52 protein-coding genes, 1 tRNA gene and 1 riboswitch (2 of these 54 running past the window's edge) are annotated in these 56,378 nt (G+C 65.9%); of the genes, 26 read left to right on the top strand and 27 right to left on the bottom strand.

Going from position 1 to position 56,378, the window contains the following annotated elements; all coding sequences use genetic code 11:
- Together A9995_RS08750 and A9995_RS08745 are read right to left on the bottom strand one after the other, a co-directional pair.
- A protein-coding gene (locus A9995_RS08750) for a lipopolysaccharide biosynthesis protein (RefSeq protein WP_067611606.1) crosses the window boundary here: on the bottom strand, nt 1-994 show its 5' portion. The gene continues 272 nt to the left of window position 1, outside the view; 994 of the gene's 1,266 nt are visible here — the first part of the coding sequence; the start codon lies at nt 992-994; its stop codon lies beyond the left edge, outside the window.
- 18 nt (nt 995-1,012) lie between these two features.
- Complete coding sequence (locus tag A9995_RS08745; RefSeq protein ID WP_067611603.1) at nt 1,013-1,804, bottom strand: NTP transferase domain-containing protein; 792 nt, start codon at nt 1,802-1,804, stop codon at nt 1,013-1,015.
- Between the two features lie 107 nt (nt 1,805-1,911).
- On the opposite strand from A9995_RS08745, the gene A9995_RS08740 reads away from it, so the two are divergent.
- On the top strand, nt 1,912-2,649 hold the full coding sequence (locus A9995_RS08740) for a hypothetical protein (RefSeq protein ID WP_067611601.1): 738 nt from the start codon (nt 1,912-1,914) through the stop codon (nt 2,647-2,649).
- Here A9995_RS08740 and mmsB read toward each other — a convergent pair.
- The 9 genes from mmsB to A9995_RS08695 all read right to left on the bottom strand — a co-directional run bounded on the left by mmsB (nt 2,636) and on the right by A9995_RS08695 (nt 10,138).
- Entirely contained in the window at nt 2,636-3,502 is an 867-nt protein-coding gene (gene mmsB / locus A9995_RS08735; RefSeq protein WP_067611599.1) for a 3-hydroxyisobutyrate dehydrogenase, read from the bottom strand. The genes A9995_RS08740 and mmsB overlap by 14 nt on opposite strands.
- A gap of 165 nt (nt 3,503-3,667) precedes the next feature.
- Entirely contained in the window at nt 3,668-4,465 is a 798-nt protein-coding gene (locus tag A9995_RS08730; protein ID WP_067611596.1) for an enoyl-CoA hydratase-related protein, read from the bottom strand.
- On the bottom strand, nt 4,462-5,520 hold the full coding sequence (locus A9995_RS08725) for an enoyl-CoA hydratase/isomerase family protein (protein WP_067611592.1): 1,059 nt from the start codon (nt 5,518-5,520) through the stop codon (nt 4,462-4,464). Before A9995_RS08725 ends, A9995_RS08730 begins: the two co-directional genes overlap by 4 nt.
- 94 nt (nt 5,521-5,614) lie before the next feature.
- Nucleotides 5,615-6,760: an acyl-CoA dehydrogenase family protein gene (locus tag A9995_RS08720; protein ID WP_067611589.1), complete on the bottom strand. Its 1,146-nt coding sequence runs from the start codon at nt 6,758-6,760 to the stop codon at nt 5,615-5,617.
- 73 nt (nt 6,761-6,833) lie between these two features.
- The gene (locus tag A9995_RS08715; protein ID WP_067611587.1) at nt 6,834-7,148 is read right to left on the bottom strand and encodes an I78 family peptidase inhibitor; all 315 of its coding nucleotides are present in this window, start codon (nt 7,146-7,148) and stop codon (nt 6,834-6,836) included.
- Between the two features lies 1 nt (nt 7,149).
- The gene (locus A9995_RS08710; RefSeq protein WP_067611584.1) at nt 7,150-7,605 is read right to left on the bottom strand and encodes a hypothetical protein; all 456 of its coding nucleotides are present in this window, start codon (nt 7,603-7,605) and stop codon (nt 7,150-7,152) included.
- Nucleotides 7,606-7,610: 5 nt separating this feature from the next.
- On the bottom strand, nt 7,611-9,113 hold the full coding sequence (locus tag A9995_RS08705) for a CoA-acylating methylmalonate-semialdehyde dehydrogenase (RefSeq protein ID WP_067611582.1): 1,503 nt from the start codon (nt 9,111-9,113) through the stop codon (nt 7,611-7,613).
- A 105-nt stretch (nt 9,114-9,218) separates the two neighbouring features.
- A tRNA-Gly gene (locus A9995_RS08700) sits at nt 9,219-9,292 on the bottom strand.
- Between the two features lie 51 nt (nt 9,293-9,343).
- A complete protein-coding gene (locus A9995_RS08695) occupies nt 9,344-10,138 on the bottom strand; it encodes an SDR family oxidoreductase (RefSeq protein WP_067611579.1) in 795 nt (264 codons plus the stop codon).
- 94 nt (nt 10,139-10,232) lie between these two features.
- Here A9995_RS08695 and A9995_RS08690 point away from each other — a divergent pair, with 94 nt between their 5' ends.
- The 4 genes from A9995_RS08690 to A9995_RS08675 all read left to right on the top strand — a co-directional run bounded on the left by A9995_RS08690 (nt 10,233) and on the right by A9995_RS08675 (nt 12,545).
- The gene (locus A9995_RS08690; protein ID WP_067611576.1) at nt 10,233-10,799 is read left to right on the top strand and encodes a hypothetical protein; all 567 of its coding nucleotides are present in this window, start codon (nt 10,233-10,235) and stop codon (nt 10,797-10,799) included.
- Between the two features lie 114 nt (nt 10,800-10,913).
- On the top strand, nt 10,914-11,375 hold the full coding sequence (locus tag A9995_RS08685) for a Dps family protein (protein WP_067611573.1): 462 nt from the start codon (nt 10,914-10,916) through the stop codon (nt 11,373-11,375).
- Between the two features lie 53 nt (nt 11,376-11,428).
- On the top strand, nt 11,429-12,052 hold the full coding sequence (locus A9995_RS08680; protein WP_067611570.1) for a 6-phosphogluconolactonase: 624 nt from the start codon (nt 11,429-11,431) through the stop codon (nt 12,050-12,052).
- Between the two features lie 7 nt (nt 12,053-12,059).
- Nucleotides 12,060-12,545, top strand: a complete 486-nt coding sequence (locus tag A9995_RS08675) for an NUDIX domain-containing protein (RefSeq protein ID WP_067611567.1) — start codon at nt 12,060-12,062, stop codon at nt 12,543-12,545.
- Between the two features lie 21 nt (nt 12,546-12,566).
- On the opposite strand, the gene dinB is transcribed toward A9995_RS08675, so the two are convergent.
- Nucleotides 12,567-13,721 carry a DNA polymerase IV gene (gene dinB / locus A9995_RS08670; protein WP_067611563.1) on the bottom strand — a complete coding sequence of 385 codons (1,155 nt, stop codon included), beginning with the start codon at nt 13,719-13,721 and terminating at the stop codon, nt 12,567-12,569.
- A gap of 67 nt (nt 13,722-13,788) precedes the next feature.
- Here dinB and A9995_RS08665 point away from each other — a divergent pair, with 67 nt between their 5' ends.
- Nucleotides 13,789-15,078: a multidrug effflux MFS transporter gene (locus tag A9995_RS08665; RefSeq protein WP_067611562.1), complete on the top strand. Its 1,290-nt coding sequence runs from the start codon at nt 13,789-13,791 to the stop codon at nt 15,076-15,078.
- Between the two features lie 58 nt (nt 15,079-15,136).
- Here the strand turns inward: A9995_RS08665 and A9995_RS08660 are convergent, their stop codons facing one another.
- Both A9995_RS08660 and A9995_RS08655 read right to left on the bottom strand, forming a co-directional pair.
- A complete protein-coding gene (locus A9995_RS08660; protein WP_067611561.1) occupies nt 15,137-16,126 on the bottom strand; it encodes a DUF6607 family protein in 990 nt (329 codons plus the stop codon).
- Between the two features lie 76 nt (nt 16,127-16,202).
- Complete coding sequence (locus A9995_RS08655) at nt 16,203-18,605, bottom strand: TonB-dependent hemoglobin/transferrin/lactoferrin family receptor (RefSeq protein WP_233998143.1); 2,403 nt, start codon at nt 18,603-18,605, stop codon at nt 16,203-16,205.
- Between the two features lie 194 nt (nt 18,606-18,799).
- Nucleotides 18,800-18,907, top strand: a riboswitch (TPP riboswitch).
- Between the two features lie 46 nt (nt 18,908-18,953).
- On the opposite strand from A9995_RS08655, the gene thiC reads away from it, so the two are divergent.
- From thiC to A9995_RS08640, 3 genes are all read left to right on the top strand, one after another.
- Nucleotides 18,954-20,870 (top strand): phosphomethylpyrimidine synthase ThiC, encoded by a 1,917-nt coding sequence (gene thiC, locus A9995_RS08650; RefSeq protein ID WP_067611560.1) that lies wholly within the window; start codon nt 18,954-18,956, stop codon nt 20,868-20,870.
- Between the two features lie 54 nt (nt 20,871-20,924).
- Entirely contained in the window at nt 20,925-21,287 is a 363-nt protein-coding gene (locus A9995_RS08645; protein WP_067611559.1) for a hypothetical protein, read from the top strand.
- A 68-nt stretch (nt 21,288-21,355) separates the two neighbouring features.
- On the top strand, nt 21,356-21,559 hold the full coding sequence (locus A9995_RS08640) for a hypothetical protein (protein ID WP_067611557.1): 204 nt from the start codon (nt 21,356-21,358) through the stop codon (nt 21,557-21,559).
- A gap of 97 nt (nt 21,560-21,656) precedes the next feature.
- Here A9995_RS08640 and A9995_RS08635 read toward each other — a convergent pair whose 3' ends face one another.
- On the bottom strand, nt 21,657-22,109 hold the full coding sequence (locus A9995_RS08635; protein ID WP_067611555.1) for a pyridoxamine 5'-phosphate oxidase family protein: 453 nt from the start codon (nt 22,107-22,109) through the stop codon (nt 21,657-21,659).
- 300 nt (nt 22,110-22,409) lie between these two features.
- Here A9995_RS08635 and A9995_RS08630 point away from each other — a divergent pair, with 300 nt between their 5' ends.
- Nucleotides 22,410-23,459 carry a DUF4062 domain-containing protein gene (locus A9995_RS08630; protein ID WP_067611542.1) on the top strand — a complete coding sequence of 350 codons (1,050 nt, stop codon included), beginning with the start codon at nt 22,410-22,412 and terminating at the stop codon, nt 23,457-23,459.
- A gap of 50 nt (nt 23,460-23,509) precedes the next feature.
- Here A9995_RS08630 and A9995_RS08625 read toward each other — a convergent pair whose 3' ends face one another.
- Nucleotides 23,510-24,151: a DUF2726 domain-containing protein gene (locus A9995_RS08625; RefSeq protein ID WP_067611538.1), complete on the bottom strand. Its 642-nt coding sequence runs from the start codon at nt 24,149-24,151 to the stop codon at nt 23,510-23,512.
- A 93-nt stretch (nt 24,152-24,244) separates the two neighbouring features.
- On the opposite strand from A9995_RS08625, the gene A9995_RS08620 reads away from it, so the two are divergent.
- The 11 genes from A9995_RS08620 (at nt 24,245) to A9995_RS08570 (ending at nt 36,534) form a co-directional block, all read left to right on the top strand.
- Complete coding sequence (locus A9995_RS08620; protein WP_067611535.1) at nt 24,245-24,472, top strand: AbrB/MazE/SpoVT family DNA-binding domain-containing protein; 228 nt, start codon at nt 24,245-24,247, stop codon at nt 24,470-24,472.
- Entirely contained in the window at nt 24,473-24,868 is a 396-nt protein-coding gene (locus A9995_RS08615; protein ID WP_067611532.1) for a type II toxin-antitoxin system death-on-curing family toxin, read from the top strand.
- Nucleotides 24,869-24,929: 61 nt separating this feature from the next.
- Nucleotides 24,930-25,700: a helix-turn-helix domain-containing protein gene (locus A9995_RS08610; protein ID WP_067611531.1), complete on the top strand. Its 771-nt coding sequence runs from the start codon at nt 24,930-24,932 to the stop codon at nt 25,698-25,700.
- A 165-nt stretch (nt 25,701-25,865) separates the two neighbouring features.
- The gene (locus tag A9995_RS08605; protein ID WP_067611528.1) at nt 25,866-27,749 is read left to right on the top strand and encodes an ABC-F family ATP-binding cassette domain-containing protein; all 1,884 of its coding nucleotides are present in this window, start codon (nt 25,866-25,868) and stop codon (nt 27,747-27,749) included.
- A gap of 349 nt (nt 27,750-28,098) precedes the next feature.
- Nucleotides 28,099-29,085 carry a calcium/sodium antiporter gene (locus A9995_RS08600; RefSeq protein WP_067611525.1) on the top strand — a complete coding sequence of 329 codons (987 nt, stop codon included), beginning with the start codon at nt 28,099-28,101 and terminating at the stop codon, nt 29,083-29,085.
- Nucleotides 29,086-29,134: 49 nt separating this feature from the next.
- Nucleotides 29,135-29,866, top strand: coding sequence for a carbonic anhydrase (locus A9995_RS08595; protein WP_067611522.1), 732 nt, complete (start codon nt 29,135-29,137; stop codon nt 29,864-29,866).
- A 96-nt stretch (nt 29,867-29,962) separates the two neighbouring features.
- The gene (locus A9995_RS08590; protein ID WP_067611519.1) at nt 29,963-30,628 is read left to right on the top strand and encodes a DUF2490 domain-containing protein; all 666 of its coding nucleotides are present in this window, start codon (nt 29,963-29,965) and stop codon (nt 30,626-30,628) included.
- 66 nt (nt 30,629-30,694) lie between these two features.
- Nucleotides 30,695-31,780: an efflux RND transporter periplasmic adaptor subunit gene (locus tag A9995_RS08585; RefSeq protein WP_233998142.1), complete on the top strand. Its 1,086-nt coding sequence runs from the start codon at nt 30,695-30,697 to the stop codon at nt 31,778-31,780.
- Nucleotides 31,770-34,871 (top strand): efflux RND transporter permease subunit, encoded by a 3,102-nt coding sequence (locus A9995_RS08580; protein WP_067611512.1) that lies wholly within the window; start codon nt 31,770-31,772, stop codon nt 34,869-34,871. Before A9995_RS08585 ends, A9995_RS08580 begins: the two co-directional genes overlap by 11 nt.
- Entirely contained in the window at nt 34,871-36,250 is a 1,380-nt protein-coding gene (locus A9995_RS08575; protein WP_082992587.1) for an efflux transporter outer membrane subunit, read from the top strand. Before A9995_RS08580 ends, A9995_RS08575 begins: the two co-directional genes overlap by 1 nt.
- A 77-nt stretch (nt 36,251-36,327) precedes the next feature.
- The gene (locus A9995_RS08570) at nt 36,328-36,534 is read left to right on the top strand and encodes a hypothetical protein (protein ID WP_067611511.1); all 207 of its coding nucleotides are present in this window, start codon (nt 36,328-36,330) and stop codon (nt 36,532-36,534) included.
- A 14-nt stretch (nt 36,535-36,548) separates the two neighbouring features.
- Here the strand turns inward: A9995_RS08570 and A9995_RS08565 are convergent, their stop codons facing one another.
- The 8 genes from A9995_RS08565 to crtY form a co-directional block, all read right to left on the bottom strand.
- Nucleotides 36,549-36,995, bottom strand: coding sequence for a YaiI/YqxD family protein (locus A9995_RS08565; protein ID WP_067611828.1), 447 nt, complete (start codon nt 36,993-36,995; stop codon nt 36,549-36,551).
- An 11-nt stretch (nt 36,996-37,006) separates the two neighbouring features.
- Nucleotides 37,007-38,848 (bottom strand): DEAD/DEAH box helicase, encoded by a 1,842-nt coding sequence (locus A9995_RS08560; RefSeq protein ID WP_082992606.1) that lies wholly within the window; start codon nt 38,846-38,848, stop codon nt 37,007-37,009.
- 279 nt (nt 38,849-39,127) lie between these two features.
- A complete protein-coding gene (locus A9995_RS08555) occupies nt 39,128-39,763 on the bottom strand; it encodes a glutathione S-transferase family protein (protein ID WP_067611508.1) in 636 nt (211 codons plus the stop codon).
- Nucleotides 39,764-39,851: 88 nt separating this feature from the next.
- Nucleotides 39,852-41,717, bottom strand: coding sequence for a biotin carboxylase N-terminal domain-containing protein (locus A9995_RS08550; protein ID WP_067611506.1), 1,866 nt, complete (start codon nt 41,715-41,717; stop codon nt 39,852-39,854).
- Between the two features lie 36 nt (nt 41,718-41,753).
- Nucleotides 41,754-42,740, bottom strand: coding sequence for a phytoene/squalene synthase family protein (locus A9995_RS08545; RefSeq protein ID WP_082992586.1), 987 nt, complete (start codon nt 42,738-42,740; stop codon nt 41,754-41,756).
- A 64-nt stretch (nt 42,741-42,804) separates the two neighbouring features.
- On the bottom strand, nt 42,805-43,386 hold the full coding sequence (locus A9995_RS08540; protein ID WP_067611498.1) for a TIGR00730 family Rossman fold protein: 582 nt from the start codon (nt 43,384-43,386) through the stop codon (nt 42,805-42,807).
- Complete coding sequence (locus A9995_RS08535) at nt 43,383-44,948, bottom strand: phytoene desaturase (RefSeq protein WP_082992585.1); 1,566 nt, start codon at nt 44,946-44,948, stop codon at nt 43,383-43,385. Before A9995_RS08535 ends, A9995_RS08540 begins: the two co-directional genes overlap by 4 nt.
- Before the next feature lie 5 nt (nt 44,949-44,953).
- The gene (crtY, locus tag A9995_RS08530; RefSeq protein WP_067611492.1) at nt 44,954-46,132 is read right to left on the bottom strand and encodes a lycopene beta-cyclase CrtY; all 1,179 of its coding nucleotides are present in this window, start codon (nt 46,130-46,132) and stop codon (nt 44,954-44,956) included.
- Between the two features lie 109 nt (nt 46,133-46,241).
- Here crtY and A9995_RS08525 point away from each other — a divergent pair, with 109 nt between their 5' ends.
- Complete coding sequence (locus A9995_RS08525; protein WP_145916874.1) at nt 46,242-47,132, top strand: MipA/OmpV family protein; 891 nt, start codon at nt 46,242-46,244, stop codon at nt 47,130-47,132.
- Nucleotides 47,133-47,248: 116 nt separating this feature from the next.
- Here the strand turns inward: A9995_RS08525 and A9995_RS08520 are convergent, their stop codons facing one another.
- The gene (locus tag A9995_RS08520; RefSeq protein ID WP_067611486.1) at nt 47,249-49,306 is read right to left on the bottom strand and encodes a S9 family peptidase; all 2,058 of its coding nucleotides are present in this window, start codon (nt 49,304-49,306) and stop codon (nt 47,249-47,251) included.
- Between the two features lie 132 nt (nt 49,307-49,438).
- On the opposite strand from A9995_RS08520, the gene A9995_RS08515 reads away from it, so the two are divergent.
- Complete coding sequence (locus tag A9995_RS08515; RefSeq protein ID WP_067611483.1) at nt 49,439-50,707, top strand: amidohydrolase family protein; 1,269 nt, start codon at nt 49,439-49,441, stop codon at nt 50,705-50,707.
- A gap of 150 nt (nt 50,708-50,857) precedes the next feature.
- Nucleotides 50,858-52,681: a DUF885 family protein gene (locus A9995_RS08510; protein WP_067611480.1), complete on the top strand. Its 1,824-nt coding sequence runs from the start codon at nt 50,858-50,860 to the stop codon at nt 52,679-52,681.
- Between the two features lie 45 nt (nt 52,682-52,726).
- Here the strand turns inward: A9995_RS08510 and A9995_RS08505 are convergent, their stop codons facing one another.
- Together A9995_RS08505 and A9995_RS08500 are read right to left on the bottom strand one after the other, a co-directional pair.
- The gene (locus tag A9995_RS08505) at nt 52,727-54,037 is read right to left on the bottom strand and encodes a UDP-glucose/GDP-mannose dehydrogenase family protein (protein ID WP_067611477.1); all 1,311 of its coding nucleotides are present in this window, start codon (nt 54,035-54,037) and stop codon (nt 52,727-52,729) included.
- Nucleotides 54,034-54,840 (bottom strand): metallophosphoesterase family protein, encoded by an 807-nt coding sequence (locus A9995_RS08500; protein WP_067611823.1) that lies wholly within the window; start codon nt 54,838-54,840, stop codon nt 54,034-54,036. Before A9995_RS08500 ends, A9995_RS08505 begins: the two co-directional genes overlap by 4 nt.
- 278 nt (nt 54,841-55,118) lie before the next feature.
- Here A9995_RS08500 and A9995_RS08495 point away from each other — a divergent pair, with 278 nt between their 5' ends.
- Together A9995_RS08495 and A9995_RS08490 are read left to right on the top strand one after the other, a co-directional pair.
- Nucleotides 55,119-55,886: a TorF family putative porin gene (locus A9995_RS08495; protein ID WP_067611474.1), complete on the top strand. Its 768-nt coding sequence runs from the start codon at nt 55,119-55,121 to the stop codon at nt 55,884-55,886.
- Nucleotides 55,887-56,143: 257 nt separating this feature from the next.
- Nucleotides 56,144-56,378 carry the 5' portion of a glycosyl transferase family protein gene (locus tag A9995_RS08490; protein ID WP_067611471.1) on the top strand. 1,172 nt of this gene lie beyond the right edge of the window, so the window shows 235 of its 1,407 coding nt (coding positions 1-235); the start codon lies at nt 56,144-56,146; its stop codon lies off the right edge, out of view.

Genomic DNA, 56,378 nt, shown 5'->3' with positions numbered 1-56,378 from the left:
CAAGGATGACCATCGCCCAATAGACCACGCCGAATTCCGGGCCGGCGATCAGCACCAGCCCCTGCCGCCCGAACAGCAGCGCGACTGCGACCGCCAGCACCCCGCCGATCAGCGCGATATTGGCCATTCGCCGCGCCATGTCGTGCGCGGCGTCGGCAGCCTGGACCAGCTCGGGATAGATCGCCTTGGAGACCGCCTGCGCCAGCTGGACCAGCGCCTGGCCGAGCTGGCTGGCGACGCGGAACCCCCCGGCAAACGCCTCGCCGCCGATCGCGCCGACCAGCAGGATCAGGACCTGCTTGCCGCCGACATTGAGGCTGCCCGACATGTTGGTCGCCCAGACGAAACGCCAGGCGCCGGGATGGGCGCGGGGAATCCGCGTCAGGCTGATCTGCGACAGGTCGATCCGTTCGCGCAGGCCGGCGACCACCCACAAGGTGGCGGCCACGGCCACCTCCGCCGCCGCCCAGGCGAGCACGAAGCCCAGCACCGTCGGCATGAAGAACACCGCCAGCACCGCGCCCAGCGCGCGGATCACCGGCTGCACCGCTTCCGCCGCAGTCGCCGCGCCATAGGCGAAGCGCAGCCGCAGCAGCCCCAGCGGAGTGGTGCGGATCGACAACAGCGAGATCAGGCAATAGCCAAACGCCACCCACATCAAATCGTCGGGGAGCGGCAGCCAGAATTGCGCGCTCCACACCAGCCCCGCCGCCAGCACCGCGCCCAGCGCCACCGACACCATGTCGAGCGCGATCGCGAAACCGGTCGCCTCGCCCGGGCCATCCCCGCCCGAACCCCAGCGGACCACGAATTGCCAGGTCTGGAAATTGGCGAGCCCTGTCACCGTCTGCCCGAGCGCCACCACCAGCGCGAAATAGCCGAAGCCGTCGAGCCCAAGCGTACGCGTCGCCAGCGCGAGATAGACCAGGCTCAGCACCGCGTTGACGCCGCGCCCGCCGAGCAGCCAGCCGATATTGCCGAACAGGCGTTTCATCGCGCCAACCGGGCTCCGCTACGCGGACCTTGCGGCGACCAGTTTTTCGGTGATCCGGTGCGAGCGCGGCTCGTCGACATCGATCGCGAATTCGCCGTTGGAGAGCACGATCGGCGCGAGCTTGTAGCCGAAGCGGCGCGAGATCTGCGCGAACAGCCGGTCCTTGTCGCCCCAGCCGAAATAGAACCGCGCGAGATTGAGCACACCGAAGGCCTTGGCGATCCGCCCGGGATATTTCACGAACTGCCCGCCGCTGCGCATGATCTCGGCGGCCGAGAGCGCGGCTTCATTGCCGATCCAGTAGGTGTTGCAATTGGAATAGCCGCCATCGGAGAATTCGTAGAACTTCTTCTGCCCTTCGGGATCGGCCGCCATGACGTCCTCCTTGCGCGCCAGCGCGGCTCCGGCATCGGCACTCGCGGCGAGGCATTTTGCGACGAATTCGGCATAGCCTTCGGGCGTCACCAGACAATTGTCGGCGGTGGTGATGACCAGCGGGAAGGTCGCACCCTCGGCGCCGGCCAGCACGCTGTCGACGAGGTTGAAGGCGCCGGGGCGGAACACCAGCCGGCCCTCGTTCTCGAGCCGCCCGACCAGCGGGATCGCGCGGATTTCACCGGCCTCGTGCGCGACGATCCGGATTTCGCCGATCCGCTCGCAAGCGGCCAGCGCGGCGACGACATGTTCGATCATCGGCTTGCCCGCGACCGGGACGACGCTTTTCTGGCTGACGTTGGCGGCGGCGGCGAGAGGATCGAGCGTGCCCGAGCGCTTGCCCGCCATGACGATTGCGGTGGCCTGTTGCTGCATGGCCAAGGCCCTTAGGCCCGAATGTCGGCCCGCGCAAAGTTCTCGGGCAAAGTTTTGTCGGGGCGCGCCCTTGTCAGGCGCAGGCGGGGCGGGCAGCGCACTGTGCGATGCGGATCGTCTTTTCACGCAAGGGTTTCGACAGCGCGGCAGGCGGCGGGCCTTCGCCGATCGTCGATGGCCGCCCGCTTAGCCTGCCGATCCCTGCCGGGGCCGCCTCGCGCACCAGCTATGACGATCTGGGACTGGGCGAACATGCGCAGCGCGCCAGCCGCGGCAGGATCGCGGGCGCGGACCTGTGCCACCACGATCCGATGTTCCTCGAGGAAAAGGACAGCGGCGGCACCTGCCTGTTCGGCCAGTGCGGCGCGGCGCAGACGCATCTGGTCAATCAGGGGGTCGGGCAGGGGGATGTGTTCGTGTTTTTCGGACTGTTCCGCGAGGAGGCGAGCGGCGAGCCGCACCACCGCATCTTCGGCTATATGGAAGTGGCGGAAATCGTCGATCTGACGAAAGCCTCGCCGCCCGAACTGGTCGCAGCGGGGCATCCCCATGCGCTCGCGCCCCATGGTCGCAACGATACCGTCTATCGCGGCCCGGGGGCGACCGCGCGCACGGCACCCGACACCCTGAGGCTCACCGTTGCGGGGGGCCCGCCGACTTTGTGGCACCGGCCTCAATGGCTGCGCCCTGGCGGATTGAGCTATCACGACCGCGCCGACCGCTGGCTGCCGGGCCAGCGGTTGCGCAGCGTGGCGCGGGGTCAGGAATTCGTCGCCGATGTGGGCAGGCGTCAGGCCCCGCGCAACTGGCTCGGCGGCGTGATCGCCGCGATCACAGCGTCTTGATGATCGCCGAGAAGTCGAGCCCGCCGTTTTCCTCGGCGAAGGCTTCGTAGAGTTCCTGCGCATGCTTGCCGAGCGGGGTGCTGGCGCCGGCGGTCTCGGCCGCTTCCATCGCCAGCCTGAGATCCTTGAGCATCAACCCGGTGGCAAAACCGCCCTGATAATCCTTGTCCGCCGGGCTTTCGACCCCGACGCCGGGCAGCGGGGTGTAGGCGTTGAGCGACCAGCAATAGCCCGAGGATTGCGAGGAAATTTCGTAGAATTTCTGCGGATCGAGGCCGAGCTTTTCGGCCATTTTCATCGCCTCCGCGGTCCCGATCATCGAGATGGCGAGCAGCATGTTGTTGCAGATCTTGGCGGTCTGGCCGGCGCCTGCATCGCCCGCATGGATCACCGCCTTGCCCATGCCGTTCAACACCGCTTCGGCGCGCGCGAACGCCTTTTCGGTCCCGCCGACCATGAAGGTCAGCGTTCCGCCATTGGCCGCCGCGATCCCGCCCGAAACCGGCGCGTCGACCATGTCGTAGCCCGCCGCTTCGGCGCTCGCCGTGACGTCCTTCGCGGTGGCGACATCGATGGTCGAGCAATCGAGCAGCACCGCGCCCGCGGGCGCATGGCCGATCACGTCGTTCTGATAGACCGCTTTCACGATCCCGCCATTGGGCAGCATCGAAACAACCGCCTCAACCCCGGCGACCGCCTCGCGCGCGACGGTAAAGGTCTCGCAGCCATTGCCCTTGGCGGCGGCGAGCGCCTCTTCGCTGAGATCGAAGGCGCGGACCTGATGGCCCGCCTTGACCAGATTGGCAGCCATCCCGCCGCCCATGTTGCCGAGGCCGATAAAGGCGATTTTCATGCTGTGTGTCCTCTCGATGCGTTGCGGATGACCCGCCCTCTTATCTCGTCATTGCGAGCGACCGCAGGTCGCGCGGCAATCCAATGTGGTACGTCTGCGGGATCGTCCGGCGCTGGATTGCTTCGTCGCTGCGCTTCTCGCAATGACGAGGTTGGGCAGCAAACCCTACCGCCCCTGCCACTTCCCTTCGCGCTTCTCCACGAACGCCGCCATGCCTTCTTTCTTGTCCTCGCTCCCGGCGAGGATCTGGAAGATGCGGCGTTCCATCACCAATCCCTGGTCGAGGCTGCTCTCGAAGGCGGCGTTGACCATTTCCTTGTTGGCAATCGCGGCCATCGGCGGCATCGACGCGATGGTCTTCGCGGTCTTGAGCGCCTCGCCGAGCAGCTCCTCATGCGGCACCACGCGGACCACGAGATTGGCGCGCTCGGCTTCCTTGGCGTCCATCATCCGCCCGGTCAGGCACATTTCCATCGCCTTGCTCTTGCCCACCGCGCGGGTCAGCCGCTGCGAGCCGCCCATGCCCGGCGCGACGCCCAGCTTGATCTCGGGCTGGCCGAATTTCGCCTTGTCCGAGGCTATGATGAAATCGGCCATCATCGCCAGCTCGCAGCCGCCGCCCAGCGCGAAGCCGTTGACCGCGGCGATCCACGGCTTGCGAGTCTTGCGGACGATCTCGCTGGTCCAGGGGGCGAAGAAATCGTCGAGATAGAAATCGGCCGCCTGCTTGTCGCTCATTTCCTTGATGTCGGCGCCCGCGGCAAAGGCCTTGTCGCCCGACCCGGTCAGCACCGCGCACAACTGGCTGTCGTCGGCCTGATAGGCGGCAAACGCCGCGATCAGATCCGCGAGCACCTGCGAATTCAGCGCATTGAGCGCCTGCGGGCGGTTGAGCGTGATCAGCGTGACCTTGTCATGCCGTTCGACGGTGATGGTTTCGTAGCTCGCGTCGGTGTCGGTCATAGTGGTTTCCATTCCTCATCGGCGGGAAGCGGGGCGAAGATGCTGTCGAGCAGCTCCTCGCTCACGCCTTCGGGGGTCGCGGGGTTCCAGGCCGGATCGCCGGTCTTGTCGACGATCACCGCGCGCACGCCCTCGGCAAAATCGGGGCGGGTAATAACCCGGCTGGCGATGCGGTATTCCTGGCGCATATTGTCGGCGAAATCGGTGAAGCCCTTGGCATTGGCCAGCTGGCGCAGCGCGACCTTGCAGGTCTGCGGGCTTTTGGTGCGCAGCGTGGCCAGTTCCTTGGCAGCCCATTCGCCGTCGTCATTGCCGGCCTCGGCTTCCAGGCTGGCAAGGATATCCTCGAAGCGGTCGGAGGCGAAGTGACGATTGATCCGGTCCAGATTGCTCTCAAGGCGGGCTTTGGGCGGGGTTTCGGCCAGATCGGAGAGGATCCCGCCGATCCGGTCGGGATGCTTGATGATCCGCGCCTTGGCTTCCGCCAGCTTTTCGCTGGGGAGGTAATGCGTGGCGATCCCGGCCCAGAGGCATTCGGCGCCATCCAGCCGCGCGCCGGTCAGCGCGAGGAACTGGCCCAGCCGCCCTTCCAGCCGCGACAGATACCAGCCGCCGCCGACATCGGGGAACAGGCCGATCCCGGTTTCGGGCATGGCGAAGCGCGTGTTCTCGGTCGCGACGCGGTATTTGCACGGCATCGCGATGCCGACGCCGCCACCCATGGTGATGCCGTCCATGAAGGCCACCACGGGCTTGTCATAGGCGAACAGCTGATGGTTGAGCTGGTATTCGTCGTGGAAGAACTCGCGGCCAGTTTTGCCGCCATCGTTGAGCGCGGAGTGGCGCAGCATCCCGATATCGCCCCCGGCGCAGAATCCGCGCCCCTCGGCATGATCGAGCACGACGGCTTCGATCGCCGCGTCGCCGGCCCAGCCGGCCAGCGCCGCGCTCATCGCGTGGCACATGTCGAGGGTCAGCGCGTGCAGCGCCTTGGGCCGGTCGAGCGAGATATGCCCGACGCGGCCGTGCGAATGGATGTTCACTTCATGGGTCATTTGCGTTCACGCAGTTCCTTGAGGATATTGTGTCCGTAATAGACGACCGTCGCGATGAGCACGACGAGCAGCGGTTCGACCATGGTTTGACCCCTTACTGGCGCAGCAGATCCCGGCCCACGATCATCCGCATGACCTGATTGGTGCCCTCGAGGATCGAATGCACCCTGAGGTCGCGCCAGAAGCGTTCGATCGGGTAGTCCTTGAGATAGCCATAGCCGCCGAACAGCTGCAGCGCGTCGTTGACCACGTTGGAGCCGCTGTCGGTCGCGAGCCGCTTGGCCATCGCGGAGAACCGGCTCTTGTCGGGGGCATCGTCCTGGACCTTGGCCGCCGCGAGATAGAGCAGCGCGCGCGCCGCCTCGAGCTCGGTCGCCATGTCGGCGAGCATGAACTGGGTGTTCTGGAAATCGGCGATCGGCTGGCCGAACTGCTGGCGTTCCTTGGTGTACGCGACCGCCTCGTCGAGACAGCGCTGCGCGCCGCCCAGCGAGCAGGCGCCGATGTTGAGCCGTCCGCCATCGAGCCCCATCATCGCAAAGCGAAACCCTTCGCCCTCGGCGCCGACGCGGTTGGCCACCGGCACGCGGGCGTCCTCGAAAATGACCTGCGCGGTCGGGCTGGCGTTCCAGCCGAGTTTCTTCTCGGGCTTGCCGAAGAAGACGCCGGGCGTATCCTTGTCGATCACCAGGCAGGTGACGCCCTTGGTCTTGTCCTCGCTGGTGCGGACCATCGTGACATAGACATCGTTGAAGCCGCCGCCCGAGATGAACTGCTTGGTGCCGTTGAGCACATAGTGGTCGCCATCCAGCCGGGCGCTGGTCTTGAGCGCGGAGGCGTCCGAGCCGCTACCCGGCTCGGTCAGCGCATAGCTCGCCATCTTGTCCATGGTGACCAGTTCGGGGAGATAGCGCTGCTTGATCTCGTCCCCGCCGAAACGGTCGATCATCCAGCTGGCCATGTTGTGAATCGAGATGAAGGCGCTGGTGGTGGGGCAGCCATAGGCCATCGCCTCCATGATCAGCGCCGCCTCGAGCCGACCGAGCCCGATCCCGCCGGATTCCTCCGAGACGTAGATCGCCCCGAAACCGAGCTCGGCGGTGCGTTTGATCACATCGCGCGGGAAGTGGTGGTCCTCGTCCCATTGCGAGGCGTGCGGGGTGATGTTGTCGGCGGTGAAGCGGCGCGCCATTTCCTGGATCGCGAGCTGGTCGTCGGTAAGCTGGAACTGTCCTGTCATGGGGTGGCCCCTAGCATTGGAGCGGCGGGAATTTCCACCGCGGAATTGGTCGCGATCGGATGGCTGGCGATGGTCATCCGCAGGCGATGGTGGTGATCGCCATGGCGCGGTCGTAGCCGACCCGGACCCGGTTCTCGCGATAGTCCATCGTCACCGCGCTGCCTTGCGGGACCCACTGGAATATCTCCGCACCGGTTTGTTCGCGGATGCGGGTGCCGATCTCGGCGGTTGCGCGCTGGCCGATCAGCTCCTGGCTGCTCTCGGCGCGGCACATCCCGCCATCGCCCGGCATCCGCTCGACAATTGCATCCCCGGTCTGCGCAGGGCTCATGCAGCCCGCGGTCAAAGCGGCAAGCGACCCGGTCAGGGCAAGTTTCACAATCGTCATATCAACTCTCGCATCGTTTGAGGGTCATTGGTTCGAAGCCCGCTTCCTCGCCCACCGGGGAAGGGATCAGGCGGTCGGTATCGGTCAGCGCGAACCGGCGTGTCATGGTCCAGCGCTCGCCCTGGCCCTCCATCGCCATCCCGGCGATGATCGCATCTTCGCCATCGGTCATGATGTCGGTCACCTGACCGCGCGCCTCGTAGAAGCCCAGCGTGTTGGCGCCGATCTCGATCCTGAGGTCGGACGACAGCGAGCAATCGCCATCCATCGCATCCCAGGCACCGCGAAAGCGCGCCGGAATCGCGCCGAGCACCTCGGGTTCGGCCTCGGGTGCCGGTGCCGGTGCCACTGGCGAAGGTTGCGCGGCGGGCTCGGGCTCGCTCTCCGCCGGCGCGTCGGGCTCCTGCGAACAGGCGGCGAGCGTGAGAGCAAGCGTGGCAACAAAGGCGATCCGCATCGCGCTCAACCCATCGTCGGGATGAGGAAGGCGTTCGACCCGTCGCCGCCACCATCGGGCCAGCGCTGGGTGACCTTCTTGGTCTTGGTCCAGAACCGCAGGCCTTCGGTGCCGTATTGGTCGATGTCGCCAAAGCCCGAACGCTTCCAGCCGCCGAAGCTGTGATAGGCGACCGGCACCGGGATCGGCACGTTGATCCCGACCATGCCGACATTCACGCGGCTGGCGAATTCGCGCGCCGCGTGGCCGTTGCGGGTGAAGATCGCGACGCCATTGCCATATTGGTGTTCGCTGGGGAGCCGGACCGCTTCCTCGAAATCCTTGGCGCGGACGATCTGCAGCACCGGGCCGAAGATTTCTTCCTGGTAGCTTTCCATCGAGGTGGTGACACGGTCGAGCAGCGTCGGGCCGACGAAGAAGCCCTTCTCGTGGCCCTGCAGCGAGAAACCGCGCCCGTCGATCACGACCTCGGCGCCTTCCTTCTCGGCGGTGTCGATCCAGCCCTCGATCCGCGCCTTGTGCTCGGGCGTGACCACCGGGCCGTAATGCGCTTCGGGATCGTTCGACACGCCGATCCGCAGCGCGTTGATCGCGGGGATCAGCTTTTCGCGCAACCGGTCGGCGGTGTCCTCGCCCACCGGCACCACCACCGGCAGCGCCATACAGCGTTCGCCAGCGGAGCCGAAGGCGGCACCGGCAAGATCGTTGACCACCATGTCGAGGTCGGCGTCGGGCATGACGATGCCGTGGTTCTTGGCGCCGCCCATCGCCTGGACGCGCTTGCCCGCGGCCGCGCCGCGCTTCGAGACGTAATGCGCGATGTCCGAGCTGCCGACGAAGCTGACGCCCGCGATATCGGGATGGTCGAGAATCGCGTCGACCATCTCCTTGTCGCCATGGACGACCTGCAGCAGCCCCTCGGGCGCACCGGCCTCGAGGAACAGTTCGGCGAGCCGTACGGGCACGGATGGATCGCGTTCGGAGGGCTTGAGGATGAAGGCATTGCCCGCGGCGATCGCCATGCCGAACATCCACATCGGGATCATCGCCGGGAAATTGAACGGGGTGATGCCGGCGCCGATGCCGATCGGCTGGCGCATCGAATAGACGTCGATCCCCGGGCCTGCGCCATGGGTGTATTCGCCCTTGAGAACCTGCGGGATGCCGCAGGCGTATTCGATCACCTCGAGCCCGCGCTGGACGTCGCCCTTGGCGTCGTCGACCACCTTGCCATGCTCGGAGGAGAGCAGCTCGGCGAGCTCCTGCATATTGTCTTCGATCAGCTGCTTGTAGGCGAACATCACCCGCGCGCGGCGCTGCGGATTGGTTGCGGCCCAGCCGGGCTGGACCTTCTTTGCGATCCCGACCGCATGGTCGAGCAGCGCGGCGTCGCCCAGTGCGACCTCGGCCTGGACCTCGCCGGTCGAAGGGTTCCAGATCTGGTGGGTGCGGCCGGTACCGGTCAGGCCGCTGGTGCCCCCGGAGATGACGTGGTCGATAATGCGCATGAATACCTCTCTTTTCTCCCCAACGGCCTAGGCGCGCGAGGGGTCCGAACGCAAGCGGTTACATTTGCAACCGGCGGTGCTGCAGCTTCGTCTGGAAATAGGGAGTGGAGCGGGTAGCGAGAATCGAACTCGCGCGTCCAGCATGGGAAGCTGGCAGGCTACCATTACATCATACCCGCGTCGTGGCGCATGTGCCGCGATGGCGCGCCGGCGTCAATATCCCTCTTGCGTCAGCGCGGTGGCATGCGGATCGCGCCGTCGAGCCGGAACTGATGCGCGTTGAGATAGGTGTTGCGCGCGATCTCGACGATCAGCGAGGCGAATTCCTCCGGATGGCCGAGCCGCTTGGGGAAGGGGACGCTGGCGTTGAGCTGGTCCCACATCTGCGGGTTGCGATCCTTCATCCCGAGCATCAGCGGGGTGGCGAAGATCCCCGGCATCACCGAGTTCACGCGGATGCCCATATCCATGAGGTCGCGGGCCATCGGCAGCACCAGTCCGTTCACCCCGGCCTTGCAGCTGCCGTAGATCACCTGGCCGATCTGGCCGTCCTGCGCCGCCACGCTGGCGGTCAGCGTGATGCAGCCGCGCTCGCCATCCTCGTTCAGCGGCTCGGCATTGGCCATCCCCAGCGCCGAGAGGCTGGCGATCCGGTAGGAGGAGACGAGTATGCCTTGCGCTCCGAAGGCATAGTCCTCGGTCGAGAGCCGCTTGTAGCCGCCGCTTTCCTTGTCCCAGCCCAGCGTCTTGCCGCGCCGGCTCGCCATCGCGCAATGCACCGTCACCCGCTCCTGGCCATGCGCGCTGCGCGCCGCCTCGAAGCCGGCGACCACCGAATCCTCGTCGGTGATGTCGACATGATGGAAAGTCCCGCCGATGGCGCTTGCGTGCGCCTCGCCCGCCTCGCGGTTGACGTCGAAGATCGCCACCTTGAGCCCGGCCTGCGCCAGCGCGCCCGCGCTCGCCTTGCCCAGACCCGATGCGCCGCCGGTCACCACCGCCGCCATGCCTTGCGTCAATTCCATCGTTCTCTCTCCCTGATTAGCTTTCGTCGCCGCGGGTGCTATCGCATGGCGCCGCGCACCGCCAGACAGGACCATCCATGCCGACCACGCCGCCATGACCGCATCGCTGTACTTCGCCATGGTCGCCGCCTTTCTCGCCGGGATCGGCGCGCGCGACCAGCTGATCGTCGCGCGGCTGAGCGGGCATTTCGGCGGTTCGCCGCTGGTGCTGGCGACGGGGCTTACCTGCGCCACGCTGAGCGCGGCGGCGATGGCCTGGGCTGGCTGGCAGATCGGGGCCATGCTGTCGGCTTCGGCCAAGGTCATGCTGGTCGCATTCGCGCTGGCGGCTGCGGCCTTCGAACTGTTCTGGCCGATCAAGGTGGCGCCGGCGCGCGAACCCACCCGCTCGCTCGTCGCGCTGGCGATCGTGCTGCTATTCCGCCAGCTTGGCGACGGCGCGCGCTTCTGCATCTTCGCCATCGCCGCCGCCACCGCCTCGCCGCAGATGACCGCGCTGGGCGGCGCGATCGGCAGCGGGGCCGCGCTGGCGATGGGCTGGGCGCTGGGCCATGCGCTCGAGCGCAAGTTCCCCTTGCGCCCGATCCGGATCGCGCTTGGCGTCATGACGCTGCTGACTGCGCTGGTGATCGGCCTGACCGCTCGCGGGATTATCGGGTGATCGACCCACTCGATCTCAGCAAGCGGGTGTCTGCATGAAACAAAGCGGTCACTGTCCCGTTCTAAATTCGATACACACGACGCCTGCGCAATCGCGGCGGAAACAGGAGGCATTATGACCGAACTCGGAAACAACGCAAAAGCCGGCCTCGTCGAGGCGCTCAACGGCGCGCTCGCGGACACTTTCGCGCTTTATATCAAGACCAAGAACTTCCACTGGCACGTCGCGGGACCGCGCTTTCGCGACCTGCACCTGCTGTTCGACGAACAGGCCGCCCAGCTGATCGGTACGGTCGACGACATCGGCGAACGCGTCCGCAAGAACGGCGAGAACACGCTGACCTCGATCGGCTCGATCGCCAGCGCCACCCAGGTCAAGGATCAGGACGACGTCACCATCAGCGCCGATGCGATGGTGGAGGAATTGCGCGACTCCAATCGCAAGCTCCACGAGCGGCTGGTCTCGGTGAAGGACGAGGCCGACGGCGTCGGCGACAACGCCACCAGCGGGATCGTCGACGACTGGATCGACCAGTGCGAGGAGCGCATCTGGTTCCTCGGCCAGACTGCGAAATAGACAGGCAAAACAAGACCCTTTCGCGAGGCGCGCGGCGCTCCTATGGCGGGGCAATGGATTCCGTCACCCGCATAGACGCCGCCTCGGATACAATGATCGCCGACTGGCTCGCCGCACGTTTGCGGCGAGCCTTCGACGCGTCTGGAGGGCCGGTGGCGATCACCGTCCCGGGTGGATCGACCCCGTTCCCGATCATCGAGGCACTGCTGACGCATGATTTGCCGTGGAAGCGGCTGGTGGTCTGGCCCAATGACGACCGCGTTGTCCCCGAGGACCACGAGGCCAGCAACACCGGCAAGCTGCGGGCACTGTTCGAGCCCGCCGGGGTCGAGGTCGTGACGCTGAGCGTGATGGAACAGGTTCCGCATTTCGCGCTGGCGTGGCTGGGGATGGGCGCTGACGGCCATATTGCCTCGCTGTTCCCCAACACCGATCCGAGCGCCGACGATCCGCGGAGCATGGTCCAGCTCACCCCCGATCCGCTCCCGCCCGAAGCGCCCTACGACCGGATCAGCCTGACCATAACCGCGCTGCTCGCCAGCGAAGAGGTCGTGTTCGTGATCCGCGGCGCCGACAAGAGCGACGTCATGGCGGCGGCACTGGCGGGGACCAGCGACCTGCCGGTCGCGCGCCTGCTCGCGGCTGCGCGTCAGCCGGTGACGGTATTCGCCGGATGATCACGCGATGATCGCAAAGCTCCACCGGCTCGCACTGCGCATGGCGCACGCGCTGCGGCACCGCTGGCGGGTGCTGCGCCGCACTCCGCTCGAAGGGGTGACGGTGATCGCCTGCGATCTGCAGGGCAAGGTGCTGTTGGTCCGCCACAGCTATGGGCCGCGCGGCTGGTTCCTCCCCGGTGGCGGGATCGGGCGCGGCGAGAGGCCCGAGCAGGCAGCGGTGCGTGAATTGCGCGAGGAGACCGGCTGCGTCGCCGAAGGCACGCGGCTGGTCGGCAGCTTCGAGGAACAGGTCTCGGGCTCGCCGCATACCGCGCATATCGTCACCTGCCTGACTGATGACGATCCGCAGCCCGACCGCCGCGAGGTGATCGAGGCGCGGTTCTTCCCCACCCATTCGCTGCCCGAACCGCTCAGCCCGCGCACGGCGGCGCGGCTGGCCTTCTGGCGCGACCCGGCGAACGCTGCGGTCGGCCATCGCTCGCTGGACTAGAACCCGCGCTACCGGCCCCCGTTAGAGCAACGACAATTGCGCATCGGGGCGGGGGGCTTCCTCCTGCGCACCCTCGCGTTCCAGCTTCGACAGCGTCAGCCCCATCAGCCGGATCGGCATCGGCAGCGGCAACAGCTCGTCGAGCAGCGCGCGCGCCAGCCCGGCGAATTCCTGCTTGTCGGCGATCGTCCGCGGCAACGATTTCGCGCGGCTCATGATCTGGAAATCGGTGTATTTGAGCTTGAGCGTCACCGTCCGCCCGCGCGCCTCAGCGCGGGTGATGCTGGTCCAGACGATGTCGATGATATCCTCCAGCGTCTCGCGCAGCGCCGGCCCGCTCGAGATATCCGAACCGAAAGTCCGCTCGCCGCCGACCGATTTGCGGATCCGGCTCGAGCGCACCGGGCGCAGGTCGATCCCGCGCGCCGCGCGGTAGAGATAATCGGCAAAGCTGCCGAAATGTCCGCGCAGCCACGCGATATCCTTGTCCGCCAGATCGGCGCCGGTGGCGATTCCCAGCCGCGCCATCTTCTCCGCGCCCTTGGGGCCGACCCCGTGGAAGCGCCGCACCGGGAGCTGCGCGACGAAAGCCGCGCCTTCGCCGGGGCGGATCACGCACAGCCCGTCGGGCTTGTTCTGGTCGCTGGCGATCTTGGCGAGAAACTTGTTGTAGCTCACCCCGGCGCTGGCGGTGAGCCGGGTCTTGGCGCGGATTTCCTGGCGGATCAGCTCGGCGATCCGGGTCGCCGAACCAATCCCGAGCTTGTCGGAGGTGACATCGAGATAGGCCTCGTCGAGGCTCAGGGGTTCGACCAGTTCGGTGTGGTGGCGGAACACCGCGCGGATCTGCTGGCTGACCTCGCGATAGACCTCGAAGCGGCTCTTGCAGAAGATCAGGTCGGGGCACAATCGCTTGGCGGTGACCGAGGGCATCGCGCTCTTCACCCCGAACCGCCGCGCCTCGTAACTTGCCGCCGCGACCACGCCGCGCCCGCCCGAACCTCCCACCGCCACCGGTTTTCCGCGCAATTCGGGATGGTCGCGCTGCTCGACGCTGGCGAAGAAGGCATCCATGTCGACATGGATGATCTTGCGCAGTCCCGCGGCTTCGGCGCCTTGCGCCTCGCTCTGCTCGCCATCCCCGGCGCTGTTCTCGCTGTGCTCATCGTGCCTCATCACGAGTCAAAGATAGGCCAGCGGGTTGCAAATCGGAACCGTTCGTTCCAATTCGCATATTGTGCAGATGCGAAACAATCTTTCCGCGGGTGGCGAGCCCCACAATCCGGCCGAACAGGCCCGCCGTCCCGCCGGGTCGGCGCAGCGCAAGCCGTTGCGCGAGCGCGAGCTGATCTGGATGATGGCGATGCTGATGGCGCTCAACGCCTTCGGCATCGACGCCATCCTCCCCGCGCTCGACGAATTGTCGGTGACGCTCGGGGCGCAGGGCAACGACCGCCAGTTCGTAATCGGGGTCTATCTGCTCGCGGCCGGCATCGGCACGCTGGTTCCCGGCGCCTTCGCCGACCGCTTCGGGCGCCGCCCGGTGCTGTTCGTCGGGCTTGCCGCCTATATCGCGCTCTCGCTCGCCTGCGCGCTGGCGACCACATTCGACGCGCTGGTGCTGCTGCGCGCGGCGCAGGGCTTCTTCGCCGCCAGCATCATCGCGCTCCCGCCTGCCATCATCCGCGACCGCGTCGGCGGCGACAAGATGGCGCGGATGATGAGCCTGATTTTCGTGATCTTCCTGCTGGTCCCCGCGATCGCCCCCTCGATCGGGCAGGGCGTGCTGCTCTTGACCGGCGACTGGCGCTGGATCTTCGTGACCATGGCGCTGGCCGGGGTGGTGATGTCCGCGTGGGTCTTCACCCGCCTGCCCGAAACGCTCCACGACGAGGATCGCCAGCCGATCTACATCCCGCAGATCGCGCGCAACATGGCGAGCGCGGTCAGCCTGCGCTCGACCGTGGGCTACACTTTGGGCAGCGCTCTGGTGTTCGGGGGCCTGTTCGGCTTCATCAATTCCAGCCAGCAGCTGATCGGCGAGGCCTTCGGTGCGGGTGACGACTTCCCGCTGATCTTCGCGATCTGCGCGGGCTGCATGGCCATCGCCAACTGGCTCAACAGCCGGATCGTCGAGCGCTATGGCGCGCGGCGGGTGAGCCATGCGGCGCTGTTCGTCTTCATCCTCGTTGCCGCGGCGCAATTGTGGTTCGCCAACCAGCCCGACGAGAGCTTGTGGACCTTTGTCCCGCTGATGGCCGCCAACATGAGCTTGCTCGGCTTCATCGGCGCCAATTTCGGCTCGATCGCGCTCCAGCCATTCCGCCATATCGCCGGTGCCGCCAGCTCGGCGCAGGGCTTTCTGCGGATGACCGGGGGCGCGGCGCTGGGTGCATATATCGGCTATGCCTACGATGGCACCGCGCGGCCGCTGGCGCTGGCGCTGCTGGTGACCGCGGTGCTGAGCCTCTTCTTCGTGCTGTTCTCCGAACGCGGCACGCTGTTTGGCCCGCCCGAGCCCGAGGACGGCTAGGCCGCTACGAGGAGGGCATCGGTCCGGCCAATAGCCCCCCTCGCTCCCGCAGCTCCGCTCAGGGCGCGGAGGTATGGCTCCGGATCAGGCCGCGCGCCTCCACGATGGCATCGGCTTCGCTCATCTCGCCCGCCTCGATCGCACTGCCCATTTCCAGCAACCTGCCGCTGATTACGGTGCCGGTCTGCGCTTCCTCCTCCAGCACGAGGCCGCCATGGCGTGCGAAGGTATCGTCCCAAGTGGAGCGTACAGCCTGCCAGTAGCCCGAGGTCGCGGCCCAATAGGAGTCCGCGGCGGCGACATCGTAATCGGCGAAGCGGGTGTAGGTGTTGAGGACATATTCCTGCACCACCGGCTCGGCCTTGTCGCCGACGAGGTCCAGCTTGGTGTTGTCCTGCCAGTGGATCCAGCCATCGGGGGTCAGTTGGTGGCAGTTGATCGCGGTGTAGAGATCGTAGACCGGATCGCGCACTGCATCGCGCCGCGCCAGGGGGCGGTTGGTCCAGTTGGAGCGCCAGCGGCGCACGCCATTGGTCGTCTCCCACTCGCCCCAGCCGGCATAGCGCGGGCTGTCGTCGACCTGATAGACGGTCTGCGACCAGCGGCCGTTGCGCATCCGCTCGGGCACTTCCGACCAGACCCAGGTATTGGGCGCATCATAGGTGAGGATTTTCTCGGGCTCGTAGGCCCAGTCCTGGCGCCAGTGCTTGATGACGAAGCTCTCGCCGTCATGCTCGGCCACCAGCAGGTGCTGGAGCACGATCTTGTCGCCCGTATCCTCGATTACCCGGACGGATTCGTGGCCGCCTGAAATCTTGCGCTCGAGCGGCTCGTAACCGGGCCGCCACGCTGTCGATTCCTGCATGTCGAAGCGCACGCGGTAATCGCCCGCCATCGCGAGGATGGTTTCGCGGTCCGCCTCGAAGCTGGCTCGCTCCTCGGCTTCGCTGCCCGGGGCAATGGGGCCATCGGCCAGCGCGGGTGCGGCTGGTACGGCGAGGGCGAGGGCGAGCAGCGATGCGCTCGCCAGAGTTTTCAGGCTTTTCATGGTAAAGGTCCCCTTCTCTTCAAATCAGTGTCTTGAAATCGATGTTGGAATGGTCGCGGTGGAATGCTGTGGGCGTTCAGAAACGCACCCCGATCGAGGCGCTGAAATTGCGGCCCGGCCTTGTGTAGGCATCGGTCGTGGTGGACGATGCGCTCAGCCCGCGCACATCCGACCAATAGGCGTAGGTCTCGTCGGTGATGTTGAAGATGCCGGCGCGCAGCGTCACATCCTCGCGCAGCCGGACGAAGGCGGTCGCGTCGAGAATGGTGAAGGCGGCGGGGCGGAAGCAGTCGGTGGTGCACACGCCTTGCGCATCCTCCTCAGCCTTGCGCGAGTGGTGGGTGAGGATCAGCTCGGCCCCCAGATTGCGGTCGGGCGCGCGCCAGCCGATTCCGGCCACGAGATTGAGCGGGTCGACCGAAGCCAGCGGGGTCTTCGTGCCCGCAGGATCGATGATCTTGCCATCGGCATAGGCGATGGCGAAGCGGCCGAATGCGCCATTGTCGAGCGCGACCGAAGCCTTCGCCTCGAGCCCTTCGACCTCGACCGCATTCAGATTGACGAACTGGTAGATCGCGGGATCGCTGGGAGTGAAGGATCCGCCGACTACCTGCTGGTCGATGAAATCCTCGTAATCGGCACGGAAGGCGGCGAGGCTCACTTCAAGATTGTCACCGAGATAGCGGATACCCGCCTCCACGCTCTCGCTGCGTTCGGGGCCGAGATCGGGATGGGGCGCCGACGTGTAGCCGAAGGCCAGGTTCTCGAAGAAATTGTTCACCTGGTAGGGTGTGGGTGCACGGAAGCCCTGCGCATAATTGCCGAACAGCAGGATGCGCGGCGCGACCTGGGCGGTGATCCCGAGCTTGGGCGACAGGCGGCTGCCGCTCTGCCCCGATCCGGCGAAATCGGGCAGCAGCGGGTCGTCGGTGGGATCGAGTTCGTAGAAGTCGAACCGCAGGGCCGGGAAGATGGCGAGCGCCCCATCGAACAGGCTCAGTTCGTCGGCGAGATAGATCCCGCCCAGCGTGAAATCGGTCGCGGGGAAAGCGCGGGTCGGATAGACCTCGCCTGCGGGCGGTTCGGTGCCATCGCGCAGGCCCTCCTGCCGGGTCCAGCTGACGTCGCCGCCAAGGGCGAGAACATGGCTGGCACCTCCCAGATCGAAGCTGCTGCGCGTCTCCAGCGTTGCGCCATAGACTTCGTTGTCGAAGGTGTTGAGCCGCTCGCGATCGGGGCGCGGCGTGGCCCCAACAGGGGAGCGGTCCTCGGCGGTGAACTGCACGTCCTGGCCATCCTGCCAGTAAGCGGCGGCATGGGCGTAATCGAGAAAGCCCTCGCCCTCCCAGGTCCAGTCGAGCGAGAGGCGCGAACGCTGCGTCGTGTCGTGGGCGGTCAGGCTGTCGACGATCCAGCTCGGGCTGGGGCCGAACAGGAAGGCGGGGCCTTCACCCGACAGGATGGTGCTGTCGAGCGTGCTTTCGAGATGTTCGCCGGTCAGGCGCAGGCGGTGGCCACCCGTTTCCCAGACGATCTTGCCCAGTAGCGCATCCGACGAACCGTCCTGTGGGTTGGGCAGGGTGCGGGTCTCGCCGAGCCCGCCGACACTCGCCTGATTGTCGAGCTCTGCGAAATCGCGCCGCGAATAGGCGAGCATGGCCGAAACATTGCCGCTGCGGGCGGCAAGCGCCGCGGTCTCGGCCCATTCCTCGTCGGCGCTCGAATACTGGCCGGTGGCAAAGCCGCCGACGGTATTGCCGGCCTTGATCAGATCGGCGGGATCGCTGGTGGTGAAGCTGACCGCGCCAGCGAGGCCATCGCTGCCATACAGCGCCGATGCGGGGCCGCGCAGGATTTCGACCGATTTGATAAGCGACAAATCGGCATAGCCGCCGCGACCCGCTTCCTGCGCGCCGAAGCTGAAGCCCTGGGGGGAGCGGATGCCATCAACCTGGATCAGCACGCGGTTGCCGCCGATCCCGCGAATGGTGAACTCCTCGTTGCGGGCACGGCCCGTCGTGCCCATCGCCGCGCCGAAGCGCGCCGGGGCGCGGCGCACCGAAACCCCCGGTTCGTAACGCACCAGATCCTTGATGTCGGTGACGAAGTGCTCGGCGATTTCCTCTGCGTCGATCACGGTGACGGTCGCCGGCACCTTTTCCTCGGCCAGCGGGGTACGCGTAGCGGTCACGACGATCTCGGAGCGCTTGGGATCGGTTTCGGTCTCCGCTTCCTCGGCAGCGCGCAGCGAATGCGCCTGCATGGCCATTGCGAGCGCCAGCGATGCGCACAGCGGCCGGGCAATGCGCTGCAGCGGACCGCGCTGAGCCGGCCAGCGGCTGCAGCCGAGCGGGGTCTTGTGGCTCGCGCGTTCCTGCACCACCGGACGCTGGCGCCCGCCCGACGCTGCGCCTGCTGCATCCTCGCGCAGGTGAATGGTCTTGCTGTCTTGTGATGCGCCGGTGCGGTCGGAAATCATGCTTGCCCCTTATGGTTCTGGAATGCGCAATTGAGAATGCGAATGAGTCGCATTACTAATATGATGAGATTGGGCGTCAAGCTCCCTCTTGCGAATTGTTCGCAATTTTGGCGGTTTGCAGTTTTCGACAAGGCGGTTGGGGTGGCAGAACGGCTCCGCAGCGATGGACAGCGAAGGGGCGATGCCCTAGAAGTTTGTCATCCCCGGGGAGCCAGTGTTGGCTGAGAGGGGCAGGTCATGCTGCCCGACCCGTTGAACCTGAACCCGTTAACACGGGCGGAGGGAGGGCCCGGTCTGTCGCTTCGCGTACCGCCGGAAAACTCTCTCCCGCCTGAGGAGATAGACCCCATGGCCGATGTGAATTCCCCGCACGAAATCAGCCCCACCGGCGAGCCCGTCACCGTCACCACCGGCCCGATCCGCGGCAGCCGCAAGGTCCATGTCGGTAAGCTCGGGGTCGCCATGCGCGAGATCGATCTGGCGGGCGGCGAGGCGCCGGTGCGGGTCTACGACACCTCTGGCCCCTACACCGATCCCGCCACCACCATCGACATTCAGGCCGGCCTCGCGCCCCTGCGCCGCGACTGGCAACTGGCGCGCGGCGATGTCGAGGAATACGCCCCCCGCGAAGTCCGCCCCGAGGACAATGGCCAGCTCGGCCCCGACCGTTCGGGCGGCGTCCCTCCGTTCCCCGCCGCGCTGCGCCGCCCCTTGCGCGCCAAGGCCGGGGGCAACATCAGCCAGATGTATTACGCGCGCCAGGGCATCATCACGCCGGAAATGGAATACGTCGCCGAGCGCGAGAATCTGGGCCGCGCCCGCCTCGCGGAATACACCCGCGACGGCGAGGACTGGGGCGCCCAGATCCCCGATTACGTCACCCCCGAATTCGTCCGCGACGAAGTGGCGCGCGGCCGCGCCATCATCCCCAGCAACATCAACCACCCCGAGTGCGAGCCGATGGCGATCGGGCGCAATTTCCTCGTCAAGATCAACGCCAATATCGGCAATTCCGCCGTCGCGTCCGACGTGGCCAACGAAGTCGACAAGATGGTCTGGTCGATCCGCTGGGGCGCCGACACGGTCATGGACCTCTCCACCGGCCGCAACATCCACGACACCCGCGAATGGATCGTCCGCAACAGCCCCGTGCCCATCGGTACCGTGCCGATCTATCAGGCGCTGGAAAAGGTCGGCGGTGTCGCCGAAGACCTGACGTGGGAGATCTACCGCGACACGCTGATCGAGCAGGCCGAGCAGGGGGTGGACTATTTCACCATCCACGCCGGGGTGCGGCTCCCTTATGTGCCGATGGCGGCCAAGCGGATGACCGGGATCGTCAGCCGCGGCGGGTCGATCATGGCGAAATGGTGCCTCTCGCACCACAAGGAGAGCTTCCTCTACGAGCGGTTCGACGAGATCACCGAGATCTGCAAGGCCTACGACATCGCCTATTCGCTGGGCGACGGCCTGCGCCCCGGCTCGATCTACGATGCCAATGACGAGGCGCAATTCGCCGAGCTCTACACGCTGGGCGAGCTGACCAAGCGCGCCTGGGCGCAGGATGTCCAGGTGATGATCGAAGGCCCCGGCCATGTGCCGATGCACAAGATCAAGGAGAACATGACCAAGCAGCTCGAGGCCTGCGGCGAAGCGCCGTTCTACACCCTCGGCCCGCTCGTCACCGATATTGCGCCGGGCTACGATCACATCACCAGCGGCATCGGCGCGGCGCAGATCGGCTGGTATGGCACCGCGATGCTCTGCTACGTCACGCCGAAAGAACACCTCGGCCTGCCCGACCGCGACGATGTGAAAGTGGGCGTGGTCACCTACAAGCTGGCCGCGCACGCCGCCGATCTCGCCAAGGGTCATCCCGCGGCGCAGGTCCGCGACGATGCCTTGAGCAAAGCCCGCTTCGAGTTCCGCTGGCGCGACCAGTTCAACCTGTCGCTCGACCCCGACACCGCCGAGCAATATCACGATCAGACGCTTCCCGCCGAAGGTGCCAAGACCGCGCATTTCTGCTCGATGTGCGGGCCCAAGTTCTGCAGCATGAAGATCAGCCAGGAAGTCCGCGATTTCGCCGCGAAGCAGAATACGGACAGCTATCTCGCCGCCGAGAACATCCGGTCCGAAACCCCGCCCGAGGCGCGCGCCAATGCCGAGGAGGGGATGGAAGAGATGTCGCGCCGCTACCGGGAAAAGGGCGACCGGCTGTACCTGCCCGAAGACGAGGTGGACGACGCCGCGCCCGCCAAATAGGCTGGCGAAACAGGCTAGCCAGGCAGGCAGTCTGGCTGGGACAGGAGAGCGCCGATGGCCGAGACCGATGCGAAAGCGATACTGGACGACCGGCGCGAGCGGCGGCGCCTGCCGCTGGTCGGGCTGGTCCTCTCGGCGCTCTATGTCGCGGGGGTGACGCTCTATCTGTTCATGCAGGGCCAGAACCCCGCCGATCTCCGGCTCAACGAGCTGGGCGATTTCCTCGGCGGGGTGTCCAGCCCGCTGGCCTTCCTGTGGCTGGTGCTCGGCTTCTTCCAGCAAAGCCGCGAGATTCGGCTGAGCGGCAAGGCGCTGCACCTGCAGGCCAGCGAAATGCGCCGCAGCGTCGACGAACACCGGCGGCTGGCGGGCGGCGATGCGGGCGGTGATGCGGGTGGGCAATCCGCTCGCGACTGAGGGGACAAGCCGCAAGTGTCGGGAACCCCGGCGAATCCCCGCCCGTTGATCGGGAGAAGGAGAGGCACATGGCCCGCAACACCGATGACGGTCACCGCACCGGCTCAGTCGACGATCGCACTCAGGTCAAGAACCCGGTCACCGGCAACTGGACCAAGCGCAACCGCGCGGAGGGTTCGGACGAAGCCGGACAATTCATGGAAGTCAAACAGGACGGCGAACCCTTCAAGGGCGTCGCGAAGGAACCCGACGGGCGACGCGACGTCGACTGAGCGGGCCGGGTGAGGTGGCCGGGCGAGAGGGCCGGGCGAGGGGCCCGGGCCGGAACCCCGCCCACCTCGCGCCCGGCATTCCCGACCCCGGCGGCACCTAGCCCGCGATATCGAAATCGCCTTCCTCTTCGCCGTCCCAATAGGCGGCGCGGGTGGCCTTGACGTGGAGCATGACCATGCCCTCGGTCTCGGTGCCATCCTCGAACCAGCGGTCGAGATCCTTGGTCCAGTGCTTGGCGAAGGCGGCCTTGTCGCGCACGATCTCGGCGCGGCCTTCGACCGAGATGAAGATGCCCGGCGCGCCATCGGCGGAACCGCGGCCCTGCAGCGACAGCCCGACCTTGGGGTCGCGCTTGATATCGTCCACCATCAGGCAGTCTTCCCAGGTGAAATAATAGCTGTCGCCGTCGTAATCGACCTGGCGATTGTTGCTCATCGGCCGCGCACCGATCTGCCCATCCTTGGTGTGGGTGTTGAGCATGACGAAATCGATGTCCTTCATCGCCTCGGCGATGTGAGTCAGATGCTGCTGCTGGGTCTTGTCGGTCATGGCGCGCTCCTTGGGCGAGTGTCGAGCCTAAGCGCGCGGCGGGGGTGGGGGTTCCGGGAGGCGGCGTGATGCGCGAGAGCTAATTAGGATGGACTTACCTCAGCTCAGGGTAAATTAGCAGCTTGATGCGAACACTGTAGAGCAATATCGCGACCTCACTTGCCCGGCGGTGAGCTTGGCTACCGAGCATCTTTTATAGAAGATAGTCACGCTCGGGTGCCTTCGCCGCAAAGCAGAAATCGAACAACTTTCGGCGGCAATCGCATCAACCACCATTGCGCGAATAAAGGGATTGAGGGAATGAGCGACGACAAGCGCTATCAGGTTTTTGTGAGTTCGACTTATTTAGATCTCGTCGAAGAACGAAAGGAAGTGATGCAGGCACTCTTGGAGCTTGATTGCATTCCAGCCGGGATGGAACTGTTTCAAGCTGCAGACGAGGATCAATGGTCTTTGATCAAGCGAGTGATAGATGATTGTGACTATTACATGGTCATAATTGGCGGCAGGTACGGGTCTCTCGGTCCAGACGGTATAAGCTACACCGAGATGGAATATCGCTATGCCCTTGAAATTGGAAAACCTATTGTCGCTTTCCTTCATCAAAAGCCTGATGAATTAGCCGCAAAAAAGACTGAGGTTAACGCAGATGGTGCTGAGAGATTAGAAGCGTTTCGGGAGCTATGCCAACAGCGCGTTGTCAAGTACTGGGACGGCCCGCAAAGCCTTGGATCTGTGGTAAGCCGATCAATTGTAAGGCTCATCAAAGATCGGCCTGCTATCGGCTGGATAAGGGGCTCGGCGGTTGCCTCTGATGACGCAAACAGAGAAATAGTCCAACTTCGTAAAAAGATAGATGAGCTTGAAGGTCTTTTGCAAACTCGCGCGACCTCGAAACCAGAAAATACGGACAACTTGCTCCAGATAGGGGATATGCTTCCTGTTTCTGCAATTGCCGGAATGGAGAATTTACGACAGTCGTATAGAACGGATTATACGACGTTTAATTTTTCTCTACCATTCGAATTATTGTTCAAGAAGGTTGGCCCTAAGCTCTTGGAAGAGGTTCCGGAGGCCACGCTAAAGGCGGCGGTGGACCATGCATGTCGCGAGACGCTCGTGCCAGAAATACTTGAGATACCGGAATATCAAGGCCGTACTATTGAGACCGTAAAATCGAGTGAAGACAGCTTTCAAAAGATGAAGGTTCAGTTGATCGCACTCGGTTTAATTGTAAAAGGAGACAAGAAGAGGACTGTGAGCGACAAGAACGTTTATTGGAAATTAACTCCTTTCGGGGAAACGCAGACGATGAAGATGATCGCCATGCGAAAAGGCGTCGAGAATTAAGTAAATTGTTGGTGGCCGCGAACGTTTTGTGGACCCGGTTGACAGTGTATCTAATTCCCCACAACCAACTTCTCCACCAGTGCCCTTAGCTCCCGCGCCGTCGTGTGCCCCGCGACAATCTCGTGATACCCGATCCCCGCCTTGCGCAGCGCTTCCTTCTTCACTGCATCGCGCGCGGCGGCTGATGGCCCTGCGTGGTGGCCCGAGCCCTGATATTCGAGCGCGTGAACCACGCGGCAGTGCTCGTCCATCAGCGCGAAATCGACGCGTTTGGAATTGATCGCGCGGAAAGCATCGTCGTCGCGGCTTTGGAGGAATTCGCCAAGGCTCACCTGCGCCATCACCTGCCAGCCGGGATTGCGCGCGATCACTGCCTGATCGAGCGCGGCGAACACCTTGGCCTCCGACTTGTTGAGCAGGCTGCGCGCGGTGAATGTCGCCCGGCTGACCGCCTTCAACTGGTCGGCGGCGAAATCCGCCGAACCGGCGGGGGAGCCCTTCGCAGCCTCGCCCACTTGCCGACCATTCGGCTTGCCGCCCTTGGCCGCATTGCGCCCGCGCCAATAGGCCTTGCGCCGCTCGCGGTCGGCGCTGGCCAGCACGCGCTCCAGCGCAATCCCGATCGCTGCGCCCAGCGCCAGCACGATAAACAGCGCCAGCGGCCGGTCGAGCAAAAAGTTGACGGTCTCCATCGGTGATGAATTTACGCCGCGATGTTTGAGAATTGGTGAAGCGAGAGCGGGCGCAGGATTGCCGCAACGGAGCTCCAATGTTATAACGCCCGTATGAACAAGCAGCTCAAGATCACCCGCATCGGCAATTCCGCCGGGATCGTCCTGCCCAAGGAGGTGCTTGAGCGCCTGCGCGTCGGGCCGGGGGACATGATCCATCTGACCGAGGCGCCCGATGGGATGCGGCTGACGGCCGCCGATCCCGATTTTGCGGAAGACATGGCGCTGGCCGAGGAGATCATGCGCAAGGATCGCAACATCCTGCGCGCGCTGGCGAAGTAGGTGAGCGAGCGGCAGGAGCCGCGCTGGGTGCGCGAGCGCAGCGCGCTGGCGCTGCACGATCGGCAACTGGCCGAGCATGGCGGACCCTCCGGCGTGCGCGATGCCGGGATGCTCGCCTCGGCCCTCGCGCGCCCGATCAACCAGTGGGCCTGTGGCGAGGATGATCTTTGCGCGCTTGCCGCAGCCTATGCTTTCGGCCTCGCGCGAAATCACCCGTTCGCCGATGGCAACAAGCGCACGGCCTGGGTCGTTGCGCGTCTGTTCCTGCGCAAGAACGGCATCGAGATCGACTTCACCGAGCGCGAGGCAATCGCCATCGTGTTGACCCTAGCGGCGGGAGAACTGGCGGAGGACGAACTGGCCGACTGGTTCCGGCAGCACCTCGCCACGGAGTAGGCTCAGGGGTCCCACAAAAACCATTTTCCTACAGACCCCCATCTGTGGCTTATCCTGATGGATGAAGCAGACACCTCCGCAGACCCCGCCCCGCACTCCGCCCCGAAGCAGCGCGCACCGGCCCGCCCCGAACGCGCCCGCTTCCACTCCCACAACCCCCGCAGCGCTCGCCGCCGGGCTCTCGCTCAGCGTGCTCGCCGCGGCGCAGGCGGCGCTGCCTGCGGTCAGGCGTCGGCGCGCGGCTGCCGCGATGCCGCGCGAGCCGCGCTGGACCACGGCGCGGCAGGTCGCGTTCCTCACCGCGCTGGCGGACACGCATAGCGTCGTCGAGGCCGCGCGCATCGCGGGGATGTCGCGCCAGTCGGCCTATCGGTTGCGCACGCGGCTACGCGGCCAGCCGTTCGCGCGGGCCTGGGATGCGGCCTATACCAGCGCGCCGCACAGCCTCTATCGCGCCGCGCTCGAACGCGCGATCGCGGGCGTCGAGATGCCGCATTACGCGGGCGGCGAGCTGGTCGGCACCTCGCGCAAGTTCGACGAGCGGCTGACGCTCGCACTGCTGCAGATGCCCGCCCCGCCGCTTGGCATGGTCGCGTGCGACATGCCGGGCAGTTGCTACGATCTCGACGATTTCTCCACCCTGCTGGGGCGCGTCGAACTGGGGCCGCAGCGCTTCGAGAGCTGGGAAACCGAAGACGTGGTGCTCGCTCTGGAGAATGCCGGGAAGGGCGGGGAGGCCGGGGAGGGCGAGGAGACCGGGGATGCCGGGGAGGGCGGGGAAGCTCGCGAGGAGGACCCCCTTACCCCCGGTTCGTCACCCTGGCGCACATAAGGTTCAGTAATTTCAATGCTTTGGGCGAGGCGGCGAGGGTGACACCCGTGTAACCCGCTGTAACCCGGCGTAATCCCGTAGCACTCCCGGCCCCAATATCGGGCTGCACAGCATGGCCGCAAGCGCCCGCATGACAAGCGCGCCGCGCATTGCTATCGGGCCGCGATGCTCAATCTGAATGGAATCACGGTCCGCCTCGGCGGCAATGCCATCCTCGATGGCGCCAGCGCCGCGCTGCCCACCGGCGCGCGGGTCGGACTGGTCGGTCGCAACGGTGCGGGCAAGTCCACGCTGATGCGGGTGCTGACCGGCGAGATCGACCCCGACGATGGCGAGATCGAGATGCCGAAGAAGGCGCGGCTGGGCTATCTGGCGCAGGAAGCGCCGGGCGGGGCGGCGAGCCCGTTCGAGACCGTGCTCGACGCCGATCTCGAGCGCACCCGGCTGCTGGCCGAGGCCGAGGGGCTGACCGATGCCGGGCGGCTGGCGGATATTCACGAACGGCTCAACGCGATCGATGCCCATGCCGCACCCGCGCGCGCCGCGAAGATTCTGGTCGGGCTGGGGTTCGACGAGGAGATGCAGGCGCGCCCGCTCGACAGCTTCTCCGGCGGCTGGCGGATGCGCGTGGCGCTGGCCGCGCTGCTGTTTTCCGATCCCGACCTGCTGCTGCTCGACGAGCCCTCGAACCACCTCGATCTCGAGGCGACGCTGTGGCTCGAAAGCTTCCTCAAGGCCTATCGCGGCACCATGCTGGTGGTCAGCCACGAACGCGACCTGCTCAACAATGTCGTCGACCATGTGCTGCATCTCGATCACGGGCAGACCACGCTCTATCAGGGCGGCTACGATGCCTTCGAGCGCCAGCGCTCCGAACGGATGGCGCAGGCCGAAGCGACGCGCGAGAAGCAGCTGGCGCAGCGCGCCAAGCTGCAGAGCTTCGTCGATCGCTGGGGCGCCAAGGCGCACACCGCGCGCCAGGCGCAGAGCCGGATGAAGGCGCTGGCACGGATGCAGCCGGTCGCGGCGGCGCTGGAAGATCCCAGCCTGTCGTTCGATTTTCCCAGCCCCAACGAGATGCGCCCGCCGCTGATGGTGCTCGAAGGCGCCGCGGTCGGCTATGCCGAGGGCGAGCCGATCCTGCGCGGGCTCGACATGCGGATCGATCCCGACGACCGGATCGCGCTGCTGGGCCGCAATGGCAATGGCAAGACCACGCTGGCGCGGCTGCTCGCGGGCCAGCTCGAGCCGATGGCGGGCGAGATCCTCGCGGGCGGCAAGCTGCGGGTCGGCTATTTCACCCAGTACCAGGTCGAGGAGCTCGATGGCAGCGACAGCCCGCTGCAGCATATGTCGCGGCTGATGCCCGATGCGCCCCCCAAGATCGTGCGCGCGCAGCTGGGCCGGTTCGGCTTCTCGGGCGAACGGGCGATGCGCGAAGTCGGCAAGATGTCGGGCGGCGAGCGCGCGCGGCTGGCGCTGGCGCTGGTTACCCGCGACGCGCCGCATATGCTGATCCTCGACGAGCCGACCAACCACCTCGATGTCGATGCCCGCGAGGCGCTGGTCCAGGCGCTGGGCGCCTATGAGGGCGCAGTGGTGGTGGTCAGCCACGACCGCCACATGCTCGAACTGACCGCCGACCGGCTGATGCTGGTCGATGGCGGCACCGCGACCGAATTCGACGGCAGCCTCGCGGATTACACCGACATGATCCTCGGCCGCGATCCGAAGAAGGCCGGCAAGCCCGCCTCCGCGCCGCAGGGCAACCGCAAGGATGCGCGCCGCGCTGCGGCAGAGGCGCGCGAGCAGACGCAGGGTCTGCGCAAGACCGTCAAGACGGCGGAGGCCGAGATCGCGAAGCTCGAGGCGCGCAAGACCGAGCTCGACCGCGCGATGTTCGATCCCGGCTCGGCCGCGAGACAGGATGCCGATCGCAGCATGACCGAGCTGATGAAACTGCGCGCCGATACCGTCGCCGGGATCGCGACCGCCGAGGCGCGCTGGATCGCGGCGTCCGAGGCGATCGAGGGGGCAAAGGCAGCCTGACGGCAAGGCGCCGGAGGTCGCAGAAAGCGGCCTGACGAGGCGCGAACAGGTGGCCGACCAAAACCCGGACTTGAAACCGGCGTTCCCTGTCCCTATTACTTGCGTCGCGGACCGGGCCCCTCTGGCGCGCGCTTCCTGAGCGCGCGTGATGTCGGACCGCATCGGACAACCGATGCACGCAAGACCCGGGCTCGTATTCCCTGACCTGCGACATCATCGGCCTCCGATTGTGAATGTCACGAACAGGGAGATTTGCGCCGATGTGCCGCAGCTACACAACGACCAAGATTGAACCGGCGAATCGGCTGGCCTTATCCTTTTCCGTCCGTCCGATTCGCGAGATGCAGCCATGATCGTCACCGCACTGATGGTGATCGGCGGGTTGATCCTGCTCGTCGCCGGTGGCGAATTGCTGGTCCGCGGCGCGGTAGCGCTGGCGGAACGATTGGGCGTGACTCCGCTGGTGATCGGACTGGTGATCGTCGGCTTCGGCACCTCCATGCCCGAGCTGGTGACCAGCGTCGAAGCTGCCATGGCGGGTTCGCCGGCTATCGCCTGGGGCAATATCGTTGGCTCCAATATCGCCAACACCCTTCTCATTCTCGGCGCCGCCGCGGTGCTCGCGCCGATTGCGATCCGCCAGGGCGCGGCCTTGCGCGACACCGGCGTGGCGCTGGTCGCCACGCTCGCGCTGGCGGGCATCGCCTGGACCGGGCTTTCGGGGCTGGGTCTGGGCCTCGCCCTGCTCGCATCGCTGATCGTCTATGTCGGTTATTGCTATCGCGAGGAGCGCGTTCAGGCACCCGAAGTGATCCACAACGCGCCCTATGATCGCTCGCTGGCGCTGGAACTGGCCGATCCCACCCTCCACCAGCCCGCCAGCCCGGGATGGCTGCGTCCGGTGCTGCTGACCCTTGCCGGGCTCGCGGTGCTGGTGGTCGGCGGCAGGCTGCTGGTGACGGGCGCGATTGATCTCGCGCAGATGGCGGGGCTCAGCGAGACATTGATCGGCCTGACCATCGTGGCAATCGGCACCTCGCTTCCCGAATTGGTCACCTCGGTGATCGCGGCGCGCAAGGGCGAACCCGAGGTCGCCTTCGGCAATGTGGTCGGCTCCAACATCTACAACATTCTCGGCATCGGCGGGGTGACCATGATGGTCGCACCCCAGGCGATACCGGCCGACCTGCTGCCATTCGATATCGGGATCATGGCGCTCTCCGCGGTCGCGGTGATGGCGCTGGCCTGGTTCTTATCGGGCGTGAACCGTATCGCCGGAATCGCGTTGGTACTTGGGTACGCCGCCTTTCTGGCGTTGCTCGTGGCCACGGCATGAGGCCCTCTCTCGACCCTTACGACTTTCATGAAGCCCAAGGAGTGAAGACATGAATACCAGACGACAGATACTCGGCGGTACCGGCGCGCTTGGCGCGGCGGCCCTGGTGGGTGGCGGCTCCAGCCTCGCCGCCGCTCCGGCGGGAGGCACGGTCTTGCCACCCGCCCCACCTGCGAGCGAATTGACCCCGGCGCAGGCGCTCGAGCTGCTGCGCGAAGGTAATGCCTCCTTCCTGCGCGGCGAGCAGCCCAGCGGGATCAGCAATGCCCAGCGGCGGCTCGATCTGGCTCGCGGCCAGGCTCCCTTTGCCGCATATGTCACGTGTTCCGACAGCCGGGTTCCGCCCGAATTGCTGTTCGGCCGCGGGCTCGGCGAATTGTTCATCATTCGCAACGCCGGCAACACCGTCGACACGGTCGCGCTTGGCTCGATCGAATATGCCGTCGCTGTCCTCGAGACGCCGCTGGTGGTGGTGATGGGCCATGAAAGCTGCGGCGCGGTTGCCGCGGCTGCCAAGGTGGTCACCGACAACGCCACCTTCCCCGGCTCGATCGGTCGGATGGTCGAGCCGATCATCCCGGCCGTGCTGATGGCACAAAACGAAGAGGGCGATCTCGTCGACAATTCGGTGCGCGCCAACGTCCGCCGCGTGGTGCGCCAGCTGCGCGAGCAGACCGATCCGATCATGCTCGATCCCCAGCGCGACGGGCGGCTCTGGGTCGTCGGCGCCTATTACAAGCTAGACACCGGCGAAGTCGACTTTTTCGATCTGCCCGAATAATCCAAACTGGCTGGCGACCTTATCCAGCAGGTGCATCATGCATCTGCTGGATAAGGTCGGTTTGACCGGCCGGGCTGGGGGCACTAGGCGGTGATCATGAATCTGACACATTTCCGCGCGTGGACTTTTGCAGGCTTGTATGCCCTGGTCGTCGCCGCTCCCGCCCATGCGGCGGACGAGGCGTTTGAGTTCTGGCTCAACCCTTCGATATCGGTCGATCTCGACAGCGATACCGGTCTCGAACTGGAAACCGCCCAGCGGTTGCGCAGCGAGGCGGACGGCAGGGTCGATACCTATTTCGCCAGACTTTGGCTTACCCAGGCGCTCGCCGACAATGTCACGCTGGGCGGCGCGATCGAGCGCCGTATCAACGATGGGGCCAGCAACGAGACCCGACTGATGCAGCAATTGTCGACCAAGCACGGACTGCTTCGCACCCGGCTTCGGCTCGAGGAGCGTTTCGTAGACGGAACCGGAAGAATGGGGCTGCGCCTCCAGCCGCGGCTGGGCGTCGCGGTGCCTCTGGATACGGAAGGGCGCTGGTCGTTCTACACCAATGCCGAACTGTTCTTCACGCTGAAGAGCACCTCCGTGGGGGGCGACGACGGTCTTACCGGATTGCGCACCCAGGTCGGCACGAGCTATGCGGCGAGCGACAATCTCTCGCTCAGTCTGACCTATCTTCGTCAGCAGGATTTCAAGGATGCCGGGTCCGACCAGATTGGTCATGTCCCGCTTGTGGGGATCGAGTTTTCCTTCTGATACCTGCCCCAAAGTGCAGGTTAATAGCGCTTTGTCGTTGGGCACTTGTTCGTTAGACGGCCTCGCATGGCGCTACCCCTTGCTCGCATCGCGGCGGTCCTCTCCTGTTTTATGACCGTCGCGTGTTCGAATGCCGAACCCGAGACGGAGCGCGATCCCGTCCCGGTGGTGGCTCAACCCGTCCGCATGCTTCCCGAAGTGCTCGAGATTGAGGCGATCGGTTCGGCGCGTGCGGCGACCTCCGCCGAGATTTTCCCGGAGACCGCGGGCCGCGTTACTGCGGTTCTGTTCGCGTCGGGGGATTTTGTCCGTGAGGGAGCGCCGCTGCTGCGGCTCGATGCGCGGCAGGAACAGCTGGCGGTCGATGCCGCGCGGGTGCAGGTGCGCGAGGCCGACCAGTTGCTGGGCCGTTACCGCCGGATCGAGGACACCGGGGCGATCTCCGACAGCCAGATCGAGGCGGGCGAAACCGCGCTGGCATCGGCGCGGGTCGCGCTCGAGCAGGCGCAGGCCGAACTGGCCGACCGGGTCGTCCGCGCGCCGTTCTCGGGCCATGTCGGGCTGACCCAGATCGACCGCGGCGACCGGGTCAATGATTCCACCCCGATCACCCAGATCGACCAGCGCGGCACGCTCTATGTCGATTTCTCCGCTCCGGAGGCGGTGTTCAACGCGCTGCGCCCCGGACAGGTTGTCGAGGTGACGCCATTCTCCGATGCCGCGCGCACGATCGAGGCCCGCGTGTTGACCACCGACAGCCGTATTTCGCAGGACAGCCGCGATTTCATCGTCCGCACCGCGATCCCCAATCGCGACGACCTGTTGCGGCCGGGAATGAGCTTTCGCGTGGTCTTCACCCGCAATGGCGAGACCCGCGCCGCGGTGCCCGAACAGGCGATCGTCTGGGGCGGCGAAGGCTCGCACATCTTCGTCGTTCGCGAGGGCAAGGCGAGCCGGGTTCCGGTCACGATCACCGCGCGCCGCGAAGGGCTGGTGTTTGTCGATGGCCGGGTCGCAGCCAGCGACCGGGTGATCGTCGAAGGCGTGCAGAAGGTGCGCGAAGGTCAGGAGATCAGGATCGTCCAGCCCCGCGGCGCCCCGCCGCAGGAGGTCCGCGTCCGTCCTGCGACGCCCGCAACCGATGGAGAATAGAACCGATCTTCCCATGCTGGCGGTCAAGCGGCCGCTGCTGATCGGCGTGCTCAACCTGCTGATCGTGATTGCAGGCGTCGCCGCGCTCATGGGGGTGGAGGTGCGCGAACTTCCCAATGTCGACCGGCCGATCGTCTCGGTCACGGCCAATTTGCCGGGTGCGGCACCGAAAACCATGGATTCCGAAGTGACCAGCGTGCTCGAAAACGCGGTCGCGCGCGTTTCCGGCGTTCGCCAGATCGATGCCTCGAGTGAGGAGAACAATTCGCGCATCCGCGTCGAGTTCAACCCCGGCATCGATCTCGATACTGCCGCGTCTGATGTGCGCGAAGCGGTGAGCCGGGTGACCCGCGATTTGCCCGACCGGGTCGAACAGGTGAATGTGGTCAAGGCCGACCAGGATGCGCAACCGATCATGACGCTGGCGGTGGTTTCGACCCGCTACGACCAGGCCGAGCTGACCCGTATCGTTGAGAACGACATCATCCCCGAATTGCTCACCGCCGAAGGCGTCGCGAGCATCGAGGAGTTCGGCACCAGGGTCCGGCAGATGCGGGTGTCGATCGATCCTGCGCGGCTCAATCGCTTCGGGCTGACCATCACCGATGTCGCCGACGCGCTTCAGGGGGCGCCTTACGACGTGCCGGTCGGCTCGTTCCGCTCCGACGCGCAGGAACTGGTGGTGCGCGCCGAGGCGAGCGCGATCAGCCCACAACTGATCGAGAATGTCATCGTCTCGGGCAACACCCGCGTCGGCGATGTCGCGCGGGCCGGCTTCGCGCCAGCCAACGCGACCAATTTCGTCCGGCTCGACGGGCGACCGATCATCGGGCTCGGCGTTGTCCGTCAGGCGAGTTCCAACACGATCGAGATTTCGAGTTCGATCCGCGACGGGGTCGAGCGCATCAACGAGCGCTTCGACGGGCTCGGTATCGAAGTGGTCTCGGACGATGCCGAATTCATCCGTATCTCGGTGCGCGAAGTGCTGATCACGCTGGGGTTCACCATAGCGGTGGTGATCGGCACGATGCTGGTATTCTTTCGCGCGCTGCGTCCGACCATCGTTCCCAGCGCGACCATTCCGGTGGCGCTGGTCGGGGTGGTCGCGGCGATCTGGGCGATGGGCTTTTCGGTCAATCTGCTCACCCTGCTGGCGCTGGTGCTCGCCACCGGGCTGATCGTCGACGACGCCATCGTCGTCCTGGAAAATGCCCAGCGATTGCAGAACAAGGGGCTGGGCCGCCGCGCCGCCGCGGTGGTGGGGACGCGGCAGGTGTTCTTCGCGGTGGTTGCGACCACTGCGGTGCTGGTCTCGGTGTTCGTCCCGATCGGCTTCCTGCCTTCGGAGACCGGACGGCTGTTCCGCGAGTTCGGCCTGGTGCTCGCCATTGCGGTGATCATCTCCTCCTTCGTCGCGCTGTCACTCGTCCCCGCGCTCGCCGCGCGCTTCGACCTCACCAGTGCGAAGCAGGATTCGGGTCGGCTCGCCAAATGGGGCAGCAAGGCAAACGGCTGGTACGAAAAGCAGCTGCACCGCTGTCTCGATCGGCCTCGGCTGGTGGGGATCGTCTCGGTCGTGCTCGCGGGGCTGGCCGGCACGCTCTATTTCCAGCTCGACAACGAACTCGTCCCCGACGAGGATCGCGGCGTCATCACGATCGATGCGACCGGGCCGGACGGGGTCGGGATCGCGTTTATGGATGGCGAACTCGACGAGGTCGAACGCGTCCTGCAGCCCTATCTCGACAGCGGCGAGATCCAGAGCACGTTTTCGATTGTCGGTCGCTACGATCCCAACCGCGTGCGGGTGACCGCGCAGCTGGCCGAGTGGGACGATCGCGACCGCAGCCAGACCGAGATCGTCGAGGAACTGAACCCGCCGCTGCAGGAAATTCCCGGCTCACGCACCAATGCCAGGGGGCGCGGCACGCTCAGCTTCGGTGGCGGAGGCGAAGGGCTCGAGGTCGCGCTGACCGGGGTGGATTACGATGTGATCTTCGAATCGGCACAAGCACTCGCTGCGGCGATCGATACCGAGTCGGACATTCTCTCCAACGCCGAGATTTCCTACCAGCCGACCCAGCCCCAGCTCTCGGTCCGGGTCGACCGCCAGCGCGCCTCCGACCTCGGGGTCGATCTCGACGATCTTGCGCAGACGTTGCGGACCATGGTCGGCGGCGACGATCTGGTCGATCTCAACGTCGGCGATCAGGCGGTGCCGATCTTCCTGACCGCCGAGGCGGTTGCGGTCACCAACCCCAACGACCTGCGCAATCTCTACGTCCGTGGCACCGGCGATACGCTGATCCCGCTGTCGACCGTCACCACGATCGAGGAGCAGGGGATCGCCGCCGAACTCAACCGCACCGCGCAGCGCCGCGCGATCGAGGTCAGCGCCAATATCGCGGCTGGGACCCCGCTGCGCGACGCGGTGGACGAGATCGAGCGGCTGGCGGTCGACAGCGTCGCGCCCGATATCGATATGCTGTTGCAAGGCGATGCCGAAAGCCTCGAGGAAACCTCGAATGATCTGCTCCTCACCTATTTCTTCGCGCTGGTGATCATCTTCCTCGTGCTGGTGGCCCAGTTCGAAAGCCTGACCAGCGCGCTGGTGGTGCTGATGACTGTGCCCTTCGCGCTGGCGGCAGCGGTGTTCGCGCTGTTCCTGTCGGGCATATCGCTCAACATCTATTCGCAGATCGGGCTGGTGATGCTGATCGGGCTGATGGCCAAGAACGGTATCCTGATGGTCGAATTCGCCGATCAGTTGCGCCACCAAGGTCGCAGCGTTCGCGAGGCGGCGGAAGAGGCCGCGGCGATCCGCCTGCGCCCGATCGCGATGACGCTGATCTCGACCGTGCTCGGTGCGGTGCCGCTGATCCTCGCTAGCGGCGCGGGCTCCGAAGCGCGCCAGTCGATCGGCTGGGTGATCTTCGGCGGGCTCGGGCTGGCCGGCGTGTTCACGCTGTTCCTCACCCCGGTGATCTATCTTGCGGTCGCGCAATACGGCAAGCCGCGTACCGTCGATCTCGAGCGGCTGCGCGAGGAGATCGAGGGCGTCGACGAAGACATGACGATGGCACCCGCCTGATGCGGCTGGCTCCGTTTCTTGTCGGCATGATGCTGCTTGGCGGTTGCGCGACGGTGGCACCCGAGCCGGTCGCGCCGCCGGTGTTTGCCCCCGGAAGCTACGCCACCGACCTTCCGCCTTCGGGGCTGGAGCAGGACTGGTGGCGCGGTTTCAACGATCCGGTGCTCGATACCCTGATAGAACGCGGGCTGGCCGCCAATCTCGATGTCGAGGCCGGCGCCGACCGGTTGCGCGCCGCCGAAGCCCTGCTGCGTGCCGAACGTTCGGACCGGTTGCCGTCGCTCGACGGGGCGGGCGATGCCGGGGTGGTGCTGGGCAGCGATAATGATGCGCTGGCATCGGGCGGGCTATTCGGCCTGTTCAATCCCGATCTGAACGGCAGGCTGGCCGCCGAAATCCGCGCGGCCGCCGCCGATTACGCCGAGGCGGACTATCTGGTGGCTGACCAGCGCCGGCTCGTCGCCGCGGCGATCGCCAGCCAGTATCTCGAATACCGCCGCAGCGGCGCGCAGCTCGAGCTGGTGGATGAATCCACCGATCTGCAGGAACAGACGCTGCGGATCGTCACGCTGCGCTTCGAGGCGGGGCTGTCCGCCAATCTCGATGTCCGCCGCGCCGCCGCCGATCTGGCACAGACCCGCGCCCGCCGCGGGCTGGTCGCCATCGCGCGCGCGAATGCGGCGAATACCCTGGCGGTGCTTATCGCCGAACCGCCCGGCACCTTCGCGCCGCCCCCGGCGCGCGATACGGGGGGGATTCCCGATTTTGCCATGGGGCCAGCGGCCGGGACTCCCGCCGATTTGCTGCGCCGCCGGACCGACATCCTCGCCGCCGAAGCGCGGCTGGTGCGCGCCGCTGCCGAAATCGGGATCGAGCGTGCCGACCTGCTGCCCTCGCTGACGATCCCCGGAAGCCTGGCGATCGGCGACGGGTCGTTGACCGGGCTGTTTTCCGACTTCCTGCTGACGCTGGGTGCCGCCATCGACCTGCCGCTGTTCGATGGCGGACGGCGCCGTGCGGAGATCGAGGCGGCGGAGGCGCTGGCCGATGCGCGGATGGCCGAATACCGTGGCATCTTCCTCAATGCGCTGGGCGAAGTCGAGAACGCGCTGGTGGCCATCGACGCCTATCGCCAGCGCAACGCCGCGCTGGTCGAGGCGATCGAGCAGAGCGAGACCGCGCTGTCGCAATCCAACGCGCTCTACCGCGAAGGGCTGGCCTCGCTGTTCGACGTGCTCGACGCGCAGCGTCAGCTGATCGCCAGCCGCCAGTCGCTGATCGACAGCGAGGCGGCGCTTTCGAGCTCCTTTGTGGCGTTCCATGCGGCGGTGGGCTCGGACGGTTATGGGCGCAATGCGCAGCTGCCCGAAGAGAGCTGATCGGCCGACGCCTGCCACTGTTGACGAGACTATTTCCGCGATGGACAGGTGGCTCGCGCGCTCGCACAGGCTTGCGCATGGCCATAACCGCAACGATCATGAACACCGCCACCGGGCGGCCCATCCAGACGATGACATTCGGGCGGATGCCCAAGCCCTGGGCGAGCTTCAATCTCACCAGCGGCGAGCTGGTTACCGCCGAGCGGATCGATGTCGGCAAGCCCGCGCCGGGCAAGTTCGCGGCGCAGGTCGATATCTGGGTAACGCCGAAGAAATCGGACTGATCGGCCCTCGGTGATCAGCGTCGGGCGAGCCGGACGATCGCCTGGTCGAGCGCCTGGAGGAAGTTCGAGCGATCGGCTTTGGCGAAGGGTGGCGGACCGCCCAGCTGTTCGCCGCCCGAGCGCAGATCGGCCATCAGCGCGCGGGTCGCGATCGCGCCGCCGATCGAATTGGCGGTGAAGGGTTTGCCATTGGGTGCCAGCACCGTGGCTCTCGCTTCGAGGCAGCGACCGGCGAGCAATATGTCCGAGGTGACGACCACGCTGTCGGAGCCCGCGTGTTCGGCAATCCAGTCGTCGGCGGCGTCGAAGCCGTCGCTCACCACCACCCGCTCGACCGAGGGATCCTCGGGGATGCGCAGCCAGGCGTTGCTGACCACCGTCACCCCCGCACCGTGCCGCTTGGCGACCCGGTAGATCTCGTCCTTCACCGGGCAGGCGTCGGCATCGACCAGAACGCGCAGGCTCACGAAAGTCAGTCCTTGTTGCCCCTCGGCTTGATGGTGGCGCCGCCGCTGGTCTTCACCGGACCGGTGGGGCGTGGACCCTTGTTGCCCTTGTAGCCGCCGCCGCCGGGCTTGTTGCCCTTGTAGCCACCTCCGCCACCTCCGCCACCAACGCCGCCGCCGAAGCCGCCCGAATTGGGCTTCTTGCCGCGGTGGTGCGGCTTGGCGGGCTTGGCGCCCGCGGTGCGATGGACACGCGCGGATTCACGCGGCGCTTCGGAGGGTTCGATGTTGACGCCGTCTTCCTCGCTGTCGCCATTGGCGGTGCGCTGGATCGATTCGGCGAAGCGCTCGGAAATGGCGCGCGGGACCTGGAAATGGGTCTCGTTGCCGCCGATGCGGATCGCGCCGACCTCGTTGCGGGTGATATGGCCGCGGCGGCACAGCAGCGGCAGGATCCAGCGCGGATCGGCGTTCTGGCTGCGGCCGATATCCATCTTGAACCACACCGTGTCCTCGAACCCGGGGCGATGGCGCTCCTTCTGCGCGGCCTGACGCGCTTCGGGGGTGTTCTCGATCATTTCCTCGGGCTGCGGCATCGCGGCGCGATGCGCGCGGACCAGCGCGGCGGCGATGTCCTCAGGGGAACGCTCGCTCATCAGCCGCTGTGCCAGCGCGCGATCCTCGTCGTCGAATTCGGCGGGAGCGAGCATGGCCCCGATCAGACGCTCGCGATCCTGCGCGCGGATGCTCTCGGGCGTGGGGGCATCGATCCACTGGGCGTCGATCTTGGCGCCGCGGAGCATGGATTCGATGCGCTTGCGACGCGGGTAGGGGACGATGAGCACTGCGGTGCCCTTCTTGCCCGCGCGGCCGGTGCGGCCCGAACGGTGCTGGAGCGTCTCCGCATCGCGCGGGATTTCGACGTGAATCACCAGGCTGACACTGGGCAGATCGATCCCGCGCGAGGCGACATCGGTGGCGACGCAGACCCGTGCGCGGCGGTCGCGCAGCGCCTGCATGGCCTGGTTGCGTTCGGATTGCGAATGCTCGCCCGACAGCGCGACCACCCCGAAGCCGCGCTCCTGCAGCGTGGCGTGCAAGCGGCGGACGCTGTCGCGCGTGGCGCAGAACAGGATCGCGGTTTCGGCCTCGTGGTAGCGCAGCAGATTGATCGTCGCGGCCTCGATTTCGGCGGGCGACACGGTCACCGCCTGGAAGGCAATGTCGCCATGCCCGCGCTTGTCGCCCGCGGTGGCGATGCGCAGCGCGTCCTGCTGGTAGCGCTTGGCCAGCGTGACGATCTGCTGGGGCATGGTCGCGGAGAACAGCAGTGTGCGGCGCCCGGCGGGGGTCGCGTCGAGGATTTCCTCGAGGTCTTCGCGGAAGCCCATGTCGAGCATCTCGTCGGCCTCGTCGAGCACCGCGGTGTGGAGCTGCGACAGGTCGAGCGGGCCGCGCTCGAGGTGATCGCGCAACCGGCCGGGCGTGCCGACGACGATATGCGCACCATTGCGCAGCGCGCGGCGTTCCTTGGAAGCGTCCATCCCGCCGACGCAGGTCGCGATCCGCGCCCCGGTCCCGGCGTAGAGCCAGGCAAGCTCGCGGCTGACCTGCAGCGCGAGTTCGCGGGTCGGCGCGATCACCAGCACCAGCGGCAGTTCGGTCGCCTGGTTGAAGCGCTCGAGCAACTGCGCCGCCAGCGAGAGCCCGAAGGCGACGGTCTTGCCCGAACCGGTTTGCGCGGAAACCACCAGATCGCGGCCCGCGGCCTCGGGCGCCAGCACGGCGGCCTGGACTTCGGTGGGTTTTTCATAACCGCGCTCGGCGAGCGCGGTGGCCAGGACTGGCGGAAGATTGGAAAAGGTCATGATGCTCACGGGGATGGGCCAGGCCGCGCGGGGCGACAGGCAGGATTGAGGGATTTTGCGGCGAAGCGCACAGGCTTCGGCCAGCGCAGCCACTGCCGCACGGTCCATCGCCTTGTTCTGGGGGCGGGCCTATACAGCAAAGGCGCCGCTTTGGCTTCAACTGTTTTTGTCGCCCGGTTGGGGGCCGCCAGGCGAGCGCCGGATCGAGCCCGTGAGCCGGGAAGGGACGCGCAATCCTACGAGCGAGGCAGGGGTCCGATCCGCGCTTGCGGGCCGCGCTCAGGCGTCCGTGCTGGCCGCCTGCGCCGCCGCGATCAATTCGTTGTCGATGGCCTTGGCGCGTAGATACGCCGGGCGTTCGCGCAGCCGGGCTGCATAGGCCTCGAAGGCGGGGTTCGCGGGGAGCGAGCCGAACGCCAGCCCCCAGTCGACCTGCGCGCCGACATAGACATCAGCGGCGGTGAAGCGCTCGCCGCAGACGTAGTCATGGTTATCCAGCCAGCCCGCCAGCACATCGACCACCAGCTCGAACTGGCCATAGCCCAGCATCGCCTGTTTATCTTCCGGCGCTTCCCAGCCCATCGAGCGGTTGATGATCGCCTGTTCGAGCGGGCCCGCGGCGAAGAACAGCCAGCGGTAATAGTCGGCGCGCTCGGCTGCGATCGGGGCCAGGCCGGCCTCGGGAAAGGCCTCGGCAAGATAGGCACAGATCGCGGCGCATTCGGTCACGGTCCTGCCGTCGTGGACGATGGCGGGCACCTTGCCCATCGGGTTGACCGAACGATACTCCGGTCCCTTCATCGCCTCGCCATACTCGACCAGGCGCTGCTCGTAGGGCGCGCCGGTCTCCTCGATCATCCAGCGGGCGATCTGCCCGCGCGACATCGGATTGGTATAGAAAATCAGTTCGGCCATGCCATCCTCCGGGCGACTCGCGATATGGGGAACATAGCATGAACAATTGTGCCGTCCAGCGGGGTTTAACCGACCGGTGAGGACGGGATCACTCCGCCGGTTCGACCACCGCCAGCACGGCATCGACCTGCACCTGCCCGCCCTCGCTGGCGGACAGCGCGGTGACCGTGCCATCGAAGGGCGCGGTGAGCGCGTGTTCCATCTTCATCGCCTCGAGCACCATGAGCCGGTCGCCCTTCTTCACCGCATCGCCCTCGGCGACATCGACCGCGATGACCTTGCCCGGCATGGGGGCGATGATCGCGCCATCGCCCGCCGCGGCTGCTCCGGAGCCGCGCGTCGCCAGCCCGAATTCATGCGCCTGGCCTTCGTGGAACACCACCACCCGGTCGGCATCGGCAAAGCCGGTGAGCGGTTCGAACGGTGCCTGTCCGGCGGGATCGACGACCTGCGTTTCGCCGTCGCGGGTCAGCGCGACCGACAAGCGGGGGGCACGGTTGAGCCGAAAGCCCGCCAGCGGATCGCGGTAGGCTCCGGCTGCGAGCAGCACGAGCTCAGCGGCGGCGGCGCGGACCGAGGAGTCGGTCTCGCCATCGGCGATCAGCGCCTCGCCCTTGCGTTCAATGAACCCCGTGTCGAGCCGCGCGGCGGCGAAATCGTCGTCGCCCAGCGCGTTGGCGAGGAATGCGGCGTTGGTGCGCACCGGCCAGATCTCGACGCCGTCGGCCATCGCCAGCAGCGTGTCGATGGCATCGTCGCGGGTTTCCCCCCAGGCGACCAGCTTGGCGACCATCGGGTCGTAGAAGGGCGAGATCGTATCGCCTTGCTCGACCCCGGTTTCGATCCGTCCCGAACGGCCCAGATCGAGATGGTCGAGCCGCCCGGTGCTGGGCAGGAAGCCCCTGGCCGGGTCCTCGGCATAGAGCCGCGCCTCGATGGCGTGGCCCTGGATCGAAAGCTCGTCCTGCGCCAGCGGGATCGGCTCGCCGCTCGCGACCAGCAGCTGCCACTCGACCAGATCGACCCCGGTGATTTCCTCGGTCACCGGATGCTCGACCTGCAGGCGGGTGTTCATTTCCATGAAGAAAATGCGATCGGCGCGCAGGCCATCCGAGGCGTCGGCGATGAATTCGATCGTGCCCGCGCTCTCGTAGTCGACCGCTTTCGCGGCGCGAACCGCGGCGGCGCAGATCGCGGCGCGGGTGTCCTCGTCCATGCCGGGGGCGGGGGCTTCCTCGATGACCTTCTGGTGGCGCCGCTGGAGCGAGCAGTCGCGCTCGAACAGGTGGACGACATTGCCGTGGCTATCGCCGAACACCTGCACCTCGATATGGCGCGGTGCGGTGATCCATTTTTCCAGCAGCACCTCGTCGTTGGAGAAGCTGGCCTTGGCCTCGCGGCGGCAACTGTCGAGCAGTTCGGCGAAGGTGGCGGGGTCGTCGACCTTGCGCATCCCCTTGCCGCCACCACCCGCGACCGCCTTGATCAGCACCGGATAGCCGATCGCCTCGGCCTCTTTCGCCAGCCGTTCGACCGACTGGTCCTCGCCCTCGTAGCCCGGTGTCACCGGCACCCCGGCGGCGCGCATCAGCTTCTTGGCGGCGTCCTTGAGCCCCATGGCGCTGATGCTGGCGGGTTTCGGCCCGACCCAGATCAGCCCCGCATCGATCACGCTTTGCGCGAACTGCGCGTTCTCCGACAGGAAGCCATAGCCCGGATGGATCGCCCCGGCGCCGCTTGCCTTGGCCGCAGCGATGATCTTCTCGCCGACGAGATAGCTTTCGGCGGCGGGGGAGGGACCGATATGGACCGCCTCGTCGGCCAGCCGGACGTGCAGCGCCTTGGCATCGGCATCGGAATGGACCGCGACGGTGGCGATCCCCATTTCGCGCGCGGTGCGAATGATGCGGCAGGCGATTTCGCCGCGATTGGCGATGAGGAGCTTGGTGATCATACCAGCGCGCTAGCCGCCCCGCTGGCGCGCATCAAGCTACCAGCCAGCGACGGGACGAAAGTCGTGCCGGGTCCAGGTGATCGGGACCTCGGGTCCGGGGGGGCGGTTGACGAGTGCCTGGCCGAGCGCGCGGACCACATGCCACAGCTTCTGATAGCCCGGCACCACCACCCGGCGATCCCAGGCCAATTGCCCGCGGTTCAAGACCTTGCGCCCGATCGCGCCGTAAATGTTGGCCGCCGAGAGCACCGCCCAGCGCTTGCGAAAGCCGAGCCTGGCCGCGCCCAGCCGCGCCGCCGCCTCGTAGGTCTCCATCATCCCGATCAGCCGCGGCATCAGGCTGGACAGCACGAAGCGGTTGTGCGGCTTGGCGTGTTCGCCGGGGGCGAAATCCTTTTCCGCCAGCCATTCGGCAGGCAGGTAGCAGCGCCCGGCGGCGTCGTCCTCGACGATGTCGCGCGCGATATTGGCGATCTGGAAGGCGAGGCCGAGATCGCAGGCGCGGTCGAGCGTCTCGCCATCGTCCTCGGGCACGCCCATCAGCCGCGCCATCATGATCCCGACCGCTCCGGCGACGTGGTAGCAATAGCGCAGCATGTCGCGTTCGTTCTTGGGGGTGAAGCCGCCCGCATCGAGCGCGAATCCCGAAATTACGTCGCTCGCCATCTCAGGCGAGAGATTGCACTCGTCGGCGACCAGCCCGAAGGCATCGAAGGCGGGGTCGGCGGTGGGCTGTTCCTCGAAAGCGCGGCGGGTCAGCACGCGGATCGCCTGCACCCGGTCCTCCGCGCTCTTGGCATCGCCCTGATCGCCCAGCGGGCCGCCCATGTCCTGATTGTCGGCGATATCGTCGCAGCGGCGGCACCAGGCATAGAGCAGCCAGGCGCGCTCGCGCGTGCGACGGTCGAACAGCTTGGAGGCGGCGGCGAAGCTGTGCGAACCTTCCTCGATCGCGCCGCGCGCCTGCCGCACCAGCGAGGCACGCTCGCGCCCGCCGCCTGCCACTGCGGGCGTGGAGCGCATATAGCTCGATGGGGCGAGGGGGCGTTGTTTGCTCAAGGGGCGGCTCTGCTCAACTCGGCTTTGGTCAAAGGTCGGCGGCGGTCATCTGGAAGATCGGCGTGTGCGGCTGATAGCGGCCCATCTTCTCCAGCAAACCATCCAACGTCTCGTCGGCGATCATGATCCCCTGATGCGCGGGCCGGATGAAGCCGACCTCGGCCATGTGGCGGTTGAAGGCCAGCAGATGGTCGAAGAAGCCGAAGGCATTGAGCAGTCCGACCGGGCTGGTGTGATAGCCCAGCTGCGCCCAGCTGATCGCTTCCCACAATTCGTCCATCGTCCCCACGCCGCCCGGAATGGTGACGAAACCGTCGGACAGATCGGTGAAGCGCTGCTTGCGTTCGTGCATGCCGGAAACCGTGTGGAGCTCGGTGCAATCGTGATTGGCGACTTCGGAACTGGCGAGTGCTTCGGGAATGATCCCGATCACCTCGCCGCCGGCATCGAGCGCGCCCTTGGCGACCGCGCCCATCAGCCCGAGCCGCCCGCCGCCATAAACCACCCCGATCCCGCGCCGGGCGAGGCTGCCGCCGATCTCGCGGGCGAGCTCCATATAGCGTCCATCCTGCGGCGTCGCCGACCCGCAATAAACGGCAATCCGGTTCACGACTGGGCAGCTCCGACCAGATCTTCGATCATCAGTCCGGCGGTCGCCTTGGCGCTGCCGACCACCCCGGGGATGCCCGCACCCGGATGGGTCCCGGCGCCGACGAGGTAGAAATTGCCGATCACATCGTCGCGATTGTGGCCACGGAACCACGCACTCTGGGTGAGCAGCGGTTCGAGGCTGAAGGCGCTGCCGAGATGGGCGTTGAGATCCTGCGAGAAATCGCGCGGGCTGTAGTGGAACTTGGTCACGATGCGGTCGTGGATATCGGGGATATCCAGCCGCCTCCCGACTTCGTCGAGCACGCGCTTCTCGAGCAGCGGGCCGGTTTCTTCCCAATCGACCGCCAGCTTGCCGGTATGGGCGACGGGGACCAGCGCGTAGAAGGTGCTCATCCCCTCGGGTGCGACGCTGGGGTCGGTCACGCTGGGGTGGTGGAGATAGACCGAGAAATCGGCGGGCAGCACGCCGTTCTTGTAGATGTCGTCGACCAGCCCTTTGTAGCGCGGGCCGAACAGGATCATGTGATGGGCGATGTTCGGGAAGGTCCCCTTGAGCCCGAAGTGGACCACGAACAGGCTGGGCGAGAATTTCTTGCGCGCCAGCTTCTTGGCGTAGCTCTTGCCGCGCCCGGAACCGCTCAGCAGATCCTTGTAGCTGTGCATGATATCGGCATTGCTGGCGACCGCATCGAAACGCTGGCGGAAACCCGAGCGGGTTTCGACCTCGGTCGCCACGGTGCCCAGCGTGTGGACCTGGACCACCGGATCGTCGAGCCGCATCGTCCCGCCAAGCCGTTCGAAATGGCGGACCATCCCGGCGACCAGCTGGTTGGTCCCGCCGCGCGCCCACCACACGCCGCCATCCTTCTCGAGCTTGTGGATCAGCGCGTAGATCGCGCTGGTCTTCATCGGGCTGCCGCCGACCAGCAGCGTGTGGAAGCTGAACGCCTCGCGCAGCTTCTCGTCCTCGATGAAATGGCTGACCATGGAATAGACGCTGCGCCAGGCCTGCTTGCGCGCCAGCGCCGGCGCCGCCTTGAGCATCGACTTGAAATCGAGGAACGGCACGTGGCCCAGCTTGACGTAGCCTTCCTCGTAGACCTCGGCGGAATATTTGAGGAAGCGCTGGTAGCCCGCGACATCGGCGGGGTTGATCCGCGCGATCTCGTCGAACAGCTGGTCCTCGTCGTTGGAATAGTCGAATTCGGTCCCGTCGGGCCAGGTCAGCCGGTAGAACGGCATGACCTGCATCAGGTCGACATCCTCGGCCATGTCATGCCCCGAAAGCGCCCACAATTCGCGCAGGCAATCGGGATCGGTGATGACGGTGGGGCCACCATCGAAGGTGAAGCCTTCGCGCTCCCAGACGTAGGCCCGGCCGCCCGGTTTGTCGCGCGATTCGATCACCGTCGTGGCGATCCCCGCCGATTGCAGGCGCAGCGCGAGCGACATCCCGCCGAAGCCCGAGCCGATCACGCAGGCGGTCTTGCCGGTCGGCGTGGTTGCGACCCGCGGGGTCTCGGCCGGCGCGGCGGTGATATTGGGGGGTGATGCGTTCATGGCGGCTATCCTTGGACGAGAGGCCTGCCTTTGCCAAGCAACGCGGCAATGGCTCGGGGGATCGGCACGGGCGGTCTGCCCGTGAGCGTACGCAATTGATCGAGACGGGTCGAGCGGGCGGCGTAGAACCGTTCGATCAGCGGTTCGGGCAGGCGGTAGAACCGCTCGAAGATCTTGTAGCGGCGGTCGGGCTCGGCGGCGTCGAACAGCATCTTGCCGAGCATGCGATAGAAGCGCGTGGCGCACCAATGATCCTGCGCGCGGCGATCGACGAAGCGCGCCAGTTCGCCGCCCGCGAGATGGGCGTTGCCTGCGATGGCAAGGGCATTGGCGACCGCAATCGGCATTGTGTAGCTGGTCAGCGGGTGGGTGAAGCCGCCGCGCGCCCCGGCCAGCGCCACGCCCGGAACCGCGATCTCGCGGCGATAGGCGGCGAAATCCCCGCCGGTCACCACCGGCAGCACCCCGGTTTCCTCGCCAATCGTCTCGCCCGTCCAGCCGTGCGCGGCGCAATAGGCGGCGATCCGACCGGACAGCGTCGCCCGGTCGAGCAGCGGCTCATCGGCGTAATAGGTGTCCTCGACGAAGATGTCCTGCGGGCCCAGCGGCAGGACATAGACGAAGCGATAGGCGCCCAGTTGCGCTACGGTGGCATCCATGATCACCGGACGCACGACGCCATGCGGGCTGTCGCAGCGCAGGTGCCGCCCCATGAAGACCTGCCAGCCGCCGGTCAGATGGGCGGAGGGGACGGCATCGCGGCAGTCGATCACCGTGGCGGCATCGAGGAACCCGCCGCCGGCGAGCTCGACGCCATGTTCGCAAAGACGCTCGACCCGCGTCCCCGCCATGATCGCATCCTGGGGTAGCAAGCGGCGCAGGGCACGATCGAAGTCGGCGCTGGCGAGCGAGCGGTATTCTCCGCTGAGATGTCGTTCGTGCGCGGGAAAGCGGACCGTATTGCCCGCGGGCCAGCTGGTCTGGGGGAAGGGTGCCATCAGCGCGTCGCCTTCGGTCTCGAGATCTCCGGTGAACCAGCTCCAGCGGTGGTTGCCGCCAAAGCTGCCCCCTGCCTCGATCAGGGCGATTCGCTGCATGGGCTGCGCGCGATGGATGGCCAGCGCGATCAAACCACCGGCAAGTCCGCCGCCGACCACGGCGATATCGAGGGAACGCCCGTTCATTACGGCTTTGCCCTAAGCAGCAACGCGGATAAGGGCAATGCAAAGGAATGCAATGGAACGTGCGCGCAAGCGACCCGTTGTTGCGTTGAAACGTCAATCGAGGAAAATCATGAAAACACTTGCTGCTGGCCTGCTGGTCGCTGGACCCATGCTGCTTGCTGCCCCGCTCGCGGCACAGGATGCCGGTGCCCCCGGAGTTCGCGCCGAAGCGCCCGAACTGCCCGAATCGACTGTGTTCGATGGCGACTATCTCACCGTCGGTATCGGGGTTGGCTATGGCGCGAGCTATTCGGGTTCGGACGATTACCGGACTTTCGTTCTGCCGATCGTGCAGGGCTCGCTGGCCGGTGTCGATATCAGTCCGCGCCCGGCGGGTGTCGCGCTCGATTTCATCCCCGATCCGGACGAGGGCGTGTCCTTCTCCTTCGGGCCGGTGATCAAGCTCAACCGCGACCGCGCCGATCTCGACGGCATCAAGGATCCCGTGGTCGAGGCCTATGGCGAACTCGACACTGCGATCGAGGTCGGACCGAGCGCCGGGGTCAGCTTCCCGCAAGTGCTCAACGCCTTCGACAGCCTCAGCTTCTCGGTCGAAGCGGCTTGGGATGTCGCGGGTGCGCATGACGGCATGTCGGTGAGTCCGGCGATCACCTATTTCACCCCGCTGAGCCGCGGGATCGCCGCCTCGCTATCGCTGAGCACCAAGTACATCGACGACGATTACGCCGATTACTATTACTCGGTGCCCGCCACCAACGCGGCGCTCCCTGCTGCCGATGTCCTGCCCGGGTTTCAGGCCGATGGCGGGTTCGAAAGCGCGGGCGTCAATGTATTCATGGCCTTCGACCTTAACGGCGATGTCACCGATGGCGGGCTCGCGCTGATCGCGCTGGGCGGCTATTCTCGGATGCTCGGGGATGCCAAGGATTCGCCCTTCACCAGCATCCGCGGCGAGGCCGATCAGTTCCTCGGCGCCCTGGGGATCGGCTACACATTCTGAGCCGCTAGCGCCTGCCCCCGAATATTTTGCTCCCAAATACCAAGGGCGGCTCGTCTAGCCGCCCTTGTCGTGTCAGCACCCGGTGATTGCAGCGCACCGGCACTTTCGTTGCAGGATCATTCCTCGTCCGCGGACGGCGTCCCGACCGTTCCTGGGGCCAAAACCGGCCTGGAATCGGGCATCTGCGCCTTGCGGTCGCCGGTCTTGAGATAGGTGTCGAACCAGCTCATCATCCGCAAATTGTAGTCGTAGCGCGACGCGGCCTGGTTGTTGCCATGACCCTCGCCGGGGTAGAGCACGAGCCGCACCGGGGTCTCGGGCTTGCGCACCTTGATCGAGCGATAGAGCTCGTAGCTCTGGCTCGGCGAGACCCGCGTATCCTCCGCCCCGTGCATGATCAGCAGCGGGGTTTCGGCCTTGTCGACATGATAGATCGGGCTGACCTCGAGCATCTTGAGCCAATCATCCCAGGGCCAGGCCAGGCTGTGGACATTGTACATCTCGTAGGGGATGTCTGTGGTGCCGAACTTGCTGACCTGATTGGATATTCCGACGAACATGACCCCCGCCGCGAATTCCTCACTGAAATAGGTCGAGGCCCAGCCGGTGGCATAGCCGCCGTAGGAACCGCCGGTGATCCCGACCCGGTCGGCATCCGCCACGCCCATCTCCACCAGCGCGCGCTTGGCATCGACCAGATCGGTGAATTCGGGATCGGTGTAATTGCCCTGGTGTTGCTTGGAGAACGCAGTGCCATAACCGGTCGAGCCGCGATAATTGGGCAGGAAGACCGCATAACCCTGTCCCGCCGCGACCTGGCCGGGACCGCTGTAATTGGTGTTCCAGCCATTGGAATCATGCGCTTCTGGGCCACCATGAACATCGAGGATCAGCGGTGCGCCGCCGCGCGGCGCGCCGCCGACCGGCTCGATCAGCACGCCCTCGACCGCCTGCCCGTCGCGCGCGGTGTAGGTCACGGTCCGCTGCTGGCCCATGTCGATTTCGGACAGCCAGGGATTGTGCGCGGTCCAGCGCTCGAAATTGCCCTCGTCCCAGACGAACAGCTCGCTGGGATGGCTGGGAGAATTCGCCGTGACCGCGATCCGGTTGCCCGCGGCCTCGACCGCGGTGAGGATCAGCTCGTCGCTGTCGTGTTCGGCTTCGACGCTTCCGTCGGCATTGTAGATCCGCAGCGCCGACTGCGCGCCCTTGTGGATCACTGCCGCAAGCCGCCCGTCGGGAAGCCATTCGGCGTCAACCGCCGCCTCGGGCGCACCCTGATTGAGCGCGCGATACCGTCCGGTTGCGACATCGACGAAATGCAGCGTCGTCGCGGCGGGATCGTTGATGTCGATCCCGGCGATCAGCGAGAGCTGCGCACCGTCGGGAGAAATCTCGACATCGCCGATCTTGCCCGGGGTCTCGACCACCGCGCTGATCCGGCCGCTGGCGAGGTCGAGCACCTGTACCCGCTTCGAGGTATAGCTATCGTCGACCTGCGGGGTCGGAGCGCTTTCGATGATGCCGTAGCGCGCATCGGGAGCGATCTTGAAATCGCTGACATAGCCGGGGATCGCAAGCGCTTGCGGCTCGGCGTCGGGCATCTCGCCGATGGCGGCGCGGAACAGGCGGTTGAGCTGCGCTTCCTCTTCATAAACGATGGCGTTGAAGCCGGCCTTGCTCTGGCTGGCGCGCGGCTTGTCTTCGGCGGCACCGGCGAGCAGGTGCATGTGCTGCCCATCGGGGCTCCAGGCATAGCTGCGCACCGCAGCGCCATCGATCGTGGCGAGCTTGCGCTGCGCGCCGCCATCGACCGGGATGCCCCAGACCGCGCGCTTTTCGTCACCCTTGGTCCACAGGAAGCTGACCCAGCGGCCATCGGGCGAGAAGGCGATCGAACCGACGTTCATGTCGCCGGGGAGGAAATCGCGAACATTGCCCGGCCCGTATGCGAGCCGCAGCTGCTGGCGCGGGCCGCCGTTCTCTTCGCCTTCGGTCACATCGGGCAGGCTGACGGTGGTGTAAGCGATCCGGTTGCCGTCGGGCGCGAGCGCGATCGCGCCGACGCTTTCGATCTTGGCAATGTCTTCCGCCGTCATCGGCCGCGCCGAGACGGAGGTGGCGGCGAGCGCGCTGGAGGCGAGCAGCAAGGTGGCGATTGTGCGGCGGGTCATGGGCGGGGCGATCCTCTCTCGATCATGAAAAATGGCGGTAGTCGCTTCATAGCGAGACAGGCGTGCATGGCAAACCGGCGCTTGTGCCCGGGACGTGCACGCGGCATCACGGCGTCAACAGGGAGAATTATCATGCGTTTCACCTATCCGCTGGCGCTCGCCGCCGCTTTCGTCGCCGCGCCCGCTTTGGCCGACACCACCGTGGTCCATGCCGGCAATGTGATCACCGATGCCGACAGCGAGCCGATGGGACCGGCGACGATCACCGTCACCGATGGCCGCATCGTCAGCGTGGCGCGCGGCTGGAACGCCGCTCCCGAGGGCGCCGAGACCGTCCGGCTCGAAGGCATGACCGTCGTGCCGGGACTGATCGACCTCCATGTCCATCTGACCGGCGATCCGGGCGGCGATTTCTGGAAGGGCGCGGTCGAACCCGAGGAATGGGGCGTGGTCGTCGGCGCCAAGAATGCGGCCAAGACCTTGCGCGCCGGTTTCACCACCGTGCGCGAGGCCGGGAGCGCGCAGCACAGCGGCTTCGCGTTGCGTCGCGGCACCGAGGAAGGGATGATCGAGGGGCCGCGGATCGTCGCCGCCGGACCGTCGCTGGCGATCGTCGGCGGGCATGGCGACGTCTCGGGCTTCCGCCCCGAGGTCAACGCGGTGCTGACCTCTGGCTACACCTGCACCGGCGCGGTCGAATGCGCGGCGAAGGTTCGCCGCGCGAGCCAGAACGGTTCCGACGTGATCAAGATCACCGCCACCGGTGGCGTGCTGAGCCAGCAGGGCCGCGGGCTCGAGGCGCATTTCTCAGATGCCGAGATGACCAGCATCGCCGACACCGCGCATTCGCTCGGGCTGCAGGTGATGGCGCATGCGCATGGCGCGCGCGGGATTGAAGCGGCAGCACGTGCGGGCATCGACAGCATCGAGCACGCGACCTATCTCGACGAGGCTGCGGCCGATGCGATGAAGGCCAATGGCACGGTGCTGGTGCCGACGCTGATGGCGTTCCAGGGCGTCACCGAACGGCTGGGGCAGGGCATCTACACCCCGGTGGTCGAGGCCAAGATCCGCGCGGTCGCCGAAACCGCCAAGGTGTTCATGGGCAAGGCCTATCGCTGGGGCGTCCCGATCGCCTTCGGGACCGATGCCGGGGTGTTCGACCATGGCCGCAACGCCGAGGAATTCGCGCTGATGGTAGCGCAGGGCATGTCGCACCGCGAAGCCTTCGCCAGCGCCACCACCGTCGCGGCAGGGGTGCTGCAGATGGAAGGCGAGATCGGCCGCCTCGCGCCCGGCTACTCCGCCGACATGATCGCGGTGGCGGGCAATCCGCTCGAGGATGTCACCGTCCTCGAGAACGTCGATTGGGTGATGGTGCGCGGGCGGATAATCGATTAGCGTTTCACGAATTGCACGGACGCTGGTCGATTGAATCGCGTTAGAGGTTTCGTCATTGCGAGCCTTGCGCCAGCAAGGCGCGGCAATCCATGGATCGCCGCGTCGCCCACGCGGGCTCCTCGCGATGACGTTTCGAGAGAGGAATCTACTATGCAAACAATCCGCATCGCGTTGCTGGCCAGCGCCGCGCTTTCGCTTGGCGCCTGCGCCACCACCGTGCCCGAAGCGGGCTCGACGGGCGCGGCGACCGCCGCGGCGACGCAGTCCGAGCGCGACCGGCTGTTCGCGCTGTTCGCCGATGCCGACGAACGCGATCTCAGGCTCAACCCGATCGGGGCGCTGTTTCGCGGCGACATGCGCTACGCCGACCGGCTCGGCGATTTCCTGACCGACGAGTACAACGACGCCAGCCGCGCCGATGCGCAGACCAATCTGGCGCGGCTGCGGGCAATCGACCGGGCCGCGCTCGATGACACCGACCGGCTCGCCTATGATGTTTTCGAATACAATCAGCGGCAGGCGCTCAAGGGCCTGACAGACGAGGTTCTCGCGGTCACCGAGGTTCGTCCGGTCAACCATTTCTCGGGCTTCCACACCTTCTACCCGAGCTTCGCCAGCGGCCAGAGCGCGGCGCCGTTCAAGACGGTCGAGGATTACGAGAACAATCTCAAGCGGCACGAGGATTACATCGCGATCACCGATCGGGCGATCGGGCTGTTTCGCGAAGGGCTCGACAGCGGCGTGCTCGAGACCAAGCTGACCATCGGCAATGTGATCGAGCAGCTCGATACGCAAATCGAGATGCCAATCGAAGAAGCGCCGTTCTGGATGCCGGTAACGAACTTTCCCGACAGCTTTTCCGCCGCCGAGAAGGCGCGGCTGACCGGGCAGTATCGCGCGGGTACGCGAGACATTTACGCGGTGCACACTCGCCTGCGCGATTTCCTGCGCGACGAATATCTGCCGCGCGCCCGGACGAGCGTGGGGCTGGCGCAGATGGAGGGCGGCGAGGCGCTGTATCGCCAGCTGATCGAGAGCACGACCACTCTGCCGCTCGAACCCGATTACCTTCACAATCTAGGGCTGAGCGAGGTCGCGCGGATCAAGACCGGGCTGGAAGAGATCAAGGCCGAGGTTGGCTTTGAAGGCACGCTCAACGAATTCTTCGATTATGTCCGCACCGATCCCCAGTTCAAGCCGGAAAGCCGCGAGGCTCTGACGCAGACTTATTACGATATCGGCGAGCAGGTCGATGCCAGGATCGACGAACTGTTTTCGCTGAAACCCGCGGCGCCGCTGGAAATCCGGCCCTACGAGGCCTTCCGCGAGCAGTTCTCGGCGGGCGGGTCCTACCAATCGGGCGCGCCCGACGGATCGCGGCCCGGGATCTTCTATTTCAACGCCTACGACCTGCCCAGCCGGCTGACGACGGGCAATATGACGCTCTATCTGCACGAGGGCGCGCCGGGGCATCACTTCCAGATCAGCCTGGCGCAGGAGAACGAGGCGCTGCCCGCCTTCATGCGCTTTGGCGGGACCACCGCCTTCGTCGAGGGCTGGGCGCTCTATGCCGAGACCCTGGGCGAGGAGATGGGGTTCTTCGAGGATCCCTGGAACCGCTACGGCACCCTGCAGGACGAGCAATTGCGCGCGATGCGGCTGGTGGTCGACACCGGGCTGCACTCCAAAGGCTGGACCCGCGAGCAGGCGATCGGTTTCATGCTGGAAAATTCGGGCATGACCCGCACCGAAGTGGTGGCCGAGGTCGAGCGCTATATCGCCATCCCCAGCCAGGCGCTGGCCTACAAGGTCGGCGCGCTCAAGATCCAGGAACTGCGCCAGCGCGCCGAGCAGCGGCTGGGCGATCGCTTCGACATCAAGGCCTTCCACGAGCAGGTGCTGAACACCGGGGGGCTGCCGCTGCCGGTGCTCGAAGCGAAGATCGATCGCTGGATCGCGGCGGGCGGGGCCTGAGGCGATAAACCCGCGTCCGGTCGCTACCGGGCGCGGGGGCCGCGTTTAGCTGCGCCCGACGCTCACATAGTCGAAGCCGCGCGCGCGGACATCCTCGGGGCGATAGATGTTGCGCAGATCGACCAGCACCGGGGCCTTGGCGATCTGCTTGACCCGGTCGAGATCGAGCGCGCGGAAGGCGTCCCACTCGGTCACGATGGCCACGGCATCGGCGCCCTCGATCGCGGTGTAGGGATCCTCGCACATGGTCACCTCGGGCATCAGCGGCCCGGCCAGTTCCATGCCCTCGGGGTCGTAGGCGAAGACTTCGACCCCGGCATCGGTGAGCGTCTGCGCCACCGCGATCGCGGGCGAATCGCGCATGTCGTCGGTGTTGGGTTTGAAGGTCAGCCCGAGCAGGGCAACCTTCTTGCCGCGCGCATCGTCCTTGCCGCCGATAGCATCGAGCACCTTGCGGCCCATGGCGCGCTTGCGGGCGTCGTTGGCCTCGACCACCGCGGCGACGATCCGCACCGGGCTGTCGTAATCCTCTGCGGTCTTGAGCAGCGCCAGCGTGTCCTTGGGGAAGCACGAGCCGCCATAACCGGGTCCGGCGTGGAGAAATTTGGAGCCGATCCGGTTGTCCATCCCGATCCCGCGGGCGACATCCTGGACATCCGCGCCGACGCGCTCGCACAGATCCGCCATCTCGTTGATGAAAGTGATCTTGGTGGCGAGGAAGGCGTTGGCGGCGTATTTGATCAGCTCGCTGGTGCGCCGCCCGGTGAACAGGATCGGCGATTCGTTGAGGAACAGCGGGCGATAGACCTCGCGCATGACCTCGCGCCCGAACTCGTCCTGCGCGCCGATAACGATCCGGTCGGGGCGCTTGAAATCGCCGATTGCCGCGCCCTCGCGCAGGAATTCCGGGTTGGAAACGACGGCGAAGCGATGGCTGGTGCCGCTGGCTGCGAGGATTCGCTCGACCTCGTCGCCGGTGCCGACGGGGACGGTCGATTTGGTCACCACCACTGCGTCGTTGGACAGGCTCGCGCCGATTTCCTCGGCGACCGCATAGACGAAGGAAAGATCCGCATGGCCATCGCCGCGGCGGCTGGGGGTGCCAACCGCGATGAAGATCGCCTGCGCCCCGGCGATGCCCTCGGCCAGATCGGTCGTAAAGCTCAGCCGTCCGGCCCTGACGTTGCTGTCGACCAGCTTGTCGAGCCCCGGTTCGTAGATCGGCATCACGCCTTCGCGCAGCCGCGCGATCTTCGCCTGGTCCTTGTCGATACAGACGACCTCGTGGCCGAAATCGGCAAAGCAGGCCCCCGAAACCAGCCCGACATAGCCTGAGCCTACCATTGCGATCTTCATGTCGTGCCTCCGGTGTGACGGATGGTGATCGTGCCGTCGGTTTCGACCGCCTGGATATAGCGCTGCTGCGTGCCATAGAGCACCAGCGCGGTCAGCACCCCGGTGCGGAACGCCCCGGTGTCGATCCCGATACGGTGGCCGCGATCCTCGATATCCTCGAAGATGGTGTGGCCGTGGACGATGACATGACTGAGCGGGTCGGGATGGCGCAGGAAGCGCTCGCGGATCCACAACAGGTCGCTGCGGCTCTGATCCTCGATAGCGCGCGAGGGATCGACGCCCGCGTGGACGAAGACGTAGTCTCCGGCCACGATCATCTCGTCCAGCGACTGGAGGAAATCGCGATCGCCTTGCGGGATCAACCGCGCGAGTTCGTCCTGCAACTCGCCCAGCGTCAGCGCATCGAGGTCCTTGCGCGAAATGCCGTAGCTCATGATGGTCTCGCGGCCGCCATGCTTGAGGAAGTGGCGCAACACGTCCTTATCCTCGAAGCTATCGAGGAACATTTCCTCGTGATTGCCAGCGAGGCAGCGCAGCGGACGCTGGCCCCGCCATTCGCGCGCCGCGGCTATGACGCCCGCGCTCTGGGGGCCGCGATCGATCAGGTCTCCGAGCAGCACGACGGTGGAGTTGGCTTGCGCAGCAGCGCTTTCGTCCTCCTCGATCGCGCCGCGAAGCGCGTCGAACAGGTCGAGCCGACCGTGGACATCGCCGACGACGTAATAACGCTCGCCCTCGGGCACCGCCGTAAGCTTGACTGGCGCCTTGGGCCTGCGGAATATCTGGAGAATTGAGTTGAGCATGGTCGTTAAGATGGCGCCGAAGCAAAGCGCTGCAAGCCGCATAGGCGCGCACGGGCGAGCGGGCAACTGTGCGATGCTTCTCCACAAACTCGCCAAGATCTTCGCAGTTGCACAAAAACCACGGTGCTGGTCGTCAATTGGTAATAATTGCGTCTGAAACTTGCTTTCGTAGGCGGGTTTGTGAAATATGGTTGCGAACACGTTAGAGGAACCCGCTCCACAATCAGGGCCCGACGCGTTTGCAGGTGGGACGAAGCGACAACCATCAGGAGTCTGTCATGCTCACGTCCTCGCGCGGCCTCGCCGCATCGCTCGTCTTGGCGAGTTTTACCCTATCCGCTCCTGCCTTCGCGCAGGTAGTCAACCCGGCCGACGAGGTCGCGGAAGACACCCAAGGTCCGATCACGATCTCCGCCAATGTCGCGCTGGCAAGCGAATACCGTTTCCGCGGTGTCGACCTGTCCGGTGGCGAAATAGCCATCCAGGGCGGGTTCGACCTCGCAACCGATTCCGGGTTCTACGTCGGCACCTGGGCTTCGTCGCTCGACGAAACGACGGTCGGTTTCGGTTCGACCGAAGTCGATGTCTATGGCGGCTGGAGCGGCGAATTCGCCAGCGGCCTTTCCGCCGATGTCGGGGTGATCGGCTATCTTTACCCCGATGCCGGGCCAGGCGATTTCGATTACGTCGAATTCTACGGCTCGGTCGGCTTCGCCATGGGTCCCGCCGAAGCAACGGTCGGCGTTGCCTATGCACCCGATCAGGATTCGCTGGGCGGCACCGACAATTTCTACATCTACACCGATCTCGGAGTCGGCATTCCCGGCACTCCTGTGAGCGTGATCGGCCATGTCGGCTATACCGACGGCTTCCTGACCTTCACCAACGACAGCAAGGCTTTCGACTGGTCGATCGGCGCGGAAGCGGCGCTCTATGGGCCGCTGTCGCTCAGCGCCGCCTATGTCGGCGCCGAGGGCGACATTCCGGTCGGTGCCTATGATTTCGTCGACGATGCTTTCGTGGTGACGCTCAGCGCGAGCTTCTGAATTCGATCATCAATCTCAAGCGGGGGCGGGCAATGATCTGCCCCCGTTTGCATTCTTGCCCACATTGACTCTAGGCCTCATGAAAATCACGGATTTCCGACCAACGATTGGTGTTGCACCGCTCTATTGGGTCCAAACCGGATCAGGTTGTTTCGGCGGTAGTGCGCTTTTCCAATGCGACCCTCAGCATCACATCTCTCCGAAGTAGTTGCAAGTAATCGAAATCCTCTATACGTCAATTCTCAGGGGGATTGGCGATGGAGGTATTGCCTCAGCTCAACGCTGTCGAATGGATCGCGCTAGTTCAGCACGAGCTGTTTCTCTTTGCGACCTTCTTTTTCATCCTCGGGGCTCTGGACGAATTCGCCATCGACCTAGCCTTCGTCTGGTTGCGGGTCCGTGAAAAGGTCGCGACCGAACGCGTCGATGAAGCGGAACTGCGCGCGCGTCCGCTTTCCGGGATCGTGGCTATCTTCGTCCCCGCATGGGACG

It is taken from the genome of Erythrobacter sp. QSSC1-22B (assembly GCF_001678665.1).
Taxonomy (GTDB): Bacteria; Pseudomonadota; Alphaproteobacteria; order Sphingomonadales; family Sphingomonadaceae; genus Qipengyuania.
Note: the sequence above shows the minus strand (reverse complement) of the source record. Positions and strands in the feature narration are given on the sequence as shown.

Bases quoted from the DNA above. Each gene is read 5' to 3' on its own strand.
- A9995_RS08685 (WP_067611573.1), top strand. From the start codon at position 10,914: ATGACCGAACTCGGAAACAACGCAAAAGCCGGCCTCGTCGAGGCGCTC.
- A9995_RS08545 (WP_082992586.1), bottom strand. From the start codon at position 42,740: ATGCGCTCCACGCCCGCAGTGGCAGGCGGCGGGCGCGAGCGTGCCTCG.
- A9995_RS08500 (WP_067611823.1), bottom strand. From the start codon at position 54,840: ATGCTCAACTCAATTCTCCAGATATTCCGCAGGCCCAAGGCGCCAGTC.
- A9995_RS08595 (WP_067611522.1), top strand. From the start codon at position 29,135: ATGAATACCAGACGACAGATACTCGGCGGTACCGGCGCGCTTGGCGCG.
- A9995_RS08720 (WP_067611589.1), bottom strand. From the start codon at position 6,760: ATGACAGGACAGTTCCAGCTTACCGACGACCAGCTCGCGATCCAGGAA.
- A9995_RS08525 (WP_145916874.1), top strand. From the start codon at position 46,242: ATGAAAACACTTGCTGCTGGCCTGCTGGTCGCTGGACCCATGCTGCTT.
- A9995_RS08610 (WP_067611531.1), top strand. From the start codon at position 24,930: ATGAAGCAGACACCTCCGCAGACCCCGCCCCGCACTCCGCCCCGAAGC.
- A9995_RS08730 (WP_067611596.1), bottom strand. From the start codon at position 4,465: ATGACCGACACCGACGCGAGCTACGAAACCATCACCGTCGAACGGCAT.
- A9995_RS08715 (WP_067611587.1), bottom strand. From the start codon at position 7,148: ATGACGATTGTGAAACTTGCCCTGACCGGGTCGCTTGCCGCTTTGACC.
- A9995_RS08740 (WP_067611601.1), top strand. From the start codon at position 1,912: ATGCGGATCGTCTTTTCACGCAAGGGTTTCGACAGCGCGGCAGGCGGC.
- A9995_RS08600 (WP_067611525.1), top strand. From the start codon at position 28,099: ATGATCGTCACCGCACTGATGGTGATCGGCGGGTTGATCCTGCTCGTC.
- A9995_RS08575 (WP_082992587.1), top strand. From the start codon at position 34,871: ATGCGGCTGGCTCCGTTTCTTGTCGGCATGATGCTGCTTGGCGGTTGC.
- A9995_RS08680 (WP_067611570.1), top strand. From the start codon at position 11,429: ATGGATTCCGTCACCCGCATAGACGCCGCCTCGGATACAATGATCGCC.
- A9995_RS08580 (WP_067611512.1), top strand. From the start codon at position 31,770: ATGGAGAATAGAACCGATCTTCCCATGCTGGCGGTCAAGCGGCCGCTG.
- A9995_RS08660 (WP_067611561.1), bottom strand. From the start codon at position 16,126: ATGAAAAGCCTGAAAACTCTGGCGAGCGCATCGCTGCTCGCCCTCGCC.
- A9995_RS08560 (WP_082992606.1), bottom strand. From the start codon at position 38,848: ATGACCTTTTCCAATCTTCCGCCAGTCCTGGCCACCGCGCTCGCCGAG.
- A9995_RS08655 (WP_233998143.1), bottom strand. From the start codon at position 18,605: ATGATTTCCGACCGCACCGGCGCATCACAAGACAGCAAGACCATTCAC.
- thiC (WP_067611560.1), top strand. From the start codon at position 18,954: ATGGCCGATGTGAATTCCCCGCACGAAATCAGCCCCACCGGCGAGCCC.
- A9995_RS08640 (WP_067611557.1), top strand. From the start codon at position 21,356: ATGGCCCGCAACACCGATGACGGTCACCGCACCGGCTCAGTCGACGAT.
- A9995_RS08705 (WP_067611582.1), bottom strand. From the start codon at position 9,113: ATGCGCATTATCGACCACGTCATCTCCGGGGGCACCAGCGGCCTGACC.
- A9995_RS08675 (WP_067611567.1), top strand. From the start codon at position 12,060: ATGATCGCAAAGCTCCACCGGCTCGCACTGCGCATGGCGCACGCGCTG.
- A9995_RS08645 (WP_067611559.1), top strand. From the start codon at position 20,925: ATGGCCGAGACCGATGCGAAAGCGATACTGGACGACCGGCGCGAGCGG.
- dinB (WP_067611563.1), bottom strand. From the start codon at position 13,721: ATGAGGCACGATGAGCACAGCGAGAACAGCGCCGGGGATGGCGAGCAG.
- A9995_RS08585 (WP_233998142.1), top strand. From the start codon at position 30,695: ATGGCGCTACCCCTTGCTCGCATCGCGGCGGTCCTCTCCTGTTTTATG.
- A9995_RS08635 (WP_067611555.1), bottom strand. From the start codon at position 22,109: ATGACCGACAAGACCCAGCAGCAGCATCTGACTCACATCGCCGAGGCG.
- A9995_RS08725 (WP_067611592.1), bottom strand. From the start codon at position 5,520: ATGACCCATGAAGTGAACATCCATTCGCACGGCCGCGTCGGGCATATC.
- A9995_RS08710 (WP_067611584.1), bottom strand. From the start codon at position 7,605: ATGCGGATCGCCTTTGTTGCCACGCTTGCTCTCACGCTCGCCGCCTGT.
- A9995_RS08620 (WP_067611535.1), top strand. From the start codon at position 24,245: ATGAACAAGCAGCTCAAGATCACCCGCATCGGCAATTCCGCCGGGATC.
- A9995_RS08570 (WP_067611511.1), top strand. From the start codon at position 36,328: ATGGCCATAACCGCAACGATCATGAACACCGCCACCGGGCGGCCCATC.
- A9995_RS08555 (WP_067611508.1), bottom strand. From the start codon at position 39,763: ATGGCCGAACTGATTTTCTATACCAATCCGATGTCGCGCGGGCAGATC.
- A9995_RS08625 (WP_067611538.1), bottom strand. From the start codon at position 24,151: ATGGAGACCGTCAACTTTTTGCTCGACCGGCCGCTGGCGCTGTTTATC.
- A9995_RS08495 (WP_067611474.1), top strand. From the start codon at position 55,119: ATGCTCACGTCCTCGCGCGGCCTCGCCGCATCGCTCGTCTTGGCGAGT.
- A9995_RS08510 (WP_067611480.1), top strand. From the start codon at position 50,858: ATGCAAACAATCCGCATCGCGTTGCTGGCCAGCGCCGCGCTTTCGCTT.
- mmsB (WP_067611599.1), bottom strand. From the start codon at position 3,502: ATGAAAATCGCCTTTATCGGCCTCGGCAACATGGGCGGCGGGATGGCT.
- A9995_RS08590 (WP_067611519.1), top strand. From the start codon at position 29,963: ATGAATCTGACACATTTCCGCGCGTGGACTTTTGCAGGCTTGTATGCC.
- A9995_RS08695 (WP_067611579.1), bottom strand. From the start codon at position 10,138: ATGGAATTGACGCAAGGCATGGCGGCGGTGGTGACCGGCGGCGCATCG.
- A9995_RS08515 (WP_067611483.1), top strand. From the start codon at position 49,439: ATGCGTTTCACCTATCCGCTGGCGCTCGCCGCCGCTTTCGTCGCCGCG.
- A9995_RS08665 (WP_067611562.1), top strand. From the start codon at position 13,789: ATGCGAAACAATCTTTCCGCGGGTGGCGAGCCCCACAATCCGGCCGAA.
- A9995_RS08535 (WP_082992585.1), bottom strand. From the start codon at position 44,948: ATGAACGCATCACCCCCCAATATCACCGCCGCGCCGGCCGAGACCCCG.
- A9995_RS08520 (WP_067611486.1), bottom strand. From the start codon at position 49,306: ATGACCCGCCGCACAATCGCCACCTTGCTGCTCGCCTCCAGCGCGCTC.
- A9995_RS08690 (WP_067611576.1), top strand. From the start codon at position 10,233: ATGACCGCATCGCTGTACTTCGCCATGGTCGCCGCCTTTCTCGCCGGG.
- A9995_RS08550 (WP_067611506.1), bottom strand. From the start codon at position 41,717: ATGATCACCAAGCTCCTCATCGCCAATCGCGGCGAAATCGCCTGCCGC.
- A9995_RS08505 (WP_067611477.1), bottom strand. From the start codon at position 54,037: ATGAAGATCGCAATGGTAGGCTCAGGCTATGTCGGGCTGGTTTCGGGG.
- crtY (WP_067611492.1), bottom strand. From the start codon at position 46,132: ATGAACGGGCGTTCCCTCGATATCGCCGTGGTCGGCGGCGGACTTGCC.
- A9995_RS08605 (WP_067611528.1), top strand. From the start codon at position 25,866: ATGCTCAATCTGAATGGAATCACGGTCCGCCTCGGCGGCAATGCCATC.
- A9995_RS08630 (WP_067611542.1), top strand. From the start codon at position 22,410: ATGAGCGACGACAAGCGCTATCAGGTTTTTGTGAGTTCGACTTATTTA.
- A9995_RS08745 (WP_067611603.1), bottom strand. From the start codon at position 1,804: ATGCAGCAACAGGCCACCGCAATCGTCATGGCGGGCAAGCGCTCGGGC.